The organism is Chryseobacterium ureilyticum, from assembly GCF_900156735.1.
GTDB lineage: Bacteria > Bacteroidota > Bacteroidia > Flavobacteriales > Weeksellaceae > Chryseobacterium > Chryseobacterium ureilyticum.
This window is the reverse complement of the sequence record NZ_FTOL01000010.1, coordinates 57,672-115,342: the sequence shown is the minus strand read 5'-3', so window position 1 is coordinate 115,342 and position 57,671 is coordinate 57,672. Positions and strand designations below refer to the sequence as shown.

The 57,671-nt window shown below is 34.5% G+C and carries 51 protein-coding genes (2 of these 51 cut by a window edge); 25 read left to right on the top strand and 26 right to left on the bottom strand.

Translation table 11 applies throughout. The annotated features are described in order from the left end of the window. Positions 1-505: the 3' portion of a ferritin gene (locus BW983_RS20935; protein ID WP_065393445.1), read on the top strand. It extends 5 nt beyond the left edge of the window; only the last 505 of its 510 coding nucleotides appear in the window; the start codon falls outside the window, past its left edge; it ends in the stop codon at positions 503-505. Between the two features lie 995 nt (positions 506-1,500). Here BW983_RS20935 and BW983_RS20925 read toward each other — a convergent pair. Further along, positions 1,501-4,641: a UvrD-helicase domain-containing protein gene (locus BW983_RS20925; protein WP_076553741.1), complete on the bottom strand. Its 3,141-nt coding sequence runs from the start codon at positions 4,639-4,641 to the stop codon at positions 1,501-1,503. A 182-nt stretch (positions 4,642-4,823) separates the two neighbouring features. Between BW983_RS20925 and BW983_RS20920 the strand changes: the two genes are divergently transcribed. The 4 genes from BW983_RS20920 (at position 4,824) to BW983_RS20905 (ending at position 8,059) form a co-directional block, all read left to right on the top strand. Then, positions 4,824-5,567, top strand: a complete 744-nt coding sequence (locus BW983_RS20920) for a hypothetical protein (RefSeq protein WP_076553740.1) — start codon at positions 4,824-4,826, stop codon at positions 5,565-5,567. A 3-nt stretch (positions 5,568-5,570) separates the two neighbouring features. After that, positions 5,571-6,386 (top strand): hypothetical protein, encoded by an 816-nt coding sequence (locus tag BW983_RS20915; RefSeq protein WP_076553739.1) that lies wholly within the window; start codon positions 5,571-5,573, stop codon positions 6,384-6,386. Between the two features lie 31 nt (positions 6,387-6,417). Continuing rightward, on the top strand, positions 6,418-7,227 hold the full coding sequence (locus tag BW983_RS20910; protein ID WP_228409051.1) for a carboxypeptidase-like regulatory domain-containing protein: 810 nt from the start codon (positions 6,418-6,420) through the stop codon (positions 7,225-7,227). A 97-nt stretch (positions 7,228-7,324) separates the two neighbouring features. Continuing rightward, positions 7,325-8,059, top strand: coding sequence for an SIMPL domain-containing protein (locus BW983_RS20905; RefSeq protein WP_076553738.1), 735 nt, complete (start codon positions 7,325-7,327; stop codon positions 8,057-8,059). A gap of 60 nt (positions 8,060-8,119) precedes the next feature. On the opposite strand, the gene BW983_RS20900 is transcribed toward BW983_RS20905, so the two are convergent. From BW983_RS20900 to BW983_RS20880, 5 genes are read right to left on the bottom strand one after another with little or no spacing between them, the layout of a single operon-like run. Next, a complete protein-coding gene (locus tag BW983_RS20900; RefSeq protein WP_076553737.1) occupies positions 8,120-8,632 on the bottom strand; it encodes a GNAT family N-acetyltransferase in 513 nt (170 codons plus the stop codon). A 2-nt stretch (positions 8,633-8,634) separates the two neighbouring features. Beyond that, positions 8,635-8,856 carry a PspC family transcriptional regulator gene (locus tag BW983_RS20895; protein ID WP_034695702.1) on the bottom strand — a complete coding sequence of 74 codons (222 nt, stop codon included), beginning with the start codon at positions 8,854-8,856 and terminating at the stop codon, positions 8,635-8,637. A gap of 1 nt (position 8,857) precedes the next feature. Next, positions 8,858-10,120, bottom strand: coding sequence for a DUF2851 family protein (locus BW983_RS20890; protein ID WP_076553736.1), 1,263 nt, complete (start codon positions 10,118-10,120; stop codon positions 8,858-8,860). Between the two features lie 27 nt (positions 10,121-10,147). Further along, positions 10,148-11,296, bottom strand: coding sequence for an N-acetyl-alpha-D-glucosaminyl L-malate synthase BshA (gene bshA, locus BW983_RS20885; RefSeq protein WP_076553735.1), 1,149 nt, complete (start codon positions 11,294-11,296; stop codon positions 10,148-10,150). Positions 11,297-11,300: 4 nt separating this feature from the next. Then, complete coding sequence (locus BW983_RS20880) at positions 11,301-13,031, bottom strand: glycoside hydrolase family 3 protein (RefSeq protein WP_076553734.1); 1,731 nt, start codon at positions 13,029-13,031, stop codon at positions 11,301-11,303. A gap of 116 nt (positions 13,032-13,147) precedes the next feature. Between BW983_RS20880 and BW983_RS20875 the strand changes: the two genes are divergently transcribed. After that, complete coding sequence (locus BW983_RS20875) at positions 13,148-13,681, top strand: hypothetical protein (RefSeq protein ID WP_076553733.1); 534 nt, start codon at positions 13,148-13,150, stop codon at positions 13,679-13,681. Between the two features lie 84 nt (positions 13,682-13,765). Here BW983_RS20875 and BW983_RS20870 read toward each other — a convergent pair whose 3' ends face one another. The 9 genes from BW983_RS20870 to BW983_RS20830 form a co-directional block, all read right to left on the bottom strand. Further along, positions 13,766-14,722 carry a hypothetical protein gene (locus BW983_RS20870; protein ID WP_076553732.1) on the bottom strand — a complete coding sequence of 319 codons (957 nt, stop codon included), beginning with the start codon at positions 14,720-14,722 and terminating at the stop codon, positions 13,766-13,768. 144 nt (positions 14,723-14,866) lie between these two features. Next, positions 14,867-15,463: a GTP cyclohydrolase II gene (gene ribA / locus BW983_RS20865; RefSeq protein ID WP_076553731.1), complete on the bottom strand. Its 597-nt coding sequence runs from the start codon at positions 15,461-15,463 to the stop codon at positions 14,867-14,869. An 18-nt stretch (positions 15,464-15,481) separates the two neighbouring features. Next, positions 15,482-15,940, bottom strand: coding sequence for a hypothetical protein (locus tag BW983_RS20860; protein WP_076553730.1), 459 nt, complete (start codon positions 15,938-15,940; stop codon positions 15,482-15,484). Next, entirely contained in the window at positions 15,937-16,551 is a 615-nt protein-coding gene (locus tag BW983_RS20855) for a DUF4254 domain-containing protein (RefSeq protein ID WP_076553729.1), read from the bottom strand. The genes BW983_RS20860 and BW983_RS20855 overlap by 4 nt, the downstream gene beginning before the upstream one ends. A gap of 15 nt (positions 16,552-16,566) precedes the next feature. Continuing rightward, positions 16,567-16,785 (bottom strand): twin-arginine translocase TatA/TatE family subunit, encoded by a 219-nt coding sequence (locus tag BW983_RS20850; protein ID WP_076553728.1) that lies wholly within the window; start codon positions 16,783-16,785, stop codon positions 16,567-16,569. A gap of 31 nt (positions 16,786-16,816) precedes the next feature. Continuing rightward, positions 16,817-18,379, bottom strand: coding sequence for a murein hydrolase activator EnvC family protein (locus tag BW983_RS20845; protein ID WP_076553727.1), 1,563 nt, complete (start codon positions 18,377-18,379; stop codon positions 16,817-16,819). Next, positions 18,376-19,221: a lipoprotein insertase outer membrane protein LolB1 gene (locus BW983_RS20840; RefSeq protein WP_076553726.1), complete on the bottom strand. Its 846-nt coding sequence runs from the start codon at positions 19,219-19,221 to the stop codon at positions 18,376-18,378. The genes BW983_RS20845 and BW983_RS20840 overlap by 4 nt, the downstream gene beginning before the upstream one ends. A 112-nt stretch (positions 19,222-19,333) precedes the next feature. Next, the gene (locus tag BW983_RS20835) at positions 19,334-20,350 is read right to left on the bottom strand and encodes a sugar phosphate nucleotidyltransferase (RefSeq protein ID WP_076553725.1); all 1,017 of its coding nucleotides are present in this window, start codon (positions 20,348-20,350) and stop codon (positions 19,334-19,336) included. Between the two features lie 152 nt (positions 20,351-20,502). Then, complete coding sequence (locus tag BW983_RS20830) at positions 20,503-21,957, bottom strand: lipopolysaccharide biosynthesis protein (protein ID WP_076553724.1); 1,455 nt, start codon at positions 21,955-21,957, stop codon at positions 20,503-20,505. A gap of 199 nt (positions 21,958-22,156) precedes the next feature. Here BW983_RS20830 and BW983_RS20825 point away from each other — a divergent pair, with 199 nt between their 5' ends. Further along, complete coding sequence (locus tag BW983_RS20825) at positions 22,157-23,497, top strand: dihydroorotase (protein WP_076553723.1); 1,341 nt, start codon at positions 22,157-22,159, stop codon at positions 23,495-23,497. A 117-nt stretch (positions 23,498-23,614) separates the two neighbouring features. Beyond that, positions 23,615-24,676, top strand: a complete 1,062-nt coding sequence (locus BW983_RS20820; RefSeq protein WP_076553722.1) for a tetratricopeptide repeat protein — start codon at positions 23,615-23,617, stop codon at positions 24,674-24,676. A gap of 198 nt (positions 24,677-24,874) precedes the next feature. Here the strand turns inward: BW983_RS20820 and BW983_RS20815 are convergent, their stop codons facing one another. Beyond that, positions 24,875-27,172 carry a GH92 family glycosyl hydrolase gene (locus BW983_RS20815; protein ID WP_076553721.1) on the bottom strand — a complete coding sequence of 766 codons (2,298 nt, stop codon included), beginning with the start codon at positions 27,170-27,172 and terminating at the stop codon, positions 24,875-24,877. Positions 27,173-27,297: 125 nt separating this feature from the next. Here BW983_RS20815 and BW983_RS20810 point away from each other — a divergent pair, with 125 nt between their 5' ends. From BW983_RS20810 to BW983_RS20800, 3 genes are all read left to right on the top strand, one after another. Then, a complete protein-coding gene (locus tag BW983_RS20810; protein WP_076553720.1) occupies positions 27,298-28,179 on the top strand; it encodes an SDR family oxidoreductase in 882 nt (293 codons plus the stop codon). Positions 28,180-28,256: 77 nt separating this feature from the next. After that, a complete protein-coding gene (locus BW983_RS20805) occupies positions 28,257-30,458 on the top strand; it encodes a M1 family metallopeptidase (RefSeq protein ID WP_076553719.1) in 2,202 nt (733 codons plus the stop codon). A gap of 108 nt (positions 30,459-30,566) precedes the next feature. Next, positions 30,567-31,394 (top strand): endonuclease/exonuclease/phosphatase family protein, encoded by an 828-nt coding sequence (locus tag BW983_RS20800; RefSeq protein WP_076553718.1) that lies wholly within the window; start codon positions 30,567-30,569, stop codon positions 31,392-31,394. Here BW983_RS20800 and BW983_RS20795 read toward each other — a convergent pair. Both BW983_RS20795 and BW983_RS20790 read right to left on the bottom strand, forming a co-directional pair. After that, on the bottom strand, positions 31,391-32,083 hold the full coding sequence (locus BW983_RS20795) for a response regulator transcription factor (RefSeq protein WP_076553717.1): 693 nt from the start codon (positions 32,081-32,083) through the stop codon (positions 31,391-31,393). The genes BW983_RS20800 and BW983_RS20795 overlap by 4 nt on opposite strands. Then, positions 32,073-33,392, bottom strand: coding sequence for a sensor histidine kinase (locus BW983_RS20790; RefSeq protein WP_076553716.1), 1,320 nt, complete (start codon positions 33,390-33,392; stop codon positions 32,073-32,075). The genes BW983_RS20795 and BW983_RS20790 overlap by 11 nt, the downstream gene beginning before the upstream one ends. Before the next feature lie 113 nt (positions 33,393-33,505). On the opposite strand from BW983_RS20790, the gene BW983_RS20785 reads away from it, so the two are divergent. The 3 genes from BW983_RS20785 (at position 33,506) to BW983_RS20775 (ending at position 38,860) form a co-directional block, all read left to right on the top strand. Next, on the top strand, positions 33,506-34,342 hold the full coding sequence (locus BW983_RS20785) for a GLPGLI family protein (RefSeq protein ID WP_076553715.1): 837 nt from the start codon (positions 33,506-33,508) through the stop codon (positions 34,340-34,342). A gap of 171 nt (positions 34,343-34,513) precedes the next feature. After that, entirely contained in the window at positions 34,514-36,886 is a 2,373-nt protein-coding gene (locus BW983_RS20780; RefSeq protein WP_076553714.1) for a TonB-dependent receptor, read from the top strand. Positions 36,887-36,994: 108 nt separating this feature from the next. After that, positions 36,995-38,860, top strand: coding sequence for a M1 family metallopeptidase (locus BW983_RS20775; RefSeq protein ID WP_076553713.1), 1,866 nt, complete (start codon positions 36,995-36,997; stop codon positions 38,858-38,860). Positions 38,861-38,895: 35 nt separating this feature from the next. Here BW983_RS20775 and BW983_RS20770 read toward each other — a convergent pair whose 3' ends face one another. From BW983_RS20770 to clpB, 8 genes are all read right to left on the bottom strand, one after another. Continuing rightward, positions 38,896-40,281: a phosphatase PAP2 family protein gene (locus BW983_RS20770; protein WP_076553712.1), complete on the bottom strand. Its 1,386-nt coding sequence runs from the start codon at positions 40,279-40,281 to the stop codon at positions 38,896-38,898. 96 nt (positions 40,282-40,377) lie between these two features. Next, complete coding sequence (locus tag BW983_RS20765; RefSeq protein ID WP_076553711.1) at positions 40,378-41,394, bottom strand: zinc metalloprotease; 1,017 nt, start codon at positions 41,392-41,394, stop codon at positions 40,378-40,380. 249 nt (positions 41,395-41,643) lie between these two features. After that, a complete protein-coding gene (locus BW983_RS20760) occupies positions 41,644-42,285 on the bottom strand; it encodes a response regulator transcription factor (protein WP_076553710.1) in 642 nt (213 codons plus the stop codon). Next, a complete protein-coding gene (locus BW983_RS20755; protein WP_228409050.1) occupies positions 42,282-42,938 on the bottom strand; it encodes a sensor histidine kinase in 657 nt (218 codons plus the stop codon). The genes BW983_RS20760 and BW983_RS20755 overlap by 4 nt, the downstream gene beginning before the upstream one ends. A gap of 107 nt (positions 42,939-43,045) precedes the next feature. After that, a complete protein-coding gene (locus BW983_RS20750; RefSeq protein ID WP_076553708.1) occupies positions 43,046-43,693 on the bottom strand; it encodes a hypothetical protein in 648 nt (215 codons plus the stop codon). A gap of 20 nt (positions 43,694-43,713) precedes the next feature. Continuing rightward, positions 43,714-44,250, bottom strand: a complete 537-nt coding sequence (locus tag BW983_RS20745) for a hypothetical protein (protein ID WP_076553707.1) — start codon at positions 44,248-44,250, stop codon at positions 43,714-43,716. A 189-nt stretch (positions 44,251-44,439) separates the two neighbouring features. Then, positions 44,440-45,444 (bottom strand): zinc metalloprotease, encoded by a 1,005-nt coding sequence (locus BW983_RS20740; protein WP_076553706.1) that lies wholly within the window; start codon positions 45,442-45,444, stop codon positions 44,440-44,442. A 198-nt stretch (positions 45,445-45,642) separates the two neighbouring features. Next, on the bottom strand, positions 45,643-48,237 hold the full coding sequence (gene clpB, locus BW983_RS20735) for an ATP-dependent chaperone ClpB (RefSeq protein ID WP_076553705.1): 2,595 nt from the start codon (positions 48,235-48,237) through the stop codon (positions 45,643-45,645). Between the two features lie 392 nt (positions 48,238-48,629). On the opposite strand from clpB, the gene BW983_RS20730 reads away from it, so the two are divergent. The 11 genes from BW983_RS20730 to BW983_RS20680 form a co-directional block, all read left to right on the top strand. After that, on the top strand, positions 48,630-49,205 hold the full coding sequence (locus BW983_RS20730) for a TetR/AcrR family transcriptional regulator (RefSeq protein ID WP_076553704.1): 576 nt from the start codon (positions 48,630-48,632) through the stop codon (positions 49,203-49,205). A gap of 214 nt (positions 49,206-49,419) precedes the next feature. Continuing rightward, positions 49,420-50,736 carry a phenylacetate--CoA ligase family protein gene (locus BW983_RS20725; protein WP_076553703.1) on the top strand — a complete coding sequence of 439 codons (1,317 nt, stop codon included), beginning with the start codon at positions 49,420-49,422 and terminating at the stop codon, positions 50,734-50,736. After that, the gene (locus BW983_RS20720) at positions 50,736-51,821 is read left to right on the top strand and encodes a 2Fe-2S iron-sulfur cluster-binding protein (protein ID WP_076553702.1); all 1,086 of its coding nucleotides are present in this window, start codon (positions 50,736-50,738) and stop codon (positions 51,819-51,821) included. Before BW983_RS20725 ends, BW983_RS20720 begins: the two co-directional genes overlap by 1 nt. Before the next feature lie 113 nt (positions 51,822-51,934). Further along, positions 51,935-52,873, top strand: a complete 939-nt coding sequence (gene paaA / locus BW983_RS20715) for a 1,2-phenylacetyl-CoA epoxidase subunit PaaA (protein ID WP_045501831.1) — start codon at positions 51,935-51,937, stop codon at positions 52,871-52,873. A 123-nt stretch (positions 52,874-52,996) separates the two neighbouring features. Further along, entirely contained in the window at positions 52,997-53,278 is a 282-nt protein-coding gene (gene paaB / locus BW983_RS20710) for a 1,2-phenylacetyl-CoA epoxidase subunit PaaB (protein WP_002981782.1), read from the top strand. 135 nt (positions 53,279-53,413) lie between these two features. Continuing rightward, the gene (paaC, locus tag BW983_RS20705; protein WP_076553701.1) at positions 53,414-54,163 is read left to right on the top strand and encodes a 1,2-phenylacetyl-CoA epoxidase subunit PaaC; all 750 of its coding nucleotides are present in this window, start codon (positions 53,414-53,416) and stop codon (positions 54,161-54,163) included. A gap of 199 nt (positions 54,164-54,362) precedes the next feature. Then, positions 54,363-54,800, top strand: coding sequence for a 1,2-phenylacetyl-CoA epoxidase subunit PaaD (gene paaD / locus BW983_RS20700; RefSeq protein WP_076553751.1), 438 nt, complete (start codon positions 54,363-54,365; stop codon positions 54,798-54,800). 157 nt (positions 54,801-54,957) lie between these two features. Next, the gene (locus tag BW983_RS20695; RefSeq protein ID WP_076553700.1) at positions 54,958-55,758 is read left to right on the top strand and encodes an enoyl-CoA hydratase/isomerase family protein; all 801 of its coding nucleotides are present in this window, start codon (positions 54,958-54,960) and stop codon (positions 55,756-55,758) included. Between the two features lie 36 nt (positions 55,759-55,794). Next, the gene (locus BW983_RS20690; protein WP_076553699.1) at positions 55,795-56,148 is read left to right on the top strand and encodes a four helix bundle protein; all 354 of its coding nucleotides are present in this window, start codon (positions 55,795-55,797) and stop codon (positions 56,146-56,148) included. Positions 56,149-56,188: 40 nt separating this feature from the next. Further along, complete coding sequence (locus BW983_RS20685; RefSeq protein WP_076553698.1) at positions 56,189-57,319, top strand: 3-hydroxyacyl-CoA dehydrogenase NAD-binding domain-containing protein; 1,131 nt, start codon at positions 56,189-56,191, stop codon at positions 57,317-57,319. A 92-nt stretch (positions 57,320-57,411) separates the two neighbouring features. Continuing rightward, positions 57,412-57,671 carry the 5' portion of a hypothetical protein gene (locus BW983_RS20680; RefSeq protein ID WP_076553697.1) on the top strand. It continues 55 nt past the right edge of the window, so 260 of the gene's 315 nt are visible here — the first part of the coding sequence; its start codon is at positions 57,412-57,414; the stop codon falls past the right edge of the window.

The following is a 57,671-nucleotide window of genomic DNA, read 5'->3' as shown; positions in this document are numbered from 1 at the left end:
TAGCGAAAAAATTGCAAAATTAATTAACGAACAAATTTCTCACGAACAATACGCCGCTCAATATTATCTTTCAATGTCTGCATGGTTTTCAGGTAAAGACCTGGACGGAATTGCCAACTACTTCAGAGTACAAAGCAAAGAAGAATTAATGCACGCAGATAAAATGTTTGATTACCTGAATGACGTAGGTGGAGAGATCATCATCGGAGAAATTCCAAAACCTCCACATGAGTTCGAAAGTGCAACGGATATTTTTGAAAAAGCATTGGCACATGAAAAAGTAGTTACTAAAAGTATTTTTAATATTGTAAAGAATGCTAACGAAGAAGGAGATTTTGCAACAACATCGTTCCTTCAATGGTTCATCAACGAACAGGTAGAAGAAGAGGCAAGTGCTTCTCAGTACGTAACAAAGATCAAAATGGTATGCGATAATCCATCTGCATTATACCTTTTTGACCAGGAATTATCTCAAAGAGTATTTACTCCTGATACAACTGCTTAAAAATTTAAAACGTTTTAAACAATAAGAAACCGCTGTTCTATAGAATAGTGGTTTTTTTATATAGTGATATCAATATTCAATAGAAGTGAGCTTTAATCCAATTTAAAGCAAAAATAAACAGCCAGGTCAGCTTTGCACAAACTTATTATTCAGATATTGTATGTGATTTATTTTTAGTACTTTATTTTTAATCTATGTTTTTAGTTTAATATTATTGCTATTATAAAACGTTTTGTATAAGAGTGACTATTATTAATAGTATAAAGTGAAAAGAGCGAAACAATGGATAATAGATATAAAGCAAACAGTAAAATTAATTTTTTGCTAGCCATTTCTTTTTTCTGGATAAAATAAGCTTGTAGCAGAAATAATATCGGATATAATATGGTAATGAATATGAAGGAAATAAAAAGATAGGTCATGAGCAACGAAAATATACTTTGAGAATTGATGGTATCAGGATTCTGATTAAAGTAAATATGTGCCGTTTTATCCCAATAATAGATAATAGTTAAGACAATGAAGAGACTAAAGCTGATCCATTGAAAATGAAATAATGCCTTCCAGTTTTTAAAGATAAAATTTTCAAGCATAAAATTTATTTATTCCGTCTTTGCCTTTGTATTCTGATAGCTAAAATAAAAACAACAGCTCCAATGATACAGCTAGAAAAAAAAGACTTTACAAGATTTTCCGTAGGCATATATCGAAAACCTTCTTTCGTTACCGGCGGATCTATATAATCTAGAATATTAAATACGACAACTCCTGACATAGTCATGGTGATGATACTTATGAGAAAAGATACTAAATATATTTTCATGGGTTTTTAGTTACTTAGAAAATTGTTGCCAACTTTCTAACTTGAATTTTTATCCGTTCAAGTACATAATTGATTAGATTGTAATGTGAATAAAAATAATCAAACCTTTTCTATTTTAGATGTTTTTTATCTTAATTCTATGATATTTTTTAGAAATATAAGGTATTAGGCTTTAAAGGTAAATGATTTGTGTTTTTATAACCTTTTTACCAAGCCTTTTCAGAATATTTTTATATCCCTGTACCTGTAATTCATCTTTCTCTTTTGGTTCCCCGGTTTTAAAATCAACAATAATATAACCATCTTCGCTTTTTAGAATACGGTCTGGTCTTGAAATATAACTTTCTCCATTTTCAGAAATCATGATATCTTTTTCATTGATTACCTCCCATTTATCATCAAAAAATTCCGCATACTTTTTTATGATCTCCTGCAAAGTTGCCTGAATTTCATTCTTCTCTTCAATCGTAATCTGTCCTTCCAGTGCATAACCTTCCAATACTCTGTTAATATCTTTCTCAGTATTGATCTTTGATAAAAGTTCGTGGACGAAAAGTCCAATTCTTACTTTTTCATTACGAACCTGGTAATTTTTGGAAGGAGTGGCAATTTTAATGGAAGTCGTCTTTTCATTCACATTTTTCAGATTCTGAATATTCTGTGTTTTAAAAGTTGAACTTTTGGTTTTTGAATGTTTCTTTAACATCTCAGGATTCACTTCATAAAGATCAAATTCGTCCGCGTTTTCCGTATTTTTTGTTTGAATAAATTCTAACAGCTCCAGATTATTGGACGTCTTATTTGCCTTTTGTAGATAGAAAAACAACTGTTCAACAGGTCTTGTTGTTGCTACGTACTGTAAACATAACCTGTCAATCAGATTTTTATAAGAATTTTTCTTATTAAAGGATTGTATTTGCTCATCATAAACCTCAAGATTCTTGCTAAACTGATTAATATTTACCGATTTTAAAGCAGCACTTTCACTGGTCTCAAACCAGTTCGTAAATTCGCTATCCCTGTTTTTATTAATCATTGGGATAAATACGATTGGAAATTCTAATCCCTTAGACTTATGAATCGTCATGATTTGAATAGCATCAATATTTTCAGAAGCCTGAATTGTATACGAAGAAGCCTCTTCATCCCAATACTTTAAAAACTCTTTTGTACTTACCCCGGCATTTTGAGTAAAGTTGAAAAGCATTTCCAGAAAGTTCAGAAGGAAATCGGTCTCTTTATTCTCTACAGAAAATTCATTAATGTAATATTCAATAAAATTATAAAGATTAAATCTTGGGAAATTATCCTGTTTAAGCTGTAAAGCATATTTCTGCTGAATAAACTGAAGAATCTCATCATGACTTTCAATACTCAGTATTTCCAGCATATTGAGCGTAAAATCTGACATATGAATTTTTCCAAGCGTATTCAGATGATACATCATCATGATCAGGCAAGTTCTATTTTTAGGATTGATCTCCCATCGTAGAAATTCAATTACAGCTTTTAGTGTATTGGATAGTTCCAGTGTAAGACCTTTATCAGATATCGTTTTAATATTTGTTTCCTCACCATTATAATTTACTTTTAAATTACCCAGCTTTTGAGAATAACTGAAAATATCAAAATTTCCACGGCACAGAATTGTAATATCAGAAAACTTAAAGCCGTTATTCAGACACTCCTGAATATCCTTTCGCATACTTTCCGAAGTATCATCATAAAACTCGTCGTTCGTAAGATTTTCTATTAAATTTACTTTTACTCTTCCATCAATTTTTGATTTAGGGCTTTGTTCAGCATCCGTGCCGAAAATATTTTTATGTTCTTCTTCAAGATTTTCGGAATGATATTGATATAGTTCATTATTAAACTGTACAATATTCCTAGCGCTTCGCCAGTTATCCTTTAAAACAAGAAGATCGGCTTCCTTGGGCGAAAACTCCTTTTTGTTGATAATGTCCAGCATCAACTTGCTTTCTCCACCTCGGAATCTGTAGATACTCTGTTTTGGGTCCCCAACTAGTGTAAACGATGTATTTTCAGAGGAGACACTATGATCTCTCAACGGAACAAAATTCTGCCATTGAAGTTCTGAAGTATCCTGAAACTCATCAAAGAAATAATGTTGAAACTGTGAACCTACTTTCTCATAAATAAATGCAGAAGGCTCATTTTTAAGATTTTCATTGATCAGAATATTAAATTTTGAAAGTAAAACAAGATCATTTTCTTCCTCAATCTTTTTAAGCTCATCCTGAATATCTTTATTAACCTTTAAAGGCAGTAAAGCCGATAATACTTTCTCTTTCTTCTGTGTTTCAATATAAAGGAGAATCAATCTCATTCTACATTCAATAAGCTGATCGAGAATTTCAAGAATATCAGTTTCTTTATGCTTTGATTTTGAAGAAGCTCCCTTTCTGTAGTTATTAATCACAGACTCTTCCTGTGTAGTAGGAAAAGGAAATCCTGCTCTTTTCTGTTGATAAAAATCAATGACTTTTGTAAAGAATCCTCCAATTCCGTTTTTGCCCTGTGCAAAGTCTTCTATCTCAATATTTCTGGATTTGAATAAATCTATAGCAGCGGCAGCAAGTTCGGCAGATTGTTTTTTATTCAGGATGATTTCTTTACGGAGCGTATTCTTTATATCTTCATAATTGGCATCATCAAAACTTTCGTTGTTTTTCAGATGTTCATAGTGAATATCTTTCACAAACTCTTTCGCAGAATCATATAGATTTTTGTTAAGATTAATCCTTTCATTATTCTCAAGGCTATAATCTACATAATCCATAAAAGAATTGGAGATCGTTTCATTCTCGCCGATCTGATCCAGCATTTTATCTACTGCTTCAATTAAATATGGTTCCGCTTCAATTTCGAGATTAAAGTTTTTCGCCAATCCCAATTCATAAGAAAAACTTCTTACCAGTCTTGAATTAAAACGGTCAATTGTTCCGATATTCAATGTGGAATAATTATGAAGAATGTGATCCAGTAACTTTTTGGATCGATTGTGTAACTCGTCAATGGTAATTTTCAGACCTTGTTCTTCGAAAGCTTTCTGGATATTCTTAAGATCTGCATTTTCAGCATAATTACCGGCGGCAAAATTTCCAAGCCAGGATAAAATTCTTTCCTTCATCTCATTCGCTGCCTTATTGGTAAAAGTCAACGCGAGAATATTTCTTATTGATTGCTGTTGATTCGGATAACGGAGACAGATCATCAGAAGCCTTTGAACCAGGGCATAAGTTTTCCCAGATCCGGCAGAGGCATTGATGACTGTATAAGAATTTTGCATTGTAGAAAGAGAATTGAGACTGCAAGTTAGCTAAAATTTAAAAGAAACTTTAACAATTTGATCCAGCTGTTTAACAGTTTCCAGGAACAAAAATTGAAAAGAAATATTAAAAGGCGTTAAGGGAGGTTAAACTTATCGGATAATTTAAAAATAATTTTAGCTTTGCTTTATAAAAACAGCCCGTGAAACTAAAACTATTCTTTATTTTATCTCTTCTTCTTTTTCTTCAGGCAAAAGCGCAAAGTTATATTTTCGGGAGAATTACTTCTGAGGGTTCTGAAATACAAGATGTAAATGTGATTAATATCCGAACAGATGAATTGGTGTTATCAAACAGAGATGGACATTTTATGATTTCCGGACGAGCAGGAGACGAACTTCGCTTTGTAAAGGCAGGCTACGAAAGACTGAGCAGAAAAGTGTCTCAGGAAGATACGCAATCTCCCATGAATGTAGGTCTTGTACGGACTATTATCGAAATTCCTGAGGTAGAGGTAAAGCAGGGAATCACCGGAAATCTGAAGATAGATTCAAAAAACTATAACAGACCTAAAAAAGTATTAAAGCTGAATGCCGAAATAAGTCAATATATTTCGCAGAAGTCTGATCCCAGAATATTGGCTGCAAAACCAGGTGAATTTGTACAGCCTAAAGGAGAAGGTTTTGTTGTTGGGAGTGTCAAAGATAAATGGGATGATATTGATCTGATGAAGTATATCAAAGCTAGTTTGGGTGAAGAATATTTTACCAATCTTAAAATAGAAAAACCACTCATTGATCATTTTATTTCCTATGTTTTGGCAGGTGGATTTGAACGAAAAAAGATTTTAAAATACGGATTTTGCAGTGATGCCGATCTTAATAGATTTCAACGATTTGTACTCACAAGAATTTCATCATATCGGGCACCGCAGACGCAAAAATAACCCATGAAAACAATAACCAAACCAAGTTTGTATACGGCTATGCTTTTAATATCCGGTACAGTATTTTCACAACAAAAAATTACAGGAATTGTTACCGATAACAGCAATGTAAATATAAATCCTGTATTGATTGTAAATATTTCAAAACAGACCAATACATTGAGCGATACCTCCGGGAGATTTACAATTGATGCTGCCGAAAATGATGAGATAAGATTCGTAAAAGAAGGATATTTCCGATCAGTTAAAAAAATTTCAGAAGATGATTTTAATACTCCTTTATTGATCATTCTTAAAAGAGAAGAAATTGAAATTCCGGAAGTAAAAATTGCTTTTAAGCCAACTGGAAACCTTGAAAAAGATAGTAAACGTTTTAATGAATCTCAAAAATTAAAAACGTTAAAGTCTGACGTGAATGAATATTTAAAAAGACCATTGAATGAGCCGTTACCTAAAAATACTATTTCAAAAACTTTTAGCGGACATGACTTCAATGCCGGACAAGTAGATGTTTTAAAAGTGATAGGAGCTGCAATAGGATTATTTAATAAAGCCACGAAACCAAAAATTACAAAGGCAACATATGGCGAGTATCAAGCTTTTATGACAAGGCTTAAAAACGAAGTGGATTTAACCTTTCTAAAAAAATATGGAATGGAAGAGGAACAGATTGATGCATTTCTATATTATGCTGAAGACGCGCAGGAACTATCTAAAAAGTACAGAAAAGACTTTAGTAAAGCAGCTATAGAGTTCGAACTGAAAAAGGTCTTTGCAGAATATAGTAAAACGCACAAGTTAACTCCGAATAAAGATTAATATTCGTATTTTTAAGATTCAAAGAATAGGATTGGACAATACATTCAGAAATATAAGAGTACATGGGAAAAAGCTTTTTGTTTTCCTTGTTTTTCTGTGGAGTACACTTCTATTATCCCAACAAACAGTAACTGGGAAAATTATTGATGATAGCGGAGAAAGCTTGAGTGCAGTAACTATTGTTAATATTTCTAATGATAAAAAAATATACTCTAATTCAGAGGGTATATTTTCTATTGAAGCAAATCCCGGTGATGAGCTGAGGTTTGTAAAAGAAGACTTCAGAAGAGTATCCAGAAAAGTTCTTACTAATGGTAGTAATCCACAGTTGTTGATAACTCTGTATCAGATTCCAAAAGATGTAGGAGAAGTAAGGATTGTAAAAAAGCTGACCGGAGATCTTGAGCAGGATTCCAAAATTGTCGCAAAAGTGGACAAAGGAGAACAGGTAAGACAGGCGGTGGGACTTCCGCAGCCCGTTGGTAAGATGAGAGAAAAGCCGGCAGAAGTGAAAAGCGTTCTTTTACCTATACTTCTTGGAAATTTGAATGTACAGGGAGTTTATGATCTGGTAAGCGGTAAAGCAAGAAAACAGAAAAGACAATATCGATACGATGATCTTCAGGAGCATATTGCCTGGGTTAGAAATAGAATCAGCAATGATTATTTTATTCAGGCTGGAATTCCTGGTGATAAAATTTCTGAGTTTATAGAATTTTCCTTTTTAATAAAACCTCAGGTTCGTACCTATGTAAAAGCAAGAAACCTATCCGGAGTAATGCTTAGAATGGAAGAAACTGTACCTGTTTTCCTTGAAAGATTGAAGAACAGCCATAGATAAATAAAGTTTCTTTATTTTAATAATGTTAAAGAAATCTTAAAATAATGGAATGGAAATTGATACAATATTCTCATAATCAAACACAATCCAAAATTTTATGAATAAAAATATTATCGCAGTTGCTGTAGGAGCCTTAGGTTTTGTACTTGGACTTGGCTTTTTGGGAAATGCTATCAAAAACAGAAATAAATCTGAAAATACAATCTCGGTAACAGGTTTGGGAACAAAACAGTTTATTTCAGATCTGATTACGTGGTCCGGAAGTTTTTCTAAAAATAATTTTGATCTGAAATCAGCTTATGATGGACTTGCACAGGACAGAAAAGTGATCAACGACTATTTGCTTTCAAAGGGAATAAAACAAAGTGAAATTGTTTTTTCATCCGTGGATATTCAGAAACAGTTCAGAAGTTATAATGATACCAATGGGAACTATGTACAGGGAGAATTTTCCGGATACAACCTTACCCAGACCGTTTCTATTGAAAGTAAAGAAGTGGGAAAAATAGAAAACCTTTCCAGAAATATTACTGAGATCATCAACCGCGGAATTGAATTTACGTCTTCTTCACCATCTTATTTTTACACAAAATTAGCCACCGTAAAACAGGAAATGATTGCCAGTGCAACAAAAGATGCTAAAGAACGTGCCGAAAAAATTGCAGAAAACTCTGGAAGTAGCCTAGGAAATCTGAAAAAAGCAACTATGGGAGTTATACAGATTACTGCTCCGAATTCAAATGAAGATTATTCTTATGGTGGAACATTCAATACTTCTTCAAAGGAAAAAGAAGCGAGTATCACAATAAAATTAGAATATGAAGTCAACTAAGAATAAATATATAATTGATTTCAAAAAAAAATAACGCCGGAAATCTTCCGGCGTTTTATATTAAGGATAAACTGTATTGCAAATTTCGCTTTTAAGTTCTTCCACATTATCAGGCGTATAATTTGCCAATAACCACAGGTTCAGAGATTTTTTTCCTTCACCATAGCTAGGCTGTACATACGTGGTATCAATCAGTTCAAAACTGTTTCTTTGATAGAAAGAATAACGTCTTTTAGCATCTTCATTCAAGTCTTCGGGTTCTATTTCCAGGATTATTTTAGGATAACTTTCCAGTAAGTATCCCATAATCTGTGATCCTAGTTTTTTACTTCTGAAAGTTTCAAAAACCTCAAAATGTTCTACAAAAACAAAGGAGCTTAACTCCCATAAAATCAGATAACCTACAGCTTCAGACTCATGTACTACAGACATGATCTTTGCCTGTGGAGTTGAAAATAAATCTGTAAACTGCTCTTTATCTCTTTGTTCATCTACAGGAAAAGTCGTCGTATATGAAGTATAGATTTCCTGCACTCTATGATCTTCAGCTGAAGTAATCGGTAAAAATTCCATAATTATAAATCAAAGACACTTGGTCTTCTTGTGATAAAAATATCTTTAATCCACAAAGTAAATGCCAAACCAAGATAGATCAGAAAGAAAAAACCTGCTGTAGCAAAAGTAGAATAAATAAAGAAGATTCTTAATTTGGATACAGGGATTCCCAGCTTAGCGCCCGTTCTCGTCAGAACACCAAACCATTCTCTTTCCATTTTATGACGAATATTACTTAGCATTTCAAGATTCTTTTAAAAGTTTAAATCCAATACTGCAAGTTAAGCAATTTTTTTCGTCACATAAATTTTTATAGTGATAAATAAGACTCTGGCTTTCCAATACATCAGATACAGGTAGACCAAGATTTTTCCATCCTTGAATAACTGAATTTTTTTCAGCAGGAATATTTCTATAAAACTCCATGATCTGATCTGTAATTTCTTCATTGTGATACTTATGATATGTATACTTCAAAGGAAGAACTGTATTAAGGATGATGAGGTCTGTAAAATCTTTACTTAAAGTTTTAGGCTGAAGTTTTGAAACAGTTCGGAAATTGAAATGAGAATCCCAATATTCAGATGCTTTTACAGGTTTAAAAATATCATATAATTCCTCAACTTTTTTAGCAGTCATTATTTTTGAAAATAAATTCTGATGTTGGTAATAAAGATTAGCAAGCTGTGAAAGTCGGATCGTGGGAAAATTAGGAGGTCTGAGTCTTAAAAATTTAGGATGAAATTTTAAATCTGAAATTTTGAATTTGGCTTTGATGAACTCAAATTCTCTTTTCCATATTCTCATCTGGTCATCTTCTGCTTTATCTAGCCATCCTGAAATACCAAAAAGTAAAGCTTCAAGCTGAAAAGGGTTCTGACGGATTTTATTTACAATACTGTAATCAATACTTTCCGCAATCTGTCTGAAGATATGTGCATTCACTTTCAATCCAAAGGAATAGGCAAAACTGTGAAATAAAACGGCTTCAAAATTATTTTTATGAATTTCTAAAGCCTGTTCAAGCTCTAATGACTTTTCCTCTAACTTTTTCAGAATGTTTTCTTCATGAAAGTTGACAGGAATTTTTTCCTTATTAAAAATATCTTCACAAGCAATGAATTGATCTCCATTGATGAGTTTTTCATATTTACTGATGATATTTTCATCAATATAATGCTTCAGTTCTAAGGTAGGTATTCTTTTATCAGTAAATTCGGAGATTTCAGTATCATGTAGAAAAACAACATGAAGAATGATATTTTGATAGTTGGGATCCTGAGAATGATTATGAAAGATCCAGTCTGAAGAACGGATGTGGAGTTCTATATTTCCGGCAAGAACCAAGCCGTTGATTTTTATTTTTGCATCCAGAAAATCAGGACCTGCATCTTTATTCCATTTCCCGAATTGTATGATTTCAACGGAATTTCCTTCAATATCCTTGAAGTCAAAATATTTGAAAACCTTATAGTTCCAAAGATATTGAAGTAATTTTTCCGTCATAGTGTGACGATAAATATAATAGAAATATTATACTTTCGTCAACTCATTTTTAAAATTTTCTATAGTCGTTCTATACATTTTCTCATAGATAGGAAGAATGTTTTTCAAATCGAATTTTATAGCCTGTTCTTTCGCATTTTCTTTCATCTTGGTTAAAAGTTCTTCATTGCTCAATAACTTGATTGTATAGTTGCTCATTGCTTCTACGTTTCCAATCTCTGCTAAATATCCTGTTTCTCCCTGAATGTTCACTTCAGGAATTCCTCCTGCGTTTGAACTGATCACCGGCGTATAAGCTGCCATAGCCTCTAATGCTGCCAATCCAAAGCTTTCCTGCTCGGAAGGAAGAAGAAATACATCGGAAAGCTGTAGGATTTTGTAAAGATCATTCACTTTCCCCAAAAGACGGATTTTTGAAATAAGATCCGGATTTTCTTCAAGGAATTGATTTACCTTTTCCATATCGGGACCTTCACCAATAATGATAAGCTTGGATTTTACCTTTTTCTCTACATTCTTAAAGATCTGAAGTACTTCATCCACACGCTTTACAGGACGTAGATTTGATACGTGGATCAATATTTTCTCATCAGGATTAGCAAACTGCGTTCTCTGGCATTCTGAACAGTCATCAAACTCTGTATTATCAATAAAATTGGTAATCACCTGAATCTCTTTTTTGATATTAAAGAACTGAAGTGTATCTTTTTTCAGACTTTCAGAAACCGAAGTAATAGCATCTGATTTATTGATGGAAAACTCTACAGCGTGTTTATAGCTTGGATGTTGCCCTACAAGAGTAATATCTGTTCCATGTAATGTTGTCACCAAAGGAATATCATTATTGTCCTCCTGTAACATTTGCTTAGCTGTAAAGGCTGCATATGCATAAGGAATAGCATAATGAGCATGTAAAAGATCCAGTTTGTAAAGGTTGACAACCCTGTAGATCATAGAACTTAATGCAATATCATAAGGCTGATACTGGAAAAGAGGGTAGGTCTGAACATTTACTCTGTGAAAGAAAATATTTGGGTTGGTGATGTCTAATCTTGCGGGAAGTGCCGAGCTTATGAAATGTACTTCATATCCTTTATTGGCAAGAGACATTCCCAGTTCCGTTGCTACAATTCCGCTTCCTCCATATGTTGGATAGCAAAGTATGCCTATTTTCATTAGATTATTTTTGTTTTGATGTTGTGTTATTTTGTACAGGAGTAGGAACGTTAGCCTCCAGGTCTATACCCATTCCTGCTTTCAACTGATCGTTAACTAAAACAGGAAGTTTTCCCCATATTTTTGTTTTCCCCAGTAAAGCATCTGCAGTCGCATTCATCGAATCGTCATTGTTTTCATAAGAAACAAGAACTGTTGAGATTTTTGAGATATCAAGATCCTTTAGAGCGTAGGCACTTCCAAATACATTAAGGATTATATTTTGTTTTTTAGCTGTTAAGTCTGCAAGTACTTTCTTCGATTCTTCAGAAATTTTATAAGGCTTATAAGCTGTTGAATTATCCTTATGAAGTCCTACAATTATTGTAGAACCTGCGGGGATGCTGTTGATTTCGTTAGCTTTTTTAATAACAATATTGGCTCCCATTTTATTGGCAAAAGCCTGATAAGGCGCTTCTTCCAAAGGAATGTAATAAACCTGTTTTCCTGTTAATGGGAGTAGGTTTTTCTCATCCTTTATTAAGGTCAATGCGTTGGCGTAAAGGTTTTGAACTAATGTTGTGTGAGAACTGTTATCAAGATCAGCATTGATGTTTTCCGGATTCTTTGGAGTATATTTTGTAAGTCCTAAGAAATATTTTGTCAATAAGATCTTCTTTACACTTTCATCCACTCTGGATTGAGGAATCTCTTTACTATCGATAGCTTTTTGGATCAGTTTTTTTCCTTCAGAAACTCCCTGAGAGAAAAGCATAATATCGTTACCTGCTTTAAATGCTAAGGCATCCAATTCACCAGGTTTATACTTATTGGCAACTGCTCCCATATTTAAGGCATCAGTAATGATTAGACCTTTATAGCCTAATTTACCTTTCAATAAACCGGTAATAATATTTTTCGAAACAGAAGCCGGAATTCCTTTTCCCGATTCCAGCGTGGGAACATATAGATGCGCGACCATTACTCCTCCGATTCCTTCGCCCATCAAAGCTTTGAAAGGTGCTAGTTCTATTGAACTCAATCTTTCCATATTGTGAGAAACTACCGGAAGATCAAGGTGTGAATCTGTACTTGTATCACCATGACCAGGGAAGTGTTTAATGGCTGCCAATATATTGTTATCCTGAAGTCCGTTTGAGTAGGAGAGAGCAGAGCTGATCACATTATCTACTTCAGAACCAAAACTTCTGTTACCAATAATAGGATTATTTGGATTCGTATTGACATCTACAACAGGTGCAAAATCCCAGTTGATTCCCATTCTGTGGCAATCTTCTGCTATTTTTGCAGCCATTTGGTACACTAAAGTCTTATCTTGAATAGCTCCAAGAGTCATTGCCCAAGGGAATTTATGTGCTCTTGCAATTCTTTGGAATAATCCCCATTCAGCATCCATTCCGATCATTAACGGAATTTTAGAAGTCTGTTGAAATTCATTAACCAGATTGATTTCTTTTGCTGCATCATCCTGCATTAAGATTAAACCACCTATTTTATCATTAGCAACAATATTCCTTACCTGATTGATATAGTTTTCTCCTTTATTGGTATAAAGTGCAACAATAAACAATTGTCCCAGCTTTTCATCCTGAGATAGATTTTTATAGGTATTATCTACCCATTCCTGAGCTTTTTTGAGATCTTCCTTAGAAGTGTTTTTAGGCTGATACTGGGCATTGATTTTAGGACTTATCAATGCAGCAATAAAGATTGAAGTATATAATAATTTCTTCATGACTTTTTGAATAAGAACAAAAATACAATTAAAAAAATTGACGAAAACAAAGTTTTTGAAATTTTTGGTATATGATTTGAATACGCAATATAAATAATAACTAAACTTTTATAAAAATGAAAAAAATTCTTCCACTTATACTGCTAGCATTTGTTGGTTTATTCGTTATGAGCTGTGATAACAATGATAATGTTGTTGGAGATGGTGATACAATAAGCTTAATGCAGGATGCAACAGGGACTTTTAGTAGCGGAAATAACTTTAGATTAACGCAGGGTATTAATATCGAAAGCACAGATGTAGTTCTTGTGTATAGAAGAGAAGGGAATCTTTGGCAACAAATTCCTAAAACATATTATCTTGATAATGTAAATGGGTATCCAACAGGTAGAGAACTAGATTATAACTTTCAGTTTGATACAAGAAATGTAAATGTTGAAACTAAAGCAAATTTTAATCAGTCAACAGAAATGACATCTAGTGAAACTAATCAGTATTTAACAAATCAAACTTTTAGAATTGTACTTGTACCAGCAAATGGATCAGGTAGTAGAGCTAGAAAAGCAGATGTAGACTATAGTGACTATAATGCTGTTGTTAAATACTACAATCTAGATGATTCTCATGTTCCAGTAACAAGAGTAAATTAGTAAATATCTTTTCAGTTTTTTATAATTAAAAAAGTCCCGGGAGAAATCTTCCGGGGCTTTTGATTTATGTAATATTTGGATATATTAAGGACATCTGAATCCTCCATTATTATTGCAAGGTGAGGTGGAGGTTACAACATGGGAAGGATCAAAGGGCTTTTCTACAATTTTGATTCTGCTAAGAGAAATTTTAAAAGCATTTTTTGGTATGAATGCTGCCCCTCTTTCTGCAAGTTCAGGCAAGAAATAAATTATAAATGCATTTTTAGATTCTTTTGTAGAAAAATTAAATGTCATTTCTTTTATATCGGAGTATGGTTTTGTTAATATAACTTTTTGAGATTTATAGTAGTTTCTTACTACAAAAGGTGAAGGTTGAACAAAAGGTCTTGCTTCACAAGGATCATCACCATTAATAGTAGGGCTGTTGGCTAACTCTATACCAACTGTGGGGAATCCTTCACTTTGAGGTACATCATAATCATCATCATCCAATCTATTATCTCTGTTATTATTTTTAGTTTCCCAGATATGATCAGTAATCCATGCCTTTAATGTTATTTGATAAGTTACATTTGCCTTAAAAGGATGCTCTATAGAAATTGCATTTGATTGAGGATTATTGGTAAGTGTGGTTTGGCCTCTATTAATGGTTGTTTTAGGGAGGTTCTCAATGTTAATTCTTATACCCTTCCAAAGAAATCCATCAGTTCTAGGTTTTCCATATCCTCTAAATGTATAACCCAAAAACGAGAGTGGGTTGGGGCCAAATGCTGCTGTGGATTCATGTATATTTTCAACACTATACCCAGTTGTAAAAGTACATCCACCGCCATCTGGATTTATAAGAGATCTCTCTATATTTAAATCCATAAGAGTTACCTCACCAAGACCATTAGCTAATAATTTTGAATGAGAATTTACAGATTGATCCAGATCGGTTGTAAGAGGCAAAGCTTCATCTTGAGAATAAATAAGATCATTTGTACTTGTACAGCCTAATAATAAAATACTAGAGAAAATAATTAGTGTTTTTTTCATGGTATAATTTTGAGGCAAATATAATAATTTAGAAAAAATACACTAATGTGTGAAATGTATATGTGTAATTAATAATTTGATCGAATAGAGGATAAAAAAAGCTCTAAAAATATTTTTTTAGAGCTTTTTATTATTTATGATAGTTTATTTATCATTGTCATCAAGCAGATGTCCAAAGAAATCTTTTTTAGTTTTTAAGTAGCCTTTGCTTATCTCATTAGCCGGGATTTGTAAAGGAACTCTGGCGTTCAGATGAACATTACTGTCTACCACATATTTTACCTTTTCAGGATTATTGGTAAGGAGGTTGATATCTTTTACATCTAATAAATTAAGAATTTCAATAGCTACTCCAAAGTTTCTGTCATCTGCAGGAAGTCCTAATTCAAGGTTTGCCTGTACTGTATCAAGTCCTTTTTCCTGTAATGAATAAGCCTTTAGCTTATTGATGATACCGATGTTTCTACCTTCCTGACGAAGATATATGATGATACCTCCGTTCTCATGAATATATTTCATAGCAGCATCTAGTTGCTGACCACATTCACATTTTTTTGAATGGAAAACTTCTCCTGTAATACATTCTGAATGAAAACGAACATTTACTGGTTTGGAAAAATCCGTATTTTCAGCAACGATAGCCATGTGAGGCATCCAATCGTTTACATTTTCGGAGAAAGCGATCATTCGGAAAGTACCGTGCTCGGTAGGAACATTGGCTTCCGCCTGAATTTTAATCATTGATAATTCAATTAGTTTTTAACTTCCTGGTAAAGCGTCTTCAATAACGGAGATATTGGTTTTTAAACGAACCAAATACCGGTTTAGAACTTCATCATCATCTTTCTCAAGGCTTTGTCTTTGCTTTTGAATTTTTCTGTAAGATTTTTCGAAGCTTTTCAGTGCTCTGCTTTTACCTGAAGAATTATTGGCGTCTATAGCATATAAATAATTCTGAAGGCTGTATTTCAAACTTGTTATTTCATCATTCAGTCCATTGTTTTTAAACTTTGGAAAAGTTGATATAATATTTGAAATTTCAGAAGCGTTTACGTTTTCCTTGATATTGATATTAAAACTCTTCTTTGAGCCTCTATCAGAATCAGATCCTTTTGTATCGCTATAAAAGTTATTTGACAGCGGAGAAAGGTTAAGCTTTTCCGTTGCGCAGGAAGATGTTAATATTAATAATACTCCAAAAAAAACTAGTCTTTTCATTTTTGTTGCCCTTTTTGATAAAGGATTGGGTTAAGACTTTCATCGTTATACATTTTCATTTGTTTGTATACCTTCATCTTAACGTTACCGTTCTCAATATCAGCAAGCAACTGATTTATAGAAGTTGTTAGGTCTTCCTTCTGGGTAAGCAGAACATCCAGTTTAGCCTGGCAGTTATTTCTGTGCTCTTCAGAGGCGGATTCTCTATTGGCTTCTAATGACATATGATAAACCTTTAATGCAAGAATAGATAATCGGTCTACTGCCCAAGCGGGAGTTTCTGTGTTTATCTTTGCGTCAGGTTTAGGAGTTGTATTTTCAAACTTATTAAGGAACCAGCTGTCAATATATTCTACCAGATCAGTTCTTTTCTGATTGGAGGCGTCTATTGTTCTCTTTAATTGAAGAGCTTCAACCGGATCGATATTTTCATCTCTAATAATATCTTCTAAATGCCATTGAACGGTATCAATCCAGTTCTTTGCATACAAAATCCGTTCCAAACTATCTTTTTCGAACGGGTTATTAATTAGAGTGTTAACGTCATCAGACACGTGATAGTCTTCAATAGATTGATTGAAGACTTTCCATGCAGTCTCAGTAAATTTCATTAATTCTAAGGAATTTTAGTTGCTGGAAGAATTATTATTATTTGTTGTAGAAGACGATTTGTTTTCAGAACCTGGTTTGTCTTCTTCTTTCACCGCATCTTTAAATTCTTTGATTCCTGAACCTACTCCTCTCATTAATTCCGGAATTTTCTTTCCTCCAAAAAGTAATACTAAAAGTATTGCTACGATAAGGATGTGTTGCCAAGATAAGGCAAGTATTGTTAGTGTATTCATCTCTTAAAATTTTTGCAAAGTTACACTTTTTTTAATATGAAATCCAACCTAGTGGATCAACTGGCGTACTTCCGTTCCATACTTGGAAATCAAGGGTATAAGCACCATCAAAATCCTGGGCTACAGTTCCTACAGGAGTTCCTGACGAAACCTGCTGTCCCTTGGAAACACTTACATTTCCTAAGTTGGAATAAATTGTAAAATAGCCTCCGTGTTTAATGATAACCGTTTTAGTTCCGTCATTATTTGCCAATACAGAAGATACCGAACCTGGATATACCGATTTTGCACGGGTTCCTGATGGTACGGAAATTTTAATACCATTATTTTCTTCCGTAATATTTTTGAACACAGGGTGTGGCTGTCTTCCAAAACGGTGAGTGATTTGCCCGGCTCTGTCTGCTGGATAACCAAGTCTTCCTCTGTTATCTGCAAAACTGCTTCCAGCTGCTGTAGTCACCCCATAGCTTGTCATCGCTTTAGATTCTGCTGCTTTTTTCTCTTCTTCTTTTCTTTTCGTAAGGGCTGCTTCTGCTGCTCTGGCTGCTGCCAGCTTATCTGCAGCTACTTTTGCATTGGCTGCCGCTTCATCAGATGCTTTTTTCGCAGCAATTTTTCTTGCTTCGTCTCTTGCATTAGCTTCAGCTCTTGCCGCTTCTTCATTACGTTTTCTTTCTTCTTCGGCTCTTTTAGCAGCAAGTTCTGCCGCTCTTTTAGCTTCAGCTTCAGCTATTCTTCTTTCTCTTTCCAGTGCTTCGGCTCTTGCTTTTGCTTCAGCTTCAATTCTTGCTTTTTCTCTTTCTGCAGCAAGTTTAGCTAAACGGATTTTTTCTGCTTCAGCCTTTTTTCTTGCTTCCTCTTCAGCTTTTGCTATTCTGATTTCTTCAGCAATAATCGCTCTGATCTGTCCTTCAAGAGCTTTGGACTGAACCTGTTTTTGTTTTAGTTCCGCAGTAAGTTTCGATTCATTCTTTTTAAAATCAGCTACCAATTGTTCTTTTTGAGCTCTTTCTGCGTTAATGGTCGCCAAATCCTTCTGTTGGTTTACAAGAAGATTTTCTTTCTCTTTTACAGAGTTTTGTTTCTGAGTAATTGATTTTTTGATCTGATTAGCAGCGTCAGATATTTCAGCTGCTTTTTTATCCTGATAATCTGAGTATTGCTTCAGGTATTGTACTCTTCGTATTGCTTCACCCAGATTTTTAGAAGAAAGGATGAAGGTTACTTTGTTCTGTACCCCTTTATTTTTATAAGCATTTACCAAGACTTCAGCATAATTCTTTCTAAGAACAGCCAATTCTTTATTCTGGCGATTGATCTCAAGCTGGCGAAGATAGATATCATCTTCAATAAATCTCTTTTCTTTCTGAGTATTATTGTAGACTTTTTCTCTTAAAACTAGCTTTTGATTAACGCTGGTAAGATAGGATATAGAAAGTTTGGATTCGCTTCTTGTTTTAGCTAAATCCGTATTTATCTGTGCAATTTGTTTTTTAAGTTCGGCGTTCTGTTTCTGCAGTTGTTCCTTTTTCTGTTGTCCCTGGTGCAGCCCGAACATAAGAACACCTATTAAAAAGCTAAATTTTTTAATCATTTAATCTCAATTTTCTTATAACTGGATGGTACAGAATAAGGTGTTTCCATCCTCGAAAAGTCAAATTTCGTATTTTCTAGTAAAATTTGACTGGATTTTGAACCTTTTATAATTATTTTAACATTTTGCGGAAGTCGAATTCCATTGTATTCATTCCAGTCACTGTAAGATATTTCTAATTCATCAGGTGATAAAACATCCTTTAGGTTGACGCTTAATAAATCATAATTGGTATCGTACTGAAGGGCAATTTTATATTCTCTTGTTTTCTCATCTGTTACAATTTTTTGATTGACATTAGAAACCATTTTATACCCCTGTGCATTTTGAGTTAAGGTAAATTGTGAATCGCTGATCTTTACGAAGGTTCTCCCTAAAAGGATTTTTTCAAGAGATTTATAATCAATGAAATTAACGTTTAATAAATTGTTAAGATATTCAAAATCGGAATCGATATACGTTTTACTTGTTTTATCCTGTCCTTTTATTCCGTCCGGCGTTGCAATTCCTCTAGCTACATTAATGAAAAGAGCTCTAAGGTTCATCCATACTTTTTTATCATTTTCAATATAAATAGTAGCATCTAATGTTGGAACGAAACTGCCTGTTTCCACACGAACCTTACTGTCAATCTTGATCTGATCGAATTTTGGCGGAATCAATACATGCTCGTAAAAGGTAAGTTTGTCTCTTACCGGTTGGTTTACGTCTTTTGGATTTCTATTATCTTCTGTTGTCGTAATACTATCCCGTGCATTGCCTGTATCATTTTTTGCGGCATTACGCGTTTTGCATGATGATAGAGAGAGAAGTAATAAAAGAAGGGGGATCCAATTTTTCATGTATTTATCTTTTTTCAATTAAAAAAACGGAGCAATATTAACGCCAAACCACACAAAACATTTTGTGTGGTTTGAAGATGTCTTATTTAAATTAAAGAATTTCTAATCTTATTTATTTTGAAAGAAAATCCAAAACTGAGTAGTCTCCCAAAGAAATTTCTCTTGCTACTCCAAAATATTGTGCAGAGTTCCCAATCATTGAATTGGACAGGTTACCATGGTTGATTCTTGTGTTTTCCTGAATCAAAGAGTTTTCGATATTAGAATTTACAACAGTGGTATTGTTTCCTAATGAAACACCAGGTCCTACTTTAGAATTGGAAATCTTAACATTTTCACCGATAAAACACGGTGGAATGATCAAAGAGTTTTCAATAACAGCGGATGCCGGATATTGTGACATTTCTTCCTTCTCATAGGCAAGGATTTTACTGTTGGTTTCTACTGTAGCATTTTTGTTACCGCAGTCCATCCAGTCATTTACTTTGCCTAAAGTAAACTTAGCTCCTTTCGCTCTAAGGTTTTCTAAAGCAGTTGTTAATTGATATTCTCCTCCGTTTTTAATATCATTATCCATGATATAATTGATCTCATTCATTAGTTTTTCAGCACTGTTGAAATAGTAGATACCAATGATAGCAAGGTCTGATACAAATGTTGTCGGTTTTTCAACGAAGTCTGTAATGAAACCATAGTTATCCAGTTTTACCACTCCGAAAGCAGATGGATCTTCTACGCTTTTCACCCAGATTACTCCATCTGAGTTTTTATCTAATTGGAAGTCCGCACGGAAAAGTGTATCAGCAAAAGCGATAACAACATCTCCCCGCATAGACTGTTCAGCACATTTGATTGCATGAGCTGTTCCAAGAGGATCGTTCTGATAATATATGCTTCCTTTTGCTCCTAGTTTTTCAGCAATCTGAAGAAGAGACTTTTCAATCTCCGGACCAAAATCTCCGATGATAAATGCTACCTCCTCAATTTCTTCTCCTGCAACTTTAGCAATATCTTCCACCAATCTCTGTACGATAGGCTTTCCTGCAATAGGAATAAGAGGTTTTGGAACTGTCAGTGTATGTGGACGTAATCTGGAACCACGTCCAGCCATAGGAACAATAATTTTCATAGATGATATAACAATGTTTTTTGTTTATAGATAGTTTATTTCTTTGTTAAATATAATAATTAAAAATGTTTTATAAATATAATATTTAGTATATCCAACAACTCTGTTTAATGTTTTTTAAGCTTAAAAACGATCAAAAGAGAGACCAATTTTTACCCTCGTTTAATAATTTTAGATAATATAGCCTTTTCTTTGAACGCTACGAGACACAGAAATAAAATAAGGAAAAGGTTTCCTATCAGATAATTGGTTCTGAATTCATAGAAGGATAGTAATGAAAAAGTAATGGTAAAGGCAAGATACATTACTATTTTTCCTGTGTTATAATGAATTGGGTATTGCCTTTGTCCCCAGATGTAGGAAATAACCATCATAGAAGTAAATGTTATCAATGCCGCCATGGCACTTGCCCAATATCCGTATTGAGGAATGAACAGAAAATTGATTAGAATGGTAATGCATGCTCCAATAATAGATATGTATAATCCAACTCTTGTCTGATCAGAAAGCTTATACCATATAGAAAGATTCAGATAAATTCCTAAGAATAAAGCTCCAAGCATTACAAAAGGAATGATTTTAATCCCTTCATAATAAAGAGGGTTCCCAAGATATTTTTCTGAGATCCATTGAAGGTTTACCATAAGTCCCATATAAATAATACAGCTGCAAATTACAAAAACGTCCATCAGTACAGCATAGGTTTTATGAGAATCTTTGTTTTTGAAACTTGAGAAGAAATAAGGTTCTATTCCCAATTGATATGCTTGTCTGAAAACGGTAATAAAAGTTGCAATTTTATAGACTGCACCATATACACCGATCTGGTGACGTGCTTCTTCTCCAGGAAGTAAATATTTCAGAAACTGTCTGTCTAAGGTCTGATTTACAATACCGGCAAGACCAGCAATCATAACGGGCCATGAATAATTCATAATTCTTTTCCATAAGTTGAAATCAAACTTGGAAAAACTGAAGCTGAAGAATTCTTTTCCTACGATTAAAAGGGTGATGATACTTTGTATAAGATTGGCAACGAAAACATATCCGATTCCAAAATCAGGGTTGTACTTTAAGCCTAATATACCTTCAGGATGTTTCGGAAGCCATTTAATGAAAAATAGAACCAATAGAAAATAGACAGTTGAACCTGCTACTTTTGAAAGCATATATTTAAAGGGCTTGCCCTGAAGTCTTAGAATTGCTGATGGAATGGTGGCAAAAGCATCCAATGAAAGAATGAACAAAAAGATAACAAGGAAATTGACCTGATCTGGTGTTTCAAATGCCTGTGCCAGCTGATAGCGGAAAACATATCCTAAAATAAGATAAATAAGACCAATACTGATAATACTTACCGAACATGTTGAAATTAATGTTTTCTTATCAATATTCTCTTCCTGTGCAAAACGGAAGAAAGAGGTTTCCATTCCGTGAGTCAGTAATACTGTGATTACCCCTGCGATAGAATACCAGTCTACAAATGGAGATGAGGCTGCAGGTCCAAAAAATGAGGTAACAATTGGAGCAATGATAAATGGGAAAATTCGTACTAATACAGAACTTAGTCCATATACTGCCGTCTGTCCAAATAATTTCTTATACAATTCGAAAAATTTTATGCAAATGTAAATATTTAGAAATTGATTTGTAATGGGTGATATTAAAATTCATTCATAAACCTTAATTTTGCTTTTTATAGAAGTCAGATTTTAGAAATTGAAAATTAGTAACTGTTTTTTTTACTTCTCATAAATATTTCTAAAGTGTTGTCTTTTACGATCTAATATAATTCTAAAAAGTAAAATGAAGACCCTAATCAAAAATGTAAATATCGTCAATGAAGGAAAAACCTTTGAGAGCGATATCTTAATAGAGAATGATTTAATTTCTAAAATAGCAATCGGTATTTCTGAAGATGCCGATCAGATTATTGATGGTTCCGGAAAATATCTTTTACCGGGAGTAATTGATGATCAGGTGCATTTCCGTGAGCCTGGGCTTACTCATAAAGGAGATATTGAAAGTGAATCAAGAGCTGCAATTGCTGGAGGAATAACAAGTTTTATCGATCAGCCAAATACTGTTCCTAATGCAGTTACACAGGAATTATTAGCTGATAAATATGTAATTGCTTCTCAAAAGGCATATGCCAATTATGGTTTTATGATGGGAGGAACGAATGATAATCTTGAGGAAGTTTTAAAAACAAACCCAAGAAATGTTCCAGGAATTAAATTATTCCTAGGTTCATCTACGGGAAACATGTTGGTGGATAATCCTGAAACACTGGAAAATATTTTCAGTAATACTAAAATGCTGATCGCTGTTCACTGTGAAGATGAAGCTACCATCAGAGCTAATACTCAGAAATATATGGATGAGTATGGTGATGATATTCCTGTAAAGTTTCACCATTTGATCAGAAGTGAGGAGGCTTGCTATAAGTCTTCTTCCAAAGCGATTGAGCTGGCTCAGAAAACAGGGGCAAGACTTCACGTGTTCCATCTTTCAACAGCTAAAGAAATGGAGCTTTTCAGAAATGATATTCCATTAAAAGATAAAAAGATCACAGCTGAGGTATGTGTACATCACCTGACTTTTACTAACGAAGATTATGAAACAAAAGGCGGCTTGATCAAATGGAACCCTGCAGTAAAGACACAAAAAGATAAAGACGCTCTTTGGGAAGCTTTGCTGGATGACAGAATTGATGTTATTGCTACAGATCACGCTCCGCATACGGCTGAAGAAAAGAATAATGTATACACGAAATGTCCTTCAGGAGCTCCATTGGTACAGCACTCATTGGTTGTAATGTTAGAGAATTATAAGAATGGGAAAATATCTCTTGAGAAGATTGTTGAAAAAATGAGTCATAATCCTGCAATTCTTTTCAGAGTAGAGAAAAGAGGATTTGTGAAAGAGGGCTATAAAGCAGATCTTGTTTTAGTAGATTTAAATGCAGATTGGACGGTTTCAAAAGACAATTTATTATACAAATGTGGTTGGAGCCCGTTAGAAGGAAGTAATTTCCACACAAAAGTTACCCATACTTTTGTAAACGGACATCTGGTTTATGATAACGGAACAATTGCTGAAGAGAAGTTTGGAGAGAGATTGCTTTTTGAAGTTCAGGAAGGTTAAAATTAAAAATATACTATAAATATTATAAAGAGCGATAAATTCGCTCTTTTTTTGTTGGTAATGAATACTGATAATTTATGTAGTTTTGCACTTCAAAAAAACTAAAAACAAATAACGATGTATAGATCTCTTTTAATTCTATTTCTTTTCATTTTTTGCAATATCAATGCGCAGGTAAATACTCAATTCCTTCCGAATTCTTCGTGGACAAAAGTAAAGTCAAAAATGCTTAATGGAAGTAGGGATTTATCACAAGGTCCCTACGAATATTTAGTTTGGAAATTTAATGATAAGAAAATCTGTGAATATCTTGATCCTTGGATTACAGAGAAAAAAAAATGTATTGATTTTGACGTTGATAAGAGTTTAATCAATAGATCTGATAAACTGACTTATCAAATTGAAAAGCTCACGTTCGATTCGTTGGTTGTGATACAAAAGACACAGGGAGAAACTTTACCGGATAAAATAAAAAAGATTTGGTTCGTGAAAACCTCTGTTCTTATGAAAGATTTTACGAATAAGGCTACCGGAGATTCAATTGTAATTACTTCTCCTAAAGTAGTACCAACATTGACAAAAGATATTGTTTCTGAAATGATAGAAACTTACTTACAAAAAAAGTATATCCATGATTTTATTGTAGATGGAGAAATTAGGATTTTTCCTAAAAAAGAAAGTATTGAAGTCGTAACAGATCCTAAAGAACAAAATAAAAAAAATCAGATAAGTATAGATTTATTCAGAACTACACTGGAAAAAAATTATAAAATGTGGAACTTGACAGGATTTGAAAATTTTGAAAAAATTATTATTCCCTATAGTTTTAAAAGTAAAATTGATAATGGCGTAGGTAAAATAGTTTTTTACAATAGGGTTTCTAATAAAGAAAAAGAAAATGAAGGACCGATAATCAATATAAAAAATAGGCTTGTTTCTATAGAAAATTATAAGAAAGGATTGGAAGCTATAAGTAATCAAAAGTTCGATAAAGCCATTGAGTTCTTCATTAAAGCTCATGAATATGATAATACCAATACTGATAGTTTATATAATGCACAGTCTATTTTACTAGCTCAGAATAATGTTTCAGACGCTTGTATTGTATTAAAAAGACTAAAAGATCTAGAACAAACAGAAGGAACTAAATTATACAAAGAAAAGTGTTCAGAAAAATAATAAATTCAATAAAAGCGGGCTAAAGCCCGCTTTTATTATTTCATATATTCCATTGGCTTTAGCCAAAACTTATTAATAATGTGGTTCTAAATAATAGTTTTATTTCTCGCAGATCACACAGATCACGCAGATTTTAAAACATAATTATCTGCTCTATCTGTATAATCTGCGAGAGATCATTTAGAATTCTAAGTGTGCTTATTTTTTAGCTTTATTTCCCATATAGAAACTAAGCTTTCCACCCTTCATAATCTCAGAATGCTTCAATGTAAAATCTTTAATCTCCTTTCCATTTAAAAGAACCTTTTGAACATATACATTTTGTGGGCTTTGATTGATAGCTTCAATCTCAAAGGTTTTCCCATTTTCTAAATTTAAAACAGCATGATCAACTGCCGGGCTTCCGATGGAATAGTCTTCTGAACCTGGAGCAACCGGATAAAAACCTAACGAACTTAAAATATACCATGCACTCATTTGTCCCGTATCATCATTGCCGCCTAATCCATCAGGAGTTGCTTTATACTGCATTTCCAGAATATGACGGATCTGTGACTGCGTTTTCCATGGTTGTCCAGCCCAATTGTAAAGATATGCCACATGATGAGCCGGCTCATTTCCGTGAACATAACCTCCAATAATTCCTTCTCGGGTAATATCTTCGGTATATGCAAAAAACTCATCAGGTAAATGCATGGTAAACAGTTCGTCCAGTTTAGAAGCAAATTTCTTCTTACCACCCATCATCGTAATAAGTTCAGCCGGATTTTGTGGAACAAAAAAACTGTAGTTCCAGGAATTTCCTTCAATGAATCCTTGTCCATGGGTGCTTAATACATCAAAATCTTTCTTAAAACTTCCATCAGCGAGACGAGGACGCATGAAGCCGATTGTTTTATCAAAATTATTCTTCCAGTTCTCAGAACGCTTGATAAACTGATTATAAATTTCTGTCTCTCCTAAATACTTTGCCAGTTGAGCAATAGCCCAGTCATCATAAGCATATTCCAATGTATTGGATACTGAAGTGCCATTTTTCTCAGCTGGGATATAACCAAGATCAATATATTGCCCAATGCCTTCATAATCTCTTTTATTGGCAGTGGCAACACACGCTTTCAATGCTTCTTTAGGATCACCATCATAATTTCCTTTAATAATAGCATCTGCTACGACACTTACACTGTGATAACCACTCATACACCAATTGTCATTGGCATAATGTGACCATATCGGTAGCATTTTCATAGAAAATTGATTGTAATGTGCCATCATCGATTTTACCATATCATTATTCCGTTTAGGCTGAATGATATTAAAGAACGGGTGAAGTGCTCGGTAAGTATCCCAAAGGGAAAACGTAGTATAATTGGTGAAGTTTTCTGCTTTATGAACATTTTGATCCAGACCTTTATATTTTCCGTTGACGTCCATATAAACTGTCGGATTGATGAAAGTATGGTACATAGCTGTATAGAAATTGGTCTTTTGAGTTTCAGAACCTTTAATGATGATTTTATTTAATTCCTTATCCCAATCCTGTTGTGCTTTTGCTTTAATCTGATCAAATGTTAAATCTCCGGCTTCTTTTTGAAGGTTTTCTAATGCGTTTGCCTGACTTACGGGTGAAATGGCAAGTTTAACTTCAATAGATTCACTTTCATTGGTCTCAAAATCAAAATACATTTTCAGATTCTTTCCTGCGATCTCCGGGAAGTTTTTAGTCTGATCAAATTTTCTCCAGAATCCTTTATAAATTTGTTTTTCATCATAATTTTTCTGTCCATAAGATTTGAATGGTTTTGAAAATTTCATCGCAAAATAAACTGTTCTTGTTCTTGCCCAGCCATTGGTTTGCCTGTATCCGGTAACTGTATTTCCGTTTTCTACACGGGCATACGTCCAGATATTTTTTCCGTCATAATTATAAATTCCAGCCATCAGATCTAAAATAATGTGAGACTGATCAGATTTTGGAAAAGTATATCGGTGTACCCCGACTCTTTGTGTTGCCGTTAGTTCTGCAAGAATATTATGATCTTCAAGCTTTACACGGTAATAACCTGCCGCCGCTTTTTCGTTTTGATGTGAAAATCTGCTTCTGTAACCCTTTTCAGGATTTGTAGCTGTTCCGGGATTAAGTTGTAATGTTCCTACGGTAGGCATAATCAGAAAATCTCCAAGATCAGAATGACCGGTTCCGCTGAAATGAGTAGAGCTGAAACCCACAATAGTTTTATCCTCATATCGGTAGCCTGCGCAATATTTATACACTTCTCCATTATATTTACCATTCAGTTCGTAGGAAATAGTGTCTGTCTCCGGGCTTAATTGTATTGCTCCGAAAGGAACAGTGGCTCCCGGATAAGTATGCCCCATTTTCTCCGTTCCGATTAATGGATTTACATATTGATAGAGTCTTTCGAAATTTTGAGCCTTAGAATAAATACTTAAAAAAAGTAATGCTAATAAAACAGGAGTTCCTGGATTTTTCATGTACAAATGGATTATTATGAGATAAAATTAAATAAAAATCAACGAATATTATTTATAACATTATTTATGCTGTTATTTTAAACAATATCCATTCAATATTTATTATTTTTAAGAAAAAATATTTTATGAGTCTATATACACAACCCATGTTGCGCGAAGGTGCACTAAAAGATAAAGTAGCGATTGTAACAGGAGGCGGAAGCGGTCTTGGAAAAGCAATGACCAAATACTTTCTTGAGCTTGGAGCTAAAGTAGTGATCACTTCCAGAAACTTGGAGAAACTACAGACTACCGCAAAAGAGCTTGAAGATGAAACTGGCGGAAAAGTTCTTTGTGTGGCTTGTGATGTGAGGAATTGGGATGAGGTAGAAGCAATGAAAGAAGCAACTTTAAAAGAATTCGGTAAGATTGATATTTTATTGAATAACGCTGCCGGAAACTTTATCTCTCCAACAGAAAAGCTTACACACTCAGCTTTTGACTCTATTTTAGATATTGTTTTAAAAGGAACAAAAAACTGTACACTTTCTATAGGAAAACATTGGATAGATTCTAAAACTCCCGGAACTGTATTGAATATTGTAACTACTTACGCATGGACAGGTTCTGCATACGTAGTTCCGTCTGCTTGCGCAAAAGCCGGTGTTTTGGCAATGACGAGATCTTTAGCGGTAGAGTGGGCAAAATATGGAATCCGTTTCAATGCGATCGCTCCGGGACCTTTCCCTACAAAAGGAGCTTGGGATAGACTTCTTCCTGGAGATCTTCAGGAAAAATTTGATATGAAAAAGAAAGTGCCGTTGAGAAGAGTAGGAGAGCATCAGGAGCTTGCAAACCTTGCCGCATATCTTGTTTCTGATTATTCTGCCTATATGAACGGTGAAGTTGTTACAATTGATGGTGGAGAATGGCTACAGGGTGCAGGAGAATTTAATATGCTTGAAGCAATTCCGAGTGAAATGTGGGATGCATTGGAAGCAATGATTAAATCAAAAAAGTCAAATTAATTAAATTTATACTGAAAAAGGCTCCCGGATTTGTGATAAATCCGGGAGTTTTGTTTACCTATGTAAAAACTTTTGAGATGAATTGTAAACTTCCGGTACTTATTTCTACCATTGCTGCTTTCCTTTTCTCAGAATCATTCTATGCGCAGGAGGCATCAAAATATGATTATGTAGAAGCATTTAAACCTTTTTTCTATCCGCAAACAGGAACTGAAACCCGTTCTGCCAGTGGGCAGCCAGGGCATGCGTATTGGCAAAATTCAGCCGACTATCATTTGAATGTAACTTTAAATGAAGATAAAAAAGAAATTGCAGGAACAGCTGAAATCACTTATAAAAATAATAGCCCTGATAAACTAGGCTTTCTCTGGTTGCAGCTAGATCAGAATCTGTTTGCAAAAGATTCCCGTGGGAATGGAGTGGTTCCTTTATCTGGGAGTAGAAACGGTGCTCACGGTGAAGATTTTAACGGCGGATACAATATTAAATCAGTTAAAGTAGATGGTAAAGTAGTAAAATATACGATCACCGATACAAGAATGCAGATCGATCTGCAAAAGGAATTAAAAGATAAAGGCGGAGTTGCTAAAATCAGTATTGAATATTCTTTTGTTTCTCCTGAATATGGATCAGACAGAATGGGAGTGCAGGATACAAAGAATGGTGCCATTTTTACGATTGCTCAATGGTATCCAAGAATGTGTGTGTATGATGATATTACAGGATGGAATACACTGCCTTATATAGGAGCCTCCGAATTCTTTTTAGAGTATGGAAATATAACAGCCAATATAACCGTCCCGGCAAGTCATTATGTGGTAGCATCAGGGGAACTTCTTAATGAAAAAGAAGTCTACAGTAAAGAAGAAATCAGCAGGTGGAACCAGGCAAGAGGGAGTGATAAGACCGTAATGATACATCCTGAATCTGAAATTGGAAAAAATGTAGCTACAGGAACAAAGACCTGGAAGTTTAGAATCAATCAGGCAAGAGATTTTTCCTGGGCATCTTCCAAAGCATTTATTTTGGATGCTGCTAAAATAAATCTGCCAAGCGGTAAAAAATCATTGGCTATTTCTGCATATCCTGTAGAAAGTGCCGGAGATAAAGCATGGGGAAGATCTACAGAATATACTAAAGCTGCCATAGAACATTATTCCGGAAAATGGTACGAATATACTTATCCGGCAGCTACCAATGTTGCAGGAAACGAAGGTGGAATGGAATATCCGGGAATTGTTTTCTGTCATATGGATTCTAAAGGTGAAGATTTGTGGGGGGTAACGGATCATGAATTCGGGCACAACTGGTTTCCTATGATCGTAGGGTCTAATGAACGTTTATTTGCCTGGATGGACGAAGGTTTTAATACATTTATCAATGCATTATCCACCAAAGCTTTCAATAATGGGGAATATTATACCAAAGAAAACCTTGCCATGTCCGGATCTCTTCTGATGAGTGACAACCTTGAGCCTATTATGGTAGGACCAGATAATATGAGAGAGAGGAATATCGGAGCTTTGGCATATTATAAACCGGGAACTGGGATGGCTGTTTTAAGAGAAGCCGTTTTGGGTCCTGAAAAATTTGATAAAGCTTTTAAAACTTATATTGATCGTTGGGCATTCAAACATCCTACACCTTGGGACTTCTTTCATACTATGGAAAATGTTTCCGGTGAAGAACTTAATTGGTTCTGGAGAGGATGGTTTATCAACAAATGGAAAATTGATCAGGCTGTTAAAAATGTAAAATATATCAACGGAGACTTCAAAAACGGAGCACAAATTACTGTTCAGAATCTTGAGCAGATGCCTATGCCTACTACCGTAGAAGTGAAATTTAAAGACGGAACAACCAAAGTCATTAAAATACCTGTTGAGGTTTGGAAAAGAAACACAGAATGGACCTTCAAGGTAGACTCTAGCAAAGAAATTGACCAAGTAAAGCTGGATCCAAATTCTGTAGTGCCGGACATTAATATGAAAAATAATATCTGGTCAGCCTCTACAGCAAAACAGGTTGATAAAATTAATGCTAAAGACTTTATAGGAACTTATGCAGATCCAAAGAGTAATCTTAAAATTCTGTTTAAAGAAAAAAATGGACAACTTTATGGAGCCGCAGCAGATGGTAGCATGGAATTTCCGTTTGAATATAACGGCGATAATACCTTTTATTTTGATAAAGGCAATATGACGATTGTTTTCAGTAAAGATAAAAAGTCGATTACCCTGAAAGAAGGTGGAAAAGAATTTAAGTTTAACAAAGAATAATGGCTATTTTTTTCTCTGTTTAAAAATAATTTAACAATATAATGATACGAATAAGGCTTCTCTATGACAGAGAAGTCTTATTTTTGTCTCAAATTGATAAAATAGACTATGAATTTCAGACTTTCAATGATCTTCCTGATGTTTTTTGCACTGGGATTTTCACAAGACCTTACCGTAATGAGTTTTAATATCAGGCTTAATGTAGCATCGGATAAAGAAAATGCCTGGACAGAGAGAAAGCAGAATGTTGCCGATCTGTTAACATATTATCATCCCGATTATTTTGGAGTTCAGGAAGCACTTCCCGAGCAGATGAAAGATATTAAAAACGGATTAAAGAACTACGATTATATCGGAGTGGGAAGAGATGATGGTAAAGAAAAAGGAGAGTTTTCCGCTATTTTTTATGATACAAACAGACTTTCAGTTGTAAAATCCGGGACGTTCTGGTTATCGGAAACCCCAGAGAAACCTTCGAAAGGATGGGATGCTGCATTGAACAGAATCTGTACCTACGCCATTTTTAAAGATAAAAAATCCAAAAAAGAATTTCTTGCGATGAACCTTCATTTTGATCATATCGGGAATGTAGCAAGAGTAAAATCTTCCGAATTGATCTTGAAAAAAATCAAAGAACTTAATCCGAAAAATCTGCCGGTAACTTTAAGCGGAGATTTTAACCTGACAGAAGATTCTGAACCGATTAAAATTCTTTCTCAAAACATGAAAGATACTTTTTACCATTCTGAAACCAAACATTACGGACCGGTAGGGACTTTCACAGCTTTTAATGTTAATGAAATTCCAAAAGAAAGGATCGATTATATCTTTACCAATGGTTTTAAAACTAAATCACACAGACATATCAATGATAGAAGAGAAAATTTACTATATCCGTCGGATCACTTCCCGGTTCTTGTAGAACTTTCTCTTTAATATGAATTGACTGGAAAATCAATTTCAAATCCAATTCCTCTGAGGGATTGGATTTTTACTTCCGGATCATGGCTGAAATATTTTCGGAGTCTGCTGATAAATACATCTAGGCTTCTTCCTGTAAAATAATCATTGGTTTCCCAAAGCTGATCAAGAATCTCATCTCTGGTAATGGTGGAATGATTATGCTTCAACAGATATAAAAGAAGTTCCTGTTCACGAATGGTCATTCTTACATTTCCGTTAGGGTGAGAAAGCAGCAGTTTTTTGGTATCCAAAGAATATTGCCCGATATTCACATGGTTTTCCACTATTGCAGGTGTGGTTCTTTTCAGAATATTTTTAATCCTTAATACCAGCTCTTCGGGATCGCAGGGCTTGGCAATATAATCATCAGCGCCTATCTTTAATCCTGTTAATCGGTCTATCTTCTGATTTTTTGCTGTTAAAAATAAAAGTGGGAAATCTTTTTTCTCCTTTAAGATCATTTTAGCAAGTGAAAACCCATCAATATTAGGCATCATAACATCTAAAATTCCCATATGGAAAGGAAAATCAGAAGAGAGAAGAGGAATAATATCTTCCGGGTTTTGGAACCAGTCAACCTCAAAATCTTCCAGTTCAAGATATTGTTTAAGGATCATTCCAAAGTCAGGATCGTCTTCCGCCAGAAGGATTTTAGTTTTCATAAGGGATGAATATTTTAAAGGTACTTCCTTTGCTGGGCTGGCTGGAAACATCTATTTTACCATGATAAGAAGTGATTATTTTCTTTACGAAATAAAGTCCTAGCCCAAGTCCTTTGCTGTTATGAATATTATTAGATTGTATTCGATAGAATTTTTCAAATATATTTTTTAATTCTCTGCTTTCCATACCTTGCCCGTTATCAGAAACTTTGATTTCAAGATGTTGAGAAAGTATATTCGTGCTTACAGTGACCATAGAGGCGCCATATTTTATACTGTTTTCGCAAAGATTCTTAATTACAGTTTCCATGAGATTTTTATCAAAAGGAAGCTTTTCAGTAACTTTATTTTCAGATTTAAAATCTATCTGCGGATAAGTAAACGCCAGATCCTGAACGAAGAAATCCCAATCTTCCGGAGTTACAGCAGTCATTTCATCAGGCATCTCATCTTTATGCAACTGTAGCATTAGATTTTCTAACCTTGAAATCTGTCGGTCAATAAGCGGAAGAGTTTCTGGGTTCCAGCCTTTTTTCAATGTTTTGGAAGCTATTTTTAGCGTGGCAATAGGTGTTTTAAACTCATGAGAAATGTTATCCACAATAGTGTGGAGAACTTCTACCTGCTTCTGCTGTTTAATAAGATTTTTAATTGTGGAAATATACAGTAAAAGTACGCTGACAAGCAGAATTATACAGCAGATGAACAGTAAAGTAAGCTCTTTAAAAACAAGACTTTTTATATTTTTAATTTCAAAATCAGTCTGGCTTGTTACAAAAAAGGTATCTCTTTCATTAATTGAGTCTTTTCCTTTTAGTTCCTTGGTAGATGAGGTTCTCCAGGTTCCGGTACTGGTGATCTTTGGTTTTTTAACCTTGTCTTTACTTTCATAAATGACAATAGGCTTATCAATGACTTTGATGCTGTCCGGAAGGTGAAGAATAGAGTTGTATTGAATCCTTACAGAAATTTGGTATCCATCTTTTTTTAAGCGGTCATCTACGTAATGATTGAGCTTTTCCCTGGAAGCTTTTCTGTCTTCCATGAAATGATGAATGAATTCCTTTTTACTGATTTCTTTATTATAATACTGGATAATAATTTTCTGTAACGAATCACTTTTCATTTCCTGAGAGTCATGTACATTTTCCAATCTGTCGGTAAAATTAGAAATTCTCTCATTAATTGTTCGGTAGATATCTCTTTCTTTAACCTGATAAGTTTTATACATAAAATAAACCTGTATTCCCAATAACAAAAGGAATAAAGTGGCAAAAAGATAGATCAGTTTTTTACTCTTGGATATCATCAGAAACAAAGATAAAGTTTTAACATTTTACTTAAATAGTATTTTGAGTATTAACCTATCATTAACCTTGTAGGTTATTTGTTTTTCTTACATTTAAAAACTAAAAACCTTCCATGAAAAAGCAAATTATTATTTTGATGTTGTTGATCACAGTCATAACAAATGCCCAGACCCATCGTTTCATCTATGAACTTCAGTACAAACCAGACACAATCAGAAGTGCTCCTTATGAAAAAGAAGAAATGATATTGGATATCAATCCTGAAGAAGTAAAGTTCTATGAAGCTGGATTTCTGGTGAGCGATTCTCTTAATATCCTGCATGGAGGGACGTCTTCTCAACACACAAGCCAATCCGGGCAAACCATTATCAGAAAAAGAAATTCCAATAAAAATAAAAACTACGTACAGATCATGATGATGCCTTATTATTATGTTTTTGAAACGGAGGATAACATTCAGTGGAAAGTAGAAGCGGATACAAAGAAGATTAATAACTATAATCTGCAAAAAGCAACGGCAAGATTTGGAGGAAGAAATTGGACGGCTTGGTTTACACCAGACATCAATATTCCTGAGGGACCTTATAAATTCAGAGGATTACCAGGAATGGTTTTGTATGTGGAAGATGATAAAAAAGACTTTGTATACTCTTTATCGCGAAACGTTAACCTGCCTAAAACTTATAATACAAAAGGATTCCTTGAAAAACATTATTCTTTGGATGCCCTTACAATAGATTTTAAGAAATGGGTAAAGCTCAACCTGGAATTTTATAATGATCCTTATGCCAGAATGAGAACAGAGTTTCAGCCTGACTGGACGGTGAAAATTGATGGACGACAAATCAAAAGTAAAGAAGAATTTGCAGGGCTTACCAAACAGACACAAATGAATATCAAAAAATATTATAATCCAATAGAACTGGATAAAGCCATTCCTTATCCATAAAAATATATACATCGTTTTTAAAGCCTGAGTCTCTGATTCAGGCTTTTTATTTTAAGAGAAAAGGTATTAACCTATCATTAACTCTTCGTTAACCGAAATTCTCCCGCTCAATATTGAATTTTGTCCTGTAAAACAATTGTACCGTTTTATATCATTTTTTAAAATATAATCATGAACAAAATTCTTCTTTTTCTGTGCTTTCCCATGTTGATGTTTGCCCAAAAGCAAAAGCTTGCCGGAACAGTGACAAATACAGAAAATGAAAAACTTTCTGCGGTGAACATAGGTTTGTATAATTCAGGGAATGAATTGATCAAAGAGTTGAAAACCGATGGCAAAGGCGGATTTGTATTGGAAGGTCTTTCCGAACAGAATGTAAAACTTGTGGTAAAGCGGGAAGGGTATCTTGTATTTGAAAAGAATCTGAATCTTGAAAGCTCTGAACCTTTACAGATTATCCTTAAAAAAGAACAAGCCAAAGAAATAGAAGAGGTGGTGATGACCAAACGAAAACCTTTGGTAAAACGAAAAGTAGACCGCCTTGAATTTAATGTGGAAAACAGTAATATTTCATCATTGAATGCTTGGGAAATCTTAAAAAATACACCCAATGTAAGTGTAAATAATAGTGTCCTTACCGTAAAAGGAAGTACAGGAATTCTGGTTACAATCAATGATAAGAAAGTGATGCTGACAGGAGATGAGCTTAAAAACCTGTTAGAAAATACACAAGGTGATGATGTGAAATCCATAGAAGTGATTACGAATCCACCAGCAAAATATGAAGCTGCAGGAAGCGCGGTATTGAATATCGTAATGAAAAAGAACAAAATAGAAGGCTATCGTGGAATTTTGTCTTCAAAATATGTTCAGACACAATATGCAAAAGCAGTTTTTGGACTGTCGCAATATTATAAGAAGGATAAACTCTCCGTTATGGCAAGCTATTACAAAGGGATGGGAACCTACTACCGAGAAGGTTTCGATTATGTAAACTATCCCGAAAGCCAGACCAGATGGATGAGTACAATGAACAGAAAGGATAAAAACTATAACCAGAATACCCTGAATTTTAATGTGGAGTATGAGTTGGATAGTCTGACAAACTTAAGCCTCAACTATTCAGGGTATTTTTCTCCGAAATCTTATGGAATCTATGATGTGCCAACTTTGATTTATAATAATCAGGATATTGTAGAGTCAAATTATAGAACTCTGAATGATCATGAATCCCGTTCAGCGAATAACTCTGTCAGTTTTCAGATAGACCGAAAGCTGAATAAAAAAAGCAGCCTGTCGTGGATCAATTATTTTACAGGAAACAATTCCAGCAAATATCAGGATGTAGCAACTCATCTGAATTTTGCAGGAGAACTTCCTCGTGAAGATCACTTTTTGACTCAAAATAAAGCAGATGTAAAATTATTTTCTACGCAGTTAGATTATCAATGGAAAAACGAAAAATGGGAACTTGAGTCCGGAACAAAATATAGTTTTGTAAAAACAAACAGTAACTTAAAATTCTCGGATAACGAAAACGGAGAATTACAATATCGTCCTGAAAAGAGTAGTATCTTCGATTATAAAGAACACAATTTTGCATTGTATACCTCGCTTGCTTACAATATCGGAAAGTGGAATTTCAAAGGTGGTCTTCGTGCAGAAATGACAGATCTTGAAGGGCAGGTTTCAGAACCTTATGATCTTAATAAAAGTAATTACTGGAATTTTTTCCCTACATTTTATGCACAATATACTACGGAGAATAAACATGAATTTGGATTTTCCTATGGTAAAAGAATCAGCAGACCTTCGTACTCATGGCTGAATCCGGCAAAATCTTATTATAATCTGTTCTCTTACTTTCAGGGAGATCCACAATTGAAGGCAACCATTATTCATAATCTTAATCTTACCTATTCATGGAAGAACTGGAATCTGGATCTGTATTATCGCAAAGAGCTTTATCCATCTATGGAAATATCTTATCAGGTTCCGGAGAATAATAACGTTGTCTATCATTTTACCAATATTGAAAAAGGACAGGCATATGGGCTGAGTTTATATAAAAACTTCCAGATAAAGCCTTGGTGGAATATTATCATCTCTGAGAATCTGGAACACAACGAAAATTATTTCAACGGAGTAGATGGACTGTTGCATCAGAATAAAGTTTGGAATCTTGACTCTAATATATCAACCAGCTTTACTTTGGATAAAAGTAGTGATTGGAAAATGGAAGTGGGACACCGCTATTTCTCGGGAGGAGTGCAGGGACCTTTCAGGATTTCAAGCACGTGGAATGCTTATTTTGTGATGAACCGTAAGTTTTTCAATAAAAAACTGGAAGCTGCTTTAGTAGTCACAGATATTTTCAGAACTACAGGTCAGAAGGTTGCCACGAAATATGCGAATCAGGATAATTATTTCTTAGATTATACCGATACTCAAGGTTTTTCACTGTCTTTGAAGTTCAATTTTGGAAATCAGTCTGTGAAAAATGCAAAAACAATCAAAAAGACTTCCGAACAGGATAGACTTTAAAGCTTTATGCTGAAAAAATTTACATCGTAAAACATTATTATAAAAGAAATTACTGCTTCATGTCACATTTTCCCTATTTTTGATACCTATCTTTAAAAAGAGATCGTTATGAAGAGAATTTTTTCCGGAATGCTGATGGTTGTTTCATTGCTGCAACTTTCCGCTCAGGAATTGTATATGCCGAGAAATATTAAAAAAGCTTTCGAAAAAGGAACGCGAGATGTCTCCGGAGCACCCGGTAAAAACTATTGGCAGAATAAAGGAGTTTACAATGTAGAGGTAAAAGTAGATGCCAATACAAAAATAGTTTCCGGAAAAGAAACAATTGTTTACACAAATAACAGTCCGGATAATCTTAATGAACTGGCAATACGATTTGTAAATAACCTGCACAAGCCAGAGTCGCCAAGATCAGGAGGAGTTTCCAAAGATTTCTTATCCTCAGGACTTAAGATTAAATCATTTATTGTAAATGGCGAAAAGTACGACATCGATAGTGATGACTGGGGAACAGTAGAAAAAGTAAAATTAAAATCTGCTTTAAAGTCAAAATCAAAAGCTGAGGTTAAAATAGAGTGGGAATATCCGCTTTCAGTACAGAGTGGAAGAGAAGGACAGATTGATCCGGATACTTTTTATGTAGCGTATTCTTTCCCTAGAATTTCTGTTTATGATGATTACAACGGATGGGATATGCTTCTTCATTCCGACAGACAGGAATTTTATAATGATTTTAATGACTATAGTTTTGCTATTACAGCACCTAAAAATTATGTAGTATGGGCAACTGGAGATTTCCTGAACCCGGAAGCAGTGCTTCAACCGGAATATCTGAAAAGATATAAAGCTTCATTAAAGAGTGATAAACTAATGCATATTGCCACAGAGCAAGAAATGAAGTCCGGGAAAGTAACCAAGCAGAATAAATGGAATGTATGGAAATTCAAAGCCAGTCACATTACAGATTTCTGTTTTGCAATGAGTAACCATTATGTTTGGGATGCAGCCAGTGTGCAGCTTAAAACCAAACGAGCCAGTGTACAGGCAGGATATAAAGCAGGAGCAAAAGATTTTGAACATTATGTAGACTGGATGCGTTATAACCTGGATTGGTTTTCTAAAAACTGGCCCGGTGTAGAATATCCTTATAATGTAATGACGGCTATTCAGGGATATGCTGATATGGAGTATCCGATGATGATCAATGATACAAGCATTCCTGATGATCTTCAGGATGCAAGGCTTACGGCAGATCACGAGATTGCACATACTTATTTCCCTTTCTATATGGGAATCAATGAAACAAGATATGCTTTCATGGATGAAGGATGGGCGACAACACTTGAATATTTGATCGGAATTGATGAAAACGGAGAAGAAGCGGCTAAAAATTTCTATAAAAATTTCCGTATTAAAAAATGGATCAATGATGCTTCATCAGAGCAGGATCAGCCTATCATTACGATGAGTACGCAGGTAAGTGGTTCTGGGTATGGAAGTAATTCTTACGTGAAATCTTCTTTATCTTATCTTGCTTTGAAGGATTATTTAGGAGACGATTTATTCAAAAAAGCATTACATCATTATATGGACAACTGGAATGGAAAACATCCGGTTCCATGGGACTATTTCAACTCTATGAATACAGGTTCAGGAAAAAATCTGAACTGGTTTTTCCACAATTGGTTTTACACCAATAATTATATTGATTTAAAGGTAGCCGGAGCATCACAAATGAATGATCTGCTTACTGTAAATGTTACCAATGTAGGTGGGTTTGCCATTCCTTTTGATGCTGTATTATCTTATGAAGACGGAGCTACGGAGAAAATTCATTTTTCACCTTCTGTCTGGGAAAAAGATCAGAAACTGACAGATCTTGTAATTCCTATAAAGAAAAAAGTAAAATCTGTAAAGCTGGATGGAGATATTTTCATGGATTACACTCCGGAAGACAACAATAAAACACTATAAAAATAAAAGCCTTCACAATTGAAGGCTTTCTTATTTTAAAAATAGGCAGTTAATCTCAGTCCTAATGTAATGTAATTGATCTTTTCTTTAGCAATCAGGTGATTGAGTTCCTGATCTAATTCCTCACTTTCCTTAATGTCATCACTGAAAGAATAACGGATAGTAGAATTGATCTGGTTATAATCGGTATAAAAAGTAAGCCCTAATCCCGGATTGAATTTATACGTCATAGAAGCTCCTGTATTCCAGCGAAAGCCAGGTTTAGGTTTATATCTTGCTATTTGAAGCTCATGATTGGGAGCGTCTATCCCGTCTCCTTTTACAAACACTTTTCCACTTGCTGTTGCTGAATATCCTGCAGTTGCTTTTAAAGTAAGCTGCCATTTATCAGAAAATTCATGAGAGAAATAAGGTCCTATACCAGCTCCCAGAAAGCCCATAGACTGGGTTTTAATAGTGTGTTCACCAAAATCCTGATCATCATCGAAGGTTATTCTTTGAGCTTTAATAGGAAAGCTGCTGAAGGAGACATCTGCACCTACACCCCATTTCTTTGAAAAGAAATAGGCTCCTTCCAATCCACCCTCAAAACCTATCTGTTTTTTATCATCCAGTTCAGATTCCTTAAGAAAATTGGTGGTACCCAATGCTGTTCCCATCTTTAGAGAAAGGAAAGAAGGATAGTCATTTCCTTCAATCTTTGACAGAAGACTCAGGTTATCACCTTTGTTCTTATAAATTTTATCTATAAAGAAATATCCCAGCTCTGTTGATATGATCCCGATTCCTGCTCCGGCAAGAATATCAGGAACCCAATGTCTGTTATTTAAATTTCTTCCCAGTCCGGTAAGCGTCGCAGAACCATATCCTGCAATACTATACGCTGGATTTACCATTCCGTATTCTTTGTGTAAAAAGCTTGCATTGGTAAAAGCCATTGCGGCATGACCTGAAGGAAAAGAATTGTTTTTAGAACCATCCGGACGTTCTACTTTGGATGTGTATTTAATGGAATTAACTAAAATTCCCATGATAGCTAAGCTTGTTGCATAAGAAAGAGTTGCTCTTCCAAGATTATTTCTCCCTTTTACTCCAGCCAGTTTTAATCCGTAAACCGTTATGGCAGGAGCATATTGAAGATAATCATCATATTTCATTTTGAAATTGGGAAGATATCTGTTTCTTACCTCACGGATGTTTTCTTTCTCACCCCATGTAGCGGCTGCGGCAGCAAAAAGTATGGTAGGAGCTACAGATTTTTTTACCCAATCTTTCTTAAAAAAAGAAGCTTGTTCCTTAGTTTGAAAATTTGGATTAATCAAAGCAAGATCCTCTTTTAAATTTCTAGACTGAATGGTATCCTGAGCTTTGTAACTGTATAAATTTAATAATATCCCTGCTGCTAGGGCTAGTTTTTTCATCGTTGTGATTATCAAATTAAAATCGCGTAAAAGTATAAAAAAATTCCATCCCTGATTCGGGATGGAATTAAAATAATATTAAATTATGCTGTTTTATTAGTAAACTCTTAATCCAGATCTTGCCCCGGAAGCTGAAGTTACAGATTGCATTTTTGTTTTTTGTCCCGCACTGAACATATACAACGATTTATCATCAGAATAATCCATATAGTTCATAAACATTACAGATCTTTTTACCCCATAGCATGTATTATATAATGGATAGCTAGGGTTTCCTGTATTGGCAGTTGTCTGAGTAGGAGTATCTGCAATTAAATCATCACCACAATTAGCATCTCCCCAAATATGTCTAAGACCTAAATAGTGACCCACTTCGTGAGTGGCAGTTCTTCCTAAATTAAATGGTGCAGAAGCTCCTGTTTTTCCAAAGTAAGGTGCAGCAATTACGACACCGTCTTTCCATGTACCTGCGCTTTCAGGGAAAGTAGCATATCCAAGAATACTTCCTTGAGTATCAGGCATACTTCCTACAACCCAAATGTTGAAATAATTAGTAGGATTTGTTGCGTCAATACCGCCTGTAGAAGCTTTCTTCATGGTATTGTTTGCTCTGTCAGTTGAAGTCCATGATGTCTTTGTAGTAGATTTTCTTATCGTATTTACCAATCTGAATCTGACTTTTACATCACCAGCTTTTACACCTTGGAACTCAGTAGGGATTAGAGAAGCATCACTGTTAGTACCTCCATAGTCAGCATTCAGAATAGCAATTTGTTCAGCAATTCTGGCATCAGATACATTCTGAGCTGTTGTTTTATAGATTACATTTACAACTACCGGAATTTCAACAGTTCCGTCTGCTAGAACTTTTCCAACTGCAAGATTATTAGCAAATTGTTTTGCGTTAGCTTCAATTTGTTCTGCTTTTTGTCTAAGGGCAGGATCTTTTTGGAATTCATCCTGTCTCATCTGTTCTGACGGGCAGATTCTTTTTGAAGCTACTGCTGAAGAAATTTCCTGTTCAGGCTGTACTTCGTTTTGAGAGTTTACACTGTCATTGGTACATGCAGACATTAGACCCAGAGCAAGGGCTCCAAATAATACTCTTTTCATATCTTTTTTTTAAATGGTTTGAGGATGTGAAATTATATTATTCGAAATTAATATCCAAATTATTTTCTAATTTATTTAAATTATTCCTATTTAATCAGTGTTTTAATTGTGTTTTAGTTAAATAATTAGCGATTGTATTGAATTTTAATTATATTTTAAATTTATGTTTTTATTTTTTATTTTTTTTCAATTTCAAGTGAATAATTATTATTTAAAATATTCTTTTTGATAAAAATTTTACACTTAAGTTTAATTAGCAAAACCATTTTTAATTGCAAAAACAGCCAGCCCAACACGTGTTTTCAGATCAAGTTTTTCACATAATTGGTCACGATAGCTTTCCACTGTTCTTGGACTACAGCACATTCGGTCTGCAATTTCCTTATAGCTTAGTTCCGTAACAGTATATTTTAGGAACTCTTTTTCACGATCCGAAATTTTTACAGTAATTTCAGAATCACTCTCTTTATTAAGATTGGTAAATATGATTTTTGATGCCCATTCAGGATAGAAAAACCCGTCGGAATTTAACCTCGTAAGTGCAGTCTCAAGATCTTTTGGATGTGTATTTTTTAGTAGATAACCTTTTGCTCCGCTTTTGATCATCTTAATCACACTGTTGTCATCTCCCTGCATGCTGAGCGCCATTACTTTGATATCAGGGTGATTTTTGGTAAGCCAGGTTGCAGTTTCAAAACCATCCATTACAGGCATACTGATATCCAGCAGAATAATATCTGGAATTGTATTCCCCTCTTCAAGTTTTTGGATGAGGTCTTTACCGTTTTCACAAACATATATAACTTCAAACTCACTGAAGTTTCCAATAATCCCTTCAAGGGCTTTAGCAATAAGGATATGATCGTCAACAATTACAATTGTTTTTTTCATGACTGTTTTTTTAAGGTGATACTGACTTGGGTACCTGTATTTTTTTCACTTTCAAGACTAAAATCGGCACCAATGATTTTTGCTCTGTTCTTCATATTGGTAAGACCAATACCGTTGGATTTTGTATTGTTTGTATCAAATCCGGCTCCATCATCACGAATTTTCAGTTCCCAAAGGATATGTTCAGAAGTATTTAAACTGATGAAAATATTCTTGCAATGAGAGTGTTTTATACTATTCTGAATGAATTCCTGAGTAATTCTGAGTAGTAGGTTTTTATGAACAAAACTCAGGTCAAGCTGATCAAAATTATGTTCAAAACTTACAAGACATTTCTTTAATGAATTGGTATTATCAACCTCTTCCTGAATCAAAGTTACAATTTCCTTCTGGCTGATATTATCATCCGTCAATGTTTTTGAAAGACTTCGCAAGTCCTGTAAAGACTGATTAATGATCTGTGAAACCTGATCAATTCTTTCAACAGCTTCGGGAACCTTGTTCTCATAAAGCATTTGTTGAACATATAGACTTACTAATGTCAGTTTTTGACCAATATTATCATGAAGTTCACGTCCGATCTGCTGCATAGTTGCTTGCTGGATTTCCAGTTGGGTAGACAGAAGTTCTCTCTGATGAAGTTCGTTTTTCATCTCAATTTCATTCAAATATTCTTTTTTTCGCTGTCTGTAATTCCGGATATAAATAAATACTGCGATTACAAACATCAAAAAAAAGATGTTGAACGAAATAAAGGTTATTAAGAGTTCTGTTTTCCCCATATCAATGCACTTGCAAATAAAATATACATAACTGCTCCTGAAACCTGGAAATATATGAAATAAATATCCCATATTTCCATGTATTTGTAAAGAAGAGAGTTAAATGTCATGAACGGAAGATTAGCAATATAAAAAAGCGTTACTCCCAGGTTAATATAAAACATTTTGTTTTTGCTGAAATTGAGAATCTCAGATGAATTAACCTGTTTATAATATTCCATAATGACGAGAGCCATTAAGAATAGACAGCCTATATTGTAATTGAAAGAAAAGATAGTTTTTTTTTCCGGGAAAAAAAGCGCCCTGAGAACATAGGTCAAGAGATATGCTCCGGTCATAATATAGAATAGTTTCGTTTTCTTTAAAGATTCTTTTGCGTATAGCCAATAAAAAAATATAAACTGTAATGGAATCACAAAGTAATTATAAAAAAGTATTCTGTCTATTCTAAGTTGCTCTTCACCCCATTTTACAGATGATTCGCAGAGGAAAATAATAACAAGATAAATTGCCAGATATTTCCAGGGTGTTTTTTTTACACGGTTATAATAAATTATAGAGACTAAAGCTGCAATAGCTTCACCTCCATACATGATTGAAGAAAAAATTTTTTGAATCTCAGTCATATTGTGTTCAGAAATGGTAATTAATAAGCTTCACCAATGATAGGTGATGGAGGAACAAGTGTGCCGCTATTTTCACCAAGGTTTCCGTCGTCATAGCTCGGTCCTGAACCTCCACGGGCTGCCATAGCTATAGATCTGCTTTCATCGGATTGAATAGGATTGAAATCAAAATCATGTAATTCACCTTCCGCATTCTTTCCTTTCATTGTAGGAATCATAACAAGGGTATGTTTTTCCGAATACTCCTGTGGAACAGGGTGGGTATTCATAATATCCCAATTATCAATTTTTGGGTAAGCTGCATAATAAAATCTGATTCCCAGATCTTCCTGAGTATGCTGAGGGTTTGCTTTAGCAGCTTCCTGCTCTATTAAAGCAATGAAGTTTTTCAGTTTAGGAAGATCAAACCAAATAGAATGAGCATCCTGTATTCCCAATGAATCATTAATGGCACTCAAGTGATTGGTACGGTAATTTTCAATAAGGGTTTTTATCAATTCATTTGACATTGACCCTGATCTTGGAAGATCGTTTTCGTTAGTAGATTCTGTATTCATAACTTAGTTTTATATTGGAAATATCCATATTTCGGCAAATTTCGTAAAAAAATATATTAATGAATAAGGAATTATACTGTTATTTTTACCGTGTTTTTACGGATTGTGTATAAAAATAAAAAGTCCGTATCAAAATGATAACGGACTCATGTATATTCTTATGATCTTTTTATTGGTAAAAGATCTTATTTATAGTATTCTTAAACCTGCTCTAGGTCCGGAAGCTGAAATAGCAGCCTGCATTCTGTCGTTTTGTTGTTTTGTAAACATGAATAGAGTAGTTTCGTCAGAATAATCCATATAGTTCATGAACATTACAGAACGTGATACGCCACCACATGTTTCATATTTTGGATAGGTAGGAACGCCTCTGTGTAAAGTAATCTGCTGAGGCGTATCATTCACAAAATCATTTCCGCAGTTGGCATCTCCCCAGATATGTCTCAGATTAAGGTAATGTCCTACTTCATGTACAGTAACTCTTCCTTTGTTGTGAGTAGCGATAGGTCCGCCTGCTCCCACATATTCATCCATCATCGCTACACCATCATTCCAAAGACCGGCATCTTCAGGAAAAGTGGCATATCCTAGAACGTATCCTGTGGAGTAAGGCATATAGTTTACCACCCAAATGTTCAGATATTTTGATGGATCTGTAGCATTCATACCTCCTGTGGTTGTGCTTTTCATCTTATCATCCGGAGCCCAGTTGGCTTTTGTTGTTGATTTTCTGTTGATTGCCGCCAATCTGAATTTTATTTTAGTATCACCAGCATTTACCGGTTTAAATTCTGCAGGTATACTTGAAACATCTGCATGACTTGACGCAAATGCTTTGTTCAGAACATCAATTTGAGAGTTTATTCTCGCATCTGAAACATTACTGGTAGCATTGCTATATAAGACGTTGAAAATGACAGGAATTTCAATACTGCCATCTGCCAGCACTTTTCCCATCTTTTTTTGTTCAATGAAATTGTTTGTTTGGTTTTCTATCTGAAGCATTCGCTGCATGGCGGCTGGATCTTCAGCAAGACGTTGCTGTCTGAGAATGTCTGAACCACAAAGAGCAGTCTTATTGTTTGCAATGTCTGCCTGTTCTGCGTTTGTGTTTTCAGGGGTTACATTTTCTGTTTCGTTGTTGTTACAAGAGATAAAAAGAGTGATAACAACTCCTAAAATTGCTTTTTTCATATGTGAATATTTTTTGGTTTAGAAAACTAAATTAAAACTTTTTCTCATACAATATTTCAAAAAACAGTGAAATTTTTTTATGTTAAATTGGTTGTGGATTATTTTGATAGTGATTGATACATAATAAAATAAGTGCCGCAGATCTCTCTACAGCACTTATCTACAAAAATTAATGTATATGAAAAAAACTATTTATATTTATTGTTCAGTAGGGCGGAATACCAATCCGGTTTCTACAAAATAATCCAGTGTAATTCTGTCCCCATCGTTTACATTTCCTGCAAGGATTTCTTTTGACAGCTTGTTTAATACTTCCTGCTGAATGACTCTTTTTAAAGGTCTTGCTCCGAATGCCGGATCATAGCCTTTATCCATCAGATAATCTACTGCATCCTGAGTGAAAGTCATAATGATATTTCTTTTAGCAAGCATTTCATTGAATCCTCTCAATTGATACTGAACGATTTTTCCGATTTCTTTTTTTCTTAAAGGTTGGAACAATACGATCTCATCAATTCTGTTCAGGAATTCCGGACGTAAAGTTTGTTTCAATAAGTCGAAAACTTCATCTTTCGTTTTATCCACAATCTCATCCTGATTTTCTTCAGTTAAATTTTCAAAATTCTCCTGAATCATATGTGAACCTAAATTCGAAGTCATAATAATGATGGAATTTTTGAAATTCACCACTCGACCCTTATTATCTGTCAAACGTCCATCATCCAAAACCTGTAATAAAGTGTTGAAAACATCCGGGTGTGCTTTTTCAATCTCATCTAACAGAACTACAGAATAAGGTCTTCTTCTTACAGCTTCAGTCAATTGCCCACCTTCATCATATCCTACATATCCCGGAGGCGCACCTACCAATCTTGAAACACTATGACGTTCCTGATATTCACTCATATCAATTCTTGTCATATTATTTTCATCATCAAACAGGAACTCTGCCAAGGCTTTTGCAAGCTCAGTTTTACCAACACCGGTAGTTCCTAAGAAAAGAAATGACCCGATTGGTTTTTTATCATCACTCAATCCCGCTCTGTTTCTTCTGATAGCATCAGCTACAGCTTCAATCGCTTCATCTTGTCCTACAACTCTATGGTGAAGTTCAGCTTCAAGATTTAATAATTTATCTCTTTCAGATTGTAATAACTTGGTTACAGGAATACCTGTCCATTTTGCAATCACTTCAGAGATATTTTCAGAAGTTACTTCCTCTTTGATCAGCTCATTCTGATGGTTTTGCATTTCCAGCTCAACTTTGGCAAGCTCATCTTCTTTTTCACGAAGTTTCCCATATTGGATTTCCGCTACTTTTGCATAATCTCCAGCTCTGGAAGCTCTTTCCGCTTCTAATTTCAGAGATTCAATATCTTTTTTGATCTGCGTAAGATCTTCACTTTTCTGCTTTTCTTTCAACCATTTGGCATTGATCTCGTTTCTCTGCTCGGAAATCTTCGAAATATCTTCTTTTAAATGATCTATTTTAGTTTGGTTGCCCTCTCTTGAAATAGCAGCCAGCTCAATTTCCAACTGCATTAATTTTCTGTCTAAAACATCAAGCTCTTCCGGTTTAGAATTGATTTCCATTCTCAGTTTTGCAGATGCTTCATCAATAAGGTCAATCGCTTTATCCGGTAAAAATCGGTCTGAAATATATCTTTGAGACATTTCCACGGCAGCAATAATTGCTTCATCTTTAATTCTTACCTTGTGGTGAGCTTCATATTTATCTTTTATTCCACGAAGAATGGAGATTGCAGATTCAGTATCTGGTTCTTCCACCATTACTTTCTGAAAACGTCTTTCTAATGCTTTATCTTTTTCAAAATACTTTTGGTATTCATTCAAAGTAGTTGCTCCAATAGCTCTTAATTCACCTCTGGCAAGAGCTGGTTTTAAAATGTTGGCAGCATCCATTGCTCCTTCACCACCTCCGGCACCTACTAAAGTGTGGATCTCATCAATGAAAAGAATGATCTGTCCATCAGATTTGCTGACTTCATTCACTACTGATTTCAGACGCTCTTCAAATTCACCTTTGTATTTTGCTCCAGCGATCAAAGCACCCATATCCAATGAATATAATGTCTTGTCCACTAGATTTTCAGGAACATCACCGCTAATGATTCTATGAGCGATTCCTTCAGCAATAGCCGTTTTACCTACACCCGGTTCCCCAATAAGGATAGGGTTATTTTTTGTTCTTCTGGAAAGAATCTGTAATACTCTTCTGATCTCTTCATCACGCCCGATTACAGGATCCAGCTTTCCTTCAGCTGCTAACTCGTTGAAGTTTTTAGCATATTTATTTAAGGATTGATAAGTTTCTTCTGAACTTGCCGAAGTAGCTTTACTCCCTTTTCTTAATTCTTTAATAGCTCCTTCCAATAATTTCTTGGTTACGCCCATGTCTTTCAACATCTGAGAAACCTCAGAATTTGTTTCAATAAGAGATAACCATAAATGTTCAATCGTTACATATTCATCGCCCATTTTTTTTGCGATGTTGGGAGCATCCAACAAAACTTTATTTGCTGATTGTGAAAGATAAATGTTTCCTCCCTGTACTTTAGGAAGTTTTTCTAAATTTTCACGGTTTCGCTCTCTTACTAAATTGGCATCTGCTTCAGATTTCTTTAATAAGAAAGGCGATATATTTTCATCCACTTGGAAAATTCCTTCCAGAAGATGTTGAGGTTCGATACTTTGATTGCCAAATTCCATTGCAACCTGTTGAGCTGCCTGGATGGCTTCTTGTGATTTTACAGTATATTGGTTTAAGTTCATATTTTATATATTTTTTGGTAATGATTCGTTTAAAGTTTAGTTCTAAAAAACATCAAGAAACTGAATTTTAAGGCTCAGCTTCTTAATGCCTATCAATTATTTAATCATTTAATCGATGACTATATCGCAAAAACTGTTCAATTATTAAATTTACAAAAAATATGGACAAAATTTCCGGATTATGTATTTTTAACGTAAAATTAACTTGACAAAATTTCCGAATCTTTAATTTTTGATTGGAAATTCATGAACAAATCGTCATATCACACAAATCGACGGATGAATAAAACCTTAAAATCGAACTAATCATTAGTCGTTTTAAATCTTTAATCTTATTTATTATCAAAAAACCAGCAGTTTAAATCAGAATAACTACTTTTGCATTTTTACAGATGGAACTTAAAGAAAAACAAAAGAGAATATTAGACGTAGCAGTAGAACTTTTCAAAGAGAAAGGCTATATGGGAAGTTCTGTAAGGGACCTTGCTACGAAACTTAATATCAAAGCAGCATCATTATATGCACACATCCGTTCAAAGGAAGAAATTCTGGAGTGGATTTGTTTCGGTATTGCTCAGGAGTTTTTCGATGAGCTTCAGGAAGTAAAGAATACACATATTGCTCCAAGAGAAAAGTTGAATTTGTTTTTGGATAAACATTTATCAGTTGTACTTAAAAATAGAGATGTTACACATATTTATTCTATAGAATGGAGGCATCTTGAGGAAAAGCTTCCCGAATTTATAGAGCTGAGAAAAAATTATCAGCAGGAAGTTGAAACATTAATCTCCGAAATTTATCAGGCTGAAAACTGGGATTTGAAATCTCCGTCTTTCACAACAAGATTCATTCTTCATACCTTAAACAATTCTTATTTCTGGTTTAAAAGAAATAGTGATTCGAAAGATGATATCACTGAGGAAATTAGAGATAAGATACTTTATGGGCTTTTAGGAAACCAAAATTAATAATTTATCTTTTGTCGTTCTGACGAAAGAAGAATTTCAAAAAAACTTTTTTTGACTCTTACATTGTGTTCAAAAATTTTGTGACTTCGTGGTAAATAAGCAAAAATTGCAAGTTTGCTATTTAGAATCGTTCAAAATATGACGAAAATCATAAAAATTTTGCCAGCTTCCAAAATCTTTTTAAATTTACACCTAACAAATGTTAGTTAGTTTTATGGATTTTTCAGTTGAATATCTGGAGCTGGGTCAGTTGAGACAGCTTCAATCTGACCGATTGACCAATCTGATTGGTTATCTCGGAGAGAAGTCAGAGTTTTATAAAAGAAAGTTTGATGAATTGCAAATATCTCCACAAGATATAAGGTCGGTTGAGGATATTACGAAGCTTCCTATTACTTACAAACAGGATTTAAGAGATAATTACCCATTTGGTTTATTTACCGTTCCGAAAAATGAGCTTCAGAGAATTCACTGTTCAAGCGGAACTACAGGAAAACCAACAGTGGTAGGGTATACTAAAGAAGATGTAGATCTTTTCAGTGAAGTAGTGGCAAGGTCATTAAACGCTGCTGGTGCCAAACCGGGAATGCAATTGCATAATGCTTACGGTTACGGGATTTTCACAGGAGGACTAGGACTTCATTACGGAGCTGAAATGTTAGGAATGAGTGTTCTTCCGATTTCCGGAGGAATGACAGTAAGACAGGTAGATCTGATCATGGATTTTAAGCCGGAAGTGATCTGTTGTTCGCCATCTTATGCCTTAACAATTGCTGATGAGTTTGCTAACAGAGGAATTTCTGCTGATGAGATAAGCCTGAAATATGCAGTGTTGGGATCAGAACCATGGACAGAAATTATCAGAGGTCATATTGAAGAAAGGCTGGGAGTTCATGCAACCAATATTTATGGTTTAAGTGAAATTATCGGTCCTGGAGTTTCTATGGAAGATTTTGAGGAAAAAGGAGGTTCATATATCTGGGAAGATCATTTTTATCCTGAAATCTTAGATCCTATTACCAAACAGCCGGTTCCTTTTGGGGAAGAAGGTGTATTAGTGATTACCACTTTAACGAAAAAAGCCATGCCGCTTCTGCGTTATTGGACCAATGATATTACAAGCCTTTATTACGATGAAAATGCCAAAAGAACTATGGTGAAAATGAAACCAATTGTGGGCAGAGCAGATGATATGCTGATTGTAAGAGGGGTAAATGTCTATCCAAGTCAGATTGAAGATGCTTTTTCACATGTAAAAGGAGTGGTTCCTAATTATTATTTAACTCCTATTGAGAAGGAGCATATGTGTGTGGCATTAGATATTGACATTGAAATCGATGATGAGCTGGTAAAAGCTCAAAAAATAGAAGCAAATACCGATGATTATTTTAATTTTGTCGGAAGCTTCGGGAAAAATATAGAAAACGAAATAAAAAAGAGGGTAGGCGTCACTACAAAAGTGAAAGTGCATGCCCAGGACAGTTTGCCGAAGTGCGAAGGTGGAAAAATTAATAGAATACTAAAAAAATAATGAATTCATTTTATAAACTTAAAACTGTAAAGGTTCAGAAGGATACTTCAGACGCTGTGAATGTAGCGGTGGAAATTCCTGAAGAGCTGAAAGACAAGTTCAGGTTCAAACAAGGACAATACCTTAATTTTCGTATGATGATCAACGGAAATGAGGAAAGACGTTCTTACTCTATCTGTAATGCTCCAAGTGAAAAGAGCAATACACTGGAAGTTTTGGTGAAATTGCTTGAAAACGGAAAAGTTTCAGGATATTTCAATGAGCATCTTCATATGGATGAAATGTTGGAAGTAATGCCTCCAATGGGTGGTTTCAATACTTCTTATCACCCGACTAACGTAAAAACATATGTTGGTCTGGCTGCAGGAAGCGGAATCACTCCGGTATTATCCAATATCAAAGAAAGTCTTTATCAGGAACCTAACAGTAATGCTTACTTGTTCTATAGTAACAGAAGCATGGAGCATGTTTTGAGAAAAGCTGAAATTGACAAGTTAGTAGAACAGTTCAACGGAAGGCTTAAAGTGATTTATCTGGTAAGTCGTGAAAAGCATGTAGATCCGGTTTTTGAAGGAAGAATTTCTCCTGAGAAATTAGATCAGTTGTTTGAAAGATATACTGAGATTGATGTAAAAGAATCTACATATTTTATCTGCGGTCCTTCAGAAATGATTAAAGGAATTGCAGATTATTTAAAGAAAGATAAAAAAGTACCAGCTATACAGGTTTTATTTGAATACTTCACGGCTCCTGACGAAGAAAATACGGAGGAAATGAGTGATGAATTCAAAGCGATTGCCAATATTGAAAGTATGGTAACGGTAATTATTGATGATGATGAATATTCATTTCACCTTAATTCCAAAAAAGAGAGTATCTTAGATAAAGCATTGAAAGACAATCTTCCTGTGCCTTTTGCATGTAAAGGAGGAGTTTGTTGTACGTGTAAAGCGGAAGTTTTGGAAGGAGAAGTTTTCATGGAGAAAAACTACGCGCTTACCGAAGACGAAGTGGCAAGAGGCTACGTTCTTACCTGTCAATGTCACCCGACAACGAATGTGGTGATGCTTAATTATGATGTTTAATTCAATTTGAAAATGCGCTAATTTGGAGATTTGAAAATGGGTAATCGTTTATTCTCAGTTTCTCTAAATAATTTTCAAATTAACTAATTCTCAAATTCTCAAATTAAAAGATTATGGACTTAGAAAAATTTGTTCAATACGTTCACGAAGAAAATAAAGTAGAACCGAAAGATGTAATGCCAGATGATTACAGAAAACTTTTGGTTCGTCAGATTTCACAGCACGCCCATTCTGAAATTGTAGGAATGCTACCGGAAGCCAATTGGATTTCCAGAGCACCTTCATTAAGAAGAAAAATGGCGCTTTTAGCTAAAGTTCAGGATGAAGCAGGACATGGTTTATACCTTTATTCTGCAACAGAAACATTAGGAGACGGAAGCATCAGGGCAGACAGAGATGCTACTTATGATGATATGCTGGAAGGAAAAGCGAAATACTCAAGTATCTTTAATTATCCCACATTAAGCTGGGCTGATATTGGTGCAATCGGCTGGCTGGTTGATGGTGCAGCTATTATGAACCAGGTTATGTTGATGGGGAATTCTTATGGACCTTACTCAAGAGCGATGGTAAAGATTTGTAAAGAAGAATCTTTCCACCAAAGACAAGGATATGAAATCTTAATGGCTCTTTGTCGTGGTACGAAACAGCAGAAAGAAATGGCTCAAGCTTCATTAAACCGTTTCTGGTGGCCTGCTTTAATGATGTTTGGACCTAACGATGACAGCTCGCCAAACTCTAAAATCTCTATGAATTACAGAGTAAAAAGAGAAAGTAATGACAGTCTTCGTCAAAGGTTTATCGATGTTACCGTTTCTCAGGCTGAATTCTTAGGATTAACCATTCCGGATAAAGATCTGAAATGGAATGAGGAAAGACAACATTATGATTTCGGAGAACTTCCTTGGGGTGAGTTCATGGAAATCTTAAAAGGAAACGGACCTTGCAATAAAAAGCGTATCGAGACTAAGAGAAAGGCTCAAAGAGAAAATTCCTGGGTAAAAGAAGCTGCAATTGCTTTTGCAGAGAAACAACAAAAAGAAGTTATATAATTTGAAAATGTGCCAATTTGAAAATTTGAAATGAAATTAACAATGTTAAATAATTCTCAAATTTTCAATTAAGACGATCAATCAATTTTCAAATCAACCAATTTTCAAATTTTCAAATTAATTATGGCAAATTTAGATATGTGGGAAGTGTTTATTCAGACTAAACCGGGATTATCTCACAAACACGTTGGAATAGTACAGGCGCCAACAGCAGAAATGGCTTTACAGAACGCAAGAGACGTTTATACAAGAAGAAAAGAAGGAACTTCTGTTTGGGTAGTTCCAAGTAAATATATTGTGACTTCGGAAGGAGTAGATAAAGAAGCATTCTTTGATCCGGCTGATGATAAACTATATCGTCATCCTACGTTCTATGAAATTCCAAACGACGTAAAAAATATGTAGATTAATAATTTGAAAATGTACTAATTTGAAAATTTGAAAATGACCTTAACCACGTTAATTATTCTCAAACTTTCAATTCAGGTAATCAATCAATTTTCAAATTAACTAATTCTCAAATTTTCAAATTAAAAAATAATGAACCCATTATATAATTATTTATTAAAACTAGCAGACGACAGTTTCATTATGGGACAGCGTTTGTCTGCATGGTGCGGTGAAGGTCCTTATTTAGAGGAAGATATTGCATTAACGAATATTGCGTTGGATGAACTTGGACAGGCTAATAACTTTTATGTGTATGCTTCAAGAGTAATCGACAATGGTAAAAGCGAAGATGATATCGCCTTCTTAAGATACGAGCACGAATATGTAAACGCACACTGGACAGAACTTCCCAATGAAGATTATGCTCAGACGATTCTAAAGGTTTATGTTTTTTCTGTGTATCAGAAATTGATGTACGAAGCGTTGTCAAATTCGGCTAATGAGGAATTATCGGCAATTGCTCAAAAATCATTAAAAGAAGTAAGATATCACTATACTCACGCTGCATCCTGGATGAAAATTTTTGCTCAGGGAACAGAAGAAAGCCGTACACGTTTAGAAAGGGCTATTGAAGATATCTGGGAATATACAAAAGGACTTTTTGCAAAATCAGAAGGTGAAGATGATCTGGTTGCTCTAAATATTGTTCCGAATGCTGATGAGTTGTATAAAGAATTTGTGGCTGTAACGGAGAAAGATTTCCAAAGCTTTGGATTAGAATATCCAGCGAATCCATTTATGCAGCCTAAATCAAGAACAGGATATCATACAGAGTATTTCGGATTTATCCTTTGTGAACTTCAATATATGCAGCGAGCGTATCCGGGTTGTACTTGGTAAATTTTGGAATGTAACAATCTAGCAATTTATCAATGTAACAATCTTAAAATCGAGATATTGACAAACTGCTTTTTGTTGACTTTGCTAAGTGAAACGCCTTTGCGAGCTTAAAAACATTTAGCTTTCAAAAAAATCTTAGCGCATTTTGCGTTTAAAAAATTAGAAAAAAAGATTGAAAAATCCTTTAGAAATATTAGAAATGGTTCCCGATCCGGAAATTCCGGTGATCAACATTGTGGAGCTGGGAATTGTAAGAGAGGCACAGATTACAGGTGAAAATTCTTGTGAAGTGACAATTACTCCTACCTATTCAGCATGTCCTGCAATGTTTACCATCGAAGAAGATATCATAAAGATCATGAAGGAAAACGGATGGGAAGCCAAAGTAGTCACCAAAATGTTTCCAATTTGGACAACAGATTGGTTGACCGATGAAGCGAGAGAAAAACTTCGTGTTTACGGAATTACACCTCCCGAAAAAGGAGCAGATGAACATCACATCGGAAAACCGAAAAAATGTCCACGCTGTGGTTCTGAGCACACCAAACAGATCAGCAGATTTGGGTCTACTTTGTGTAAGGCGTCTTATCAGTGCCTGGATTGTCTGGAACCTTTTGATTATTTTAAATGCCACTAAAATGAACATAACAATAAATCAAAGTATCAGTTTATCCATAAGGTTTACGGACTATGCAAAACATAACGATGATAGGGCTATATTGTTAAATTGTTAGACGGTTACATTGATTAATATTGTTAAATTAGTGCATTGTTAAATATAAAATACAAAAACTATGTATACACAACTCGATATTGAATCGCATTTTGACGGAAAGCTAAAAATTGCTTATCTGAATCAACCTGAAACTATGAATGCCCTTACGAAGCCTGCTTTGGCAGATTTAAGAGACTTCGTTAAAGAGTGCAGTAATGATGAGACGGTAAGATGCGTTGCCATTTCCGGAAGAGGAAGAGCTTTTTGTTCAGGACAGAATCTTGATGAAGCTTTCGTAGTAGGTAAAGAACACCATGATAATGATATCATCAGAAAAATAGTGGTGGATTACTACAATCCTTTGGTAATGGAAGTTACACGTTGTAAGAAACCCGTTATTGCATTGGTAAATGGTCCGGCTGTAGGAGCGGGAGCAATGCTGGCTTTAATTTCTGATTTCGTGTTAGCTCATGAAAAAGCTTACTTTGCTCAGGCGTTTTCAAATATCGGTTTGATTCCAGATACAGGAGGTACATATTTCTTACCGAAGCTTTTAGGTAGACAATTGGCGAATTATTTAGCGTTTACAGGAAAGAAATTATCTGCTGAAGAATCTAAGTCTTATGGACTTGTTGCAGAAGTTTTCAGTGATGAAGAATTCTTACCAAAATCAATGGAAATTCTTGAAAGAATGGCAAACATGCCAACTGCAGCGATTAAGCTTACGAAAAAAGCATTCGCAAGTTCTTATACAAACACTTTAAAAGAACAACTTGAGTTAGAAGGAGACCTACAACAGGAAGCAGCAGAAACAGCAGATTTCATTGAAGGAGTAAATGCCTTTTTACAAAAAAGAAAACCTAATTATAAAGGAAAATAAATCAATTTGAGAATGGGTTAATTTGAGAATTTGAAAATGAGAAATGACAAAGAAAATATTATTGTAAATAAAACATTTGAGTTTGCATTAAACATTATAGAATTTTCAGAAGGACTATATAGGATTAATAAATTTTCACTAGCGAATCAGATTTTTAAATCAGGTACATCAATTGGAGCGAATGTAAAGGAAGCTCAGAATGCTGAAAGTAAGGCAGATTTTATCCATAAAATAAAAATTGCAGCTAAAGAAGCAGATGAAACTGAGTATTGGCTTTTATTATGTTTAAAGTCTCCACATTTGAATTCACCGGAAGAAAAATTGCTTTTAGATTTAAAAGAAATAGTATTAATTCTGTCTAAAATTATTTCAACGTCAAAAATTAAATAATTTTCAAATTAACCCATTCTCAAATTTTCAAATTAAAATTATGAATATTGGAATTATTGGTGCAGGAACCATGGGCGTAGGAATTGCTCAGGTAGCTGCAACAGCAGGATGCAAGGTCGTTTTATTCGATGCTAATGCTCCACAAATAGATAAAGCACTTGCAGGTTTAGAGAAAACGCTTCAGAAATTAACTGAAAAAGGTAAAATCTCTCAGGAAAAAGCAACAGAAATAAGAAGCAATATCGTTAAAGGTGAAGTATTGCAGGATTTAAAAGATTCTGATTTAGTTATCGAAGCGATCATTGAAAATAAAGAAATTAAGACCAAAGTTTTTACAGAACTTGAAATCTATGTTTCTGAAGACTGTATCATCGGTTCCAATACCTCATCCATTTCTATCACCTCTCTTGGTGCAGAATTAAAGAAACCGGAGCGTTTCATCGGAATTCACTTTTTCAATCCGGCTCCATTGATGCCTTTAGTGGAAGTCATTCCATCCTTATTAACAGAAAAAACATTAGCAGAAAAAATTTATAACCTCATGAAAGAATGGGGTAAAATGCCTGTGATTGCTAAAGATATCCCAGGATTTATTGTCAACAGAATTGCCCGTCCGTATTATGGAGAGGCGCTAAGAATTGTTGAAGAAAATATTGCTACACCTGAACAGGTAGATGATGCAATGAAAACCCTTGGAAACTTCAAAATGGGACCTTTTGAATTGATGGATCTTATTGGAGTGGATGTGAATTTTGCTGTAACAACAACAGTTTACAAAGATTATTTCTATGACCCTAAATATAAGCCATCTTTACTTCAGCAGAGAATGTCTGAAGCCAAACTTCATGGCAGAAAAATAGGAAGAGGGTTCTACGATTACAGTGAAGGGGCTGTAAAACCTGAAGCACAGAAAGACGATGCTCTTTATCAGCAGATCTTTTTAAGAATCATTTCTATGTTGATCAATGAAGCCGTGGAAGCTAAAAGATTAGGTGTTGCCAATGACGAGGATATTGAACTGGCAATGCAGAAAGGCGTAAACTATCCAAAAGGATTGTTGTCTTGGGGAAATGAAATCGGGTATTCAAAAATCTCCGAAACTCTACAGAATCTTTACGAAGAATATCAGGAAGAAAGGTACAGACAAAGTCCTTTGCTGAGAAAATTATAATAAAATGTACCAATGTATCAGTTTACCAATATCTGACTTACAAAATATTTTACTGGTACACTGCTAGATTGTTATATTGCTACATTAATAAAATGAATATAGAAGAATTCAGAGCTGAATTAGAAACAAGGCTTGCTATTGAAAAGCAGTATTTAACTGAGAGAGCTTCTTCCACGGATAGTAATGTAAGACTTGAATTACTGGGAGAGTTTAATGAAAAATACAGAATGCTGATCAATAGATTAGCCAATGAAAATGGAATTGACTTAAATGCATTGTATGAAGAGGAAAACTGTTCTGCCAATTCTGACCCCCAACTTTCATATGAACAGGTAATTCTCGGTAAAACCAT

Bases quoted from the DNA above. Each gene is read 5' to 3' on its own strand.
- BW983_RS20925 (WP_076553741.1), bottom strand. From the start codon at position 4,641: ATGCAAAATTCTTATACAGTCATCAATGCCTCTGCCGGATCTGGGAAA.
- BW983_RS20915 (WP_076553739.1), top strand. From the start codon at position 5,571: ATGAAAACAATAACCAAACCAAGTTTGTATACGGCTATGCTTTTAATA.
- BW983_RS20905 (WP_076553738.1), top strand. From the start codon at position 7,325: ATGAATAAAAATATTATCGCAGTTGCTGTAGGAGCCTTAGGTTTTGTA.
- BW983_RS20900 (WP_076553737.1), bottom strand. From the start codon at position 8,632: ATGGAATTTTTACCGATTACTTCAGCTGAAGATCATAGAGTGCAGGAA.
- BW983_RS20895 (WP_034695702.1), bottom strand. From the start codon at position 8,856: ATGCTAAGTAATATTCGTCATAAAATGGAAAGAGAATGGTTTGGTGTT.
- BW983_RS20890 (WP_076553736.1), bottom strand. From the start codon at position 10,120: ATGACGGAAAAATTACTTCAATATCTTTGGAACTATAAGGTTTTCAAA.
- bshA (WP_076553735.1), bottom strand. From the start codon at position 11,296: ATGAAAATAGGCATACTTTGCTATCCAACATATGGAGGAAGCGGAATT.
- BW983_RS20880 (WP_076553734.1), bottom strand. From the start codon at position 13,031: ATGAAGAAATTATTATATACTTCAATCTTTATTGCTGCATTGATAAGT.
- BW983_RS20875 (WP_076553733.1), top strand. From the start codon at position 13,148: ATGAAAAAAATTCTTCCACTTATACTGCTAGCATTTGTTGGTTTATTC.
- BW983_RS20870 (WP_076553732.1), bottom strand. From the start codon at position 14,722: ATGAAAAAAACACTAATTATTTTCTCTAGTATTTTATTATTAGGCTGT.
- ribA (WP_076553731.1), bottom strand. From the start codon at position 15,463: ATGATTAAAATTCAGGCGGAAGCCAATGTTCCTACCGAGCACGGTACT.
- BW983_RS20860 (WP_076553730.1), bottom strand. From the start codon at position 15,940: ATGAAAAGACTAGTTTTTTTTGGAGTATTATTAATATTAACATCTTCC.
- BW983_RS20855 (WP_076553729.1), bottom strand. From the start codon at position 16,551: ATGAAATTTACTGAGACTGCATGGAAAGTCTTCAATCAATCTATTGAA.
- BW983_RS20850 (WP_076553728.1), bottom strand. From the start codon at position 16,785: ATGAATACACTAACAATACTTGCCTTATCTTGGCAACACATCCTTATC.
- BW983_RS20845 (WP_076553727.1), bottom strand. From the start codon at position 18,379: ATGATTAAAAAATTTAGCTTTTTAATAGGTGTTCTTATGTTCGGGCTG.
- BW983_RS20840 (WP_076553726.1), bottom strand. From the start codon at position 19,221: ATGAAAAATTGGATCCCCCTTCTTTTATTACTTCTCTCTCTATCATCA.
- BW983_RS20835 (WP_076553725.1), bottom strand. From the start codon at position 20,350: ATGAAAATTATTGTTCCTATGGCTGGACGTGGTTCCAGATTACGTCCA.
- BW983_RS20825 (WP_076553723.1), top strand. From the start codon at position 22,157: ATGAAGACCCTAATCAAAAATGTAAATATCGTCAATGAAGGAAAAACC.
- BW983_RS20820 (WP_076553722.1), top strand. From the start codon at position 23,615: ATGTATAGATCTCTTTTAATTCTATTTCTTTTCATTTTTTGCAATATC.
- BW983_RS20815 (WP_076553721.1), bottom strand. From the start codon at position 27,172: ATGAAAAATCCAGGAACTCCTGTTTTATTAGCATTACTTTTTTTAAGT.
- BW983_RS20810 (WP_076553720.1), top strand. From the start codon at position 27,298: ATGAGTCTATATACACAACCCATGTTGCGCGAAGGTGCACTAAAAGAT.
- BW983_RS20805 (WP_076553719.1), top strand. From the start codon at position 28,257: ATGAATTGTAAACTTCCGGTACTTATTTCTACCATTGCTGCTTTCCTT.
- BW983_RS20800 (WP_076553718.1), top strand. From the start codon at position 30,567: ATGAATTTCAGACTTTCAATGATCTTCCTGATGTTTTTTGCACTGGGA.
- BW983_RS20795 (WP_076553717.1), bottom strand. From the start codon at position 32,083: ATGAAAACTAAAATCCTTCTGGCGGAAGACGATCCTGACTTTGGAATG.
- BW983_RS20790 (WP_076553716.1), bottom strand. From the start codon at position 33,392: ATGATATCCAAGAGTAAAAAACTGATCTATCTTTTTGCCACTTTATTC.
- BW983_RS20785 (WP_076553715.1), top strand. From the start codon at position 33,506: ATGAAAAAGCAAATTATTATTTTGATGTTGTTGATCACAGTCATAACA.
- BW983_RS20780 (WP_076553714.1), top strand. From the start codon at position 34,514: ATGAACAAAATTCTTCTTTTTCTGTGCTTTCCCATGTTGATGTTTGCC.
- BW983_RS20775 (WP_076553713.1), top strand. From the start codon at position 36,995: ATGAAGAGAATTTTTTCCGGAATGCTGATGGTTGTTTCATTGCTGCAA.
- BW983_RS20770 (WP_076553712.1), bottom strand. From the start codon at position 40,281: ATGAAAAAACTAGCCCTAGCAGCAGGGATATTATTAAATTTATACAGT.
- BW983_RS20765 (WP_076553711.1), bottom strand. From the start codon at position 41,394: ATGAAAAGAGTATTATTTGGAGCCCTTGCTCTGGGTCTAATGTCTGCA.
- BW983_RS20760 (WP_076553710.1), bottom strand. From the start codon at position 42,285: ATGAAAAAAACAATTGTAATTGTTGACGATCATATCCTTATTGCTAAA.
- BW983_RS20755 (WP_228409050.1), bottom strand. From the start codon at position 42,938: ATGAAAAACGAACTTCATCAGAGAGAACTTCTGTCTACCCAACTGGAA.
- BW983_RS20750 (WP_076553708.1), bottom strand. From the start codon at position 43,693: ATGACTGAGATTCAAAAAATTTTTTCTTCAATCATGTATGGAGGTGAA.
- BW983_RS20745 (WP_076553707.1), bottom strand. From the start codon at position 44,250: ATGAATACAGAATCTACTAACGAAAACGATCTTCCAAGATCAGGGTCA.
- BW983_RS20740 (WP_076553706.1), bottom strand. From the start codon at position 45,444: ATGAAAAAAGCAATTTTAGGAGTTGTTATCACTCTTTTTATCTCTTGT.
- clpB (WP_076553705.1), bottom strand. From the start codon at position 48,237: ATGAACTTAAACCAATATACTGTAAAATCACAAGAAGCCATCCAGGCA.
- BW983_RS20730 (WP_076553704.1), top strand. From the start codon at position 48,630: ATGGAACTTAAAGAAAAACAAAAGAGAATATTAGACGTAGCAGTAGAA.
- BW983_RS20725 (WP_076553703.1), top strand. From the start codon at position 49,420: ATGGATTTTTCAGTTGAATATCTGGAGCTGGGTCAGTTGAGACAGCTT.
- BW983_RS20720 (WP_076553702.1), top strand. From the start codon at position 50,736: ATGAATTCATTTTATAAACTTAAAACTGTAAAGGTTCAGAAGGATACT.
- paaA (WP_045501831.1), top strand. From the start codon at position 51,935: ATGGACTTAGAAAAATTTGTTCAATACGTTCACGAAGAAAATAAAGTA.
- paaB (WP_002981782.1), top strand. From the start codon at position 52,997: ATGGCAAATTTAGATATGTGGGAAGTGTTTATTCAGACTAAACCGGGA.
- paaC (WP_076553701.1), top strand. From the start codon at position 53,414: ATGAACCCATTATATAATTATTTATTAAAACTAGCAGACGACAGTTTC.
- paaD (WP_076553751.1), top strand. From the start codon at position 54,363: ATGGTTCCCGATCCGGAAATTCCGGTGATCAACATTGTGGAGCTGGGA.
- BW983_RS20695 (WP_076553700.1), top strand. From the start codon at position 54,958: ATGTATACACAACTCGATATTGAATCGCATTTTGACGGAAAGCTAAAA.
- BW983_RS20690 (WP_076553699.1), top strand. From the start codon at position 55,795: ATGAGAAATGACAAAGAAAATATTATTGTAAATAAAACATTTGAGTTT.
- BW983_RS20685 (WP_076553698.1), top strand. From the start codon at position 56,189: ATGAATATTGGAATTATTGGTGCAGGAACCATGGGCGTAGGAATTGCT.